Annotated in this window: 37 protein-coding genes, 1 other RNA gene and 5 pseudogenes; 26 read left to right on the top strand and 17 right to left on the bottom strand. The window is 41.4% G+C overall.

The annotated features are described in order from the left end of the window. Positions 1-87 precede the first annotated feature (87 nt). A pseudogene (locus F8S12_RS28850) lies at positions 88-334 on the bottom strand (transposase); the annotation flags it as partial. Here F8S12_RS28850 and F8S12_RS28845 point away from each other — a divergent pair. Then, positions 288-1,193: pseudogene (locus tag F8S12_RS28845) on the top strand (RNA-guided endonuclease InsQ/TnpB family protein); the annotation flags it as partial. The pseudogenes F8S12_RS28850 and F8S12_RS28845 sit on opposite strands and share 47 nt — an antisense overlap. 19 nt (positions 1,194-1,212) lie before the next feature. On the opposite strand, the gene F8S12_RS28840 reads toward F8S12_RS28845, so the two are convergent. Next, entirely contained in the window at positions 1,213-1,764 is a 552-nt protein-coding gene (locus F8S12_RS28840; RefSeq protein WP_196519694.1) for a DUF2231 domain-containing protein, read from the bottom strand. 479 nt (positions 1,765-2,243) lie between these two features. On the opposite strand from F8S12_RS28840, the gene F8S12_RS28835 reads away from it, so the two are divergent. From F8S12_RS28835 to F8S12_RS28825, 3 genes are all read left to right on the top strand, one after another. Continuing rightward, entirely contained in the window at positions 2,244-4,370 is a 2,127-nt protein-coding gene (locus tag F8S12_RS28835) for a tetratricopeptide repeat protein (RefSeq protein ID WP_196519693.1), read from the top strand. An 82-nt stretch (positions 4,371-4,452) separates the two neighbouring features. After that, positions 4,453-4,845: a transfer-messenger RNA gene (gene ssrA / locus F8S12_RS28830) on the top strand. Positions 4,846-5,163: 318 nt separating this feature from the next. Next, positions 5,164-5,478 carry a hypothetical protein gene (locus F8S12_RS28825; protein WP_196519692.1) on the top strand — a complete coding sequence of 105 codons (315 nt, stop codon included), beginning with the start codon at positions 5,164-5,166 and terminating at the stop codon, positions 5,476-5,478. A 52-nt stretch (positions 5,479-5,530) separates the two neighbouring features. Here the strand turns inward: F8S12_RS28825 and F8S12_RS28820 are convergent, their stop codons facing one another. Next, positions 5,531-8,170 carry an AAA-like domain-containing protein gene (locus tag F8S12_RS28820; RefSeq protein ID WP_196519691.1) on the bottom strand — a complete coding sequence of 880 codons (2,640 nt, stop codon included), beginning with the start codon at positions 8,168-8,170 and terminating at the stop codon, positions 5,531-5,533. 74 nt (positions 8,171-8,244) lie between these two features. Then, complete coding sequence (locus F8S12_RS28815; RefSeq protein WP_196519690.1) at positions 8,245-9,522, bottom strand: AAA-like domain-containing protein; 1,278 nt, start codon at positions 9,520-9,522, stop codon at positions 8,245-8,247. 563 nt (positions 9,523-10,085) lie between these two features. Here F8S12_RS28815 and F8S12_RS28810 point away from each other — a divergent pair. Continuing rightward, positions 10,086-11,825, top strand: coding sequence for a diflavin flavoprotein (locus F8S12_RS28810; RefSeq protein WP_196519689.1), 1,740 nt, complete (start codon positions 10,086-10,088; stop codon positions 11,823-11,825). A gap of 219 nt (positions 11,826-12,044) precedes the next feature. Here F8S12_RS28810 and F8S12_RS28805 read toward each other — a convergent pair whose 3' ends face one another. Continuing rightward, positions 12,045-12,335: a hypothetical protein gene (locus F8S12_RS28805; protein WP_196519688.1), complete on the bottom strand. Its 291-nt coding sequence runs from the start codon at positions 12,333-12,335 to the stop codon at positions 12,045-12,047. A gap of 21 nt (positions 12,336-12,356) precedes the next feature. On the opposite strand from F8S12_RS28805, the gene F8S12_RS28800 reads away from it, so the two are divergent. The 3 genes from F8S12_RS28800 to F8S12_RS28790 all read left to right on the top strand — a co-directional run bounded on the left by F8S12_RS28800 (position 12,357) and on the right by F8S12_RS28790 (position 15,819). After that, positions 12,357-14,069, top strand: a complete 1,713-nt coding sequence (locus F8S12_RS28800) for a diflavin flavoprotein (RefSeq protein ID WP_196519687.1) — start codon at positions 12,357-12,359, stop codon at positions 14,067-14,069. Positions 14,070-14,546: 477 nt separating this feature from the next. After that, entirely contained in the window at positions 14,547-15,635 is a 1,089-nt protein-coding gene (locus F8S12_RS28795; RefSeq protein ID WP_331001460.1) for a TIGR03032 family protein, read from the top strand. A gap of 37 nt (positions 15,636-15,672) precedes the next feature. Continuing rightward, positions 15,673-15,819, top strand: coding sequence for a hypothetical protein (locus F8S12_RS28790; RefSeq protein WP_196519686.1), 147 nt, complete (start codon positions 15,673-15,675; stop codon positions 15,817-15,819). Between the two features lie 34 nt (positions 15,820-15,853). Here F8S12_RS28790 and F8S12_RS28785 read toward each other — a convergent pair whose 3' ends face one another. The 5 genes and pseudogenes from F8S12_RS28785 to F8S12_RS28760 all read right to left on the bottom strand — a co-directional run bounded on the left by F8S12_RS28785 (position 15,854) and on the right by F8S12_RS28760 (position 18,140). Further along, on the bottom strand, positions 15,854-16,084 hold the full coding sequence (locus tag F8S12_RS28785; RefSeq protein ID WP_196519685.1) for a type II toxin-antitoxin system MqsA family antitoxin: 231 nt from the start codon (positions 16,082-16,084) through the stop codon (positions 15,854-15,856). A gap of 17 nt (positions 16,085-16,101) precedes the next feature. Continuing rightward, positions 16,102-16,245, bottom strand: coding sequence for a hypothetical protein (locus F8S12_RS28780; protein ID WP_196519699.1), 144 nt, complete (start codon positions 16,243-16,245; stop codon positions 16,102-16,104). Then, positions 16,218-17,056, bottom strand: a pseudogene (locus tag F8S12_RS28775) (transposase). The gene F8S12_RS28780 and the pseudogene F8S12_RS28775 overlap by 28 nt, the downstream one beginning before the upstream one ends. Positions 17,057-17,327: 271 nt before the next feature. After that, positions 17,328-17,579 (bottom strand): hypothetical protein, encoded by a 252-nt coding sequence (locus F8S12_RS28765; protein WP_331001459.1) that lies wholly within the window; start codon positions 17,577-17,579, stop codon positions 17,328-17,330. A gap of 141 nt (positions 17,580-17,720) precedes the next feature. Further along, positions 17,721-18,140: an endonuclease domain-containing protein gene (locus F8S12_RS28760; RefSeq protein WP_196519684.1), complete on the bottom strand. Its 420-nt coding sequence runs from the start codon at positions 18,138-18,140 to the stop codon at positions 17,721-17,723. A 345-nt stretch (positions 18,141-18,485) separates the two neighbouring features. Here F8S12_RS28760 and F8S12_RS28755 point away from each other — a divergent pair, with 345 nt between their 5' ends. Beyond that, positions 18,486-19,085 carry an endonuclease NucS domain-containing protein gene (locus F8S12_RS28755; RefSeq protein WP_196519683.1) on the top strand — a complete coding sequence of 200 codons (600 nt, stop codon included), beginning with the start codon at positions 18,486-18,488 and terminating at the stop codon, positions 19,083-19,085. Here F8S12_RS28755 and F8S12_RS28750 read toward each other — a convergent pair. From F8S12_RS28750 to acnB, 4 genes are read right to left on the bottom strand one after another with little or no spacing between them, the layout of a single operon-like run. Continuing rightward, on the bottom strand, positions 19,068-19,217 hold the full coding sequence (locus F8S12_RS28750; RefSeq protein ID WP_196519682.1) for a type II toxin-antitoxin system HicA family toxin: 150 nt from the start codon (positions 19,215-19,217) through the stop codon (positions 19,068-19,070). The genes F8S12_RS28755 and F8S12_RS28750 overlap by 18 nt on opposite strands. A 58-nt stretch (positions 19,218-19,275) precedes the next feature. Next, entirely contained in the window at positions 19,276-19,476 is a 201-nt protein-coding gene (locus tag F8S12_RS28745) for a type II toxin-antitoxin system HicB family antitoxin (RefSeq protein WP_230968341.1), read from the bottom strand. A 13-nt stretch (positions 19,477-19,489) separates the two neighbouring features. Further along, a complete protein-coding gene (locus tag F8S12_RS28740; RefSeq protein WP_196519681.1) occupies positions 19,490-19,936 on the bottom strand; it encodes a DUF29 domain-containing protein in 447 nt (148 codons plus the stop codon). A gap of 57 nt (positions 19,937-19,993) precedes the next feature. Then, positions 19,994-22,624 carry a bifunctional aconitate hydratase 2/2-methylisocitrate dehydratase gene (gene acnB, locus F8S12_RS28735; protein ID WP_196519680.1) on the bottom strand — a complete coding sequence of 877 codons (2,631 nt, stop codon included), beginning with the start codon at positions 22,622-22,624 and terminating at the stop codon, positions 19,994-19,996. Positions 22,625-22,805: 181 nt separating this feature from the next. Here acnB and F8S12_RS28730 point away from each other — a divergent pair, with 181 nt between their 5' ends. The 6 genes from F8S12_RS28730 to F8S12_RS28705 all read left to right on the top strand — a co-directional run bounded on the left by F8S12_RS28730 (position 22,806) and on the right by F8S12_RS28705 (position 27,528). Beyond that, entirely contained in the window at positions 22,806-23,837 is a 1,032-nt protein-coding gene (locus F8S12_RS28730) for a DGQHR domain-containing protein (RefSeq protein ID WP_196519679.1), read from the top strand. A gap of 5 nt (positions 23,838-23,842) precedes the next feature. Further along, a complete protein-coding gene (locus F8S12_RS28725) occupies positions 23,843-24,730 on the top strand; it encodes a hypothetical protein (protein WP_196519678.1) in 888 nt (295 codons plus the stop codon). Between the two features lie 181 nt (positions 24,731-24,911). Next, positions 24,912-25,229, top strand: a complete 318-nt coding sequence (locus tag F8S12_RS28720; protein WP_196519677.1) for a 2Fe-2S iron-sulfur cluster-binding protein — start codon at positions 24,912-24,914, stop codon at positions 25,227-25,229. Positions 25,230-25,362: 133 nt separating this feature from the next. Beyond that, positions 25,363-25,542, top strand: a complete 180-nt coding sequence (locus F8S12_RS28715; RefSeq protein WP_196519676.1) for a hypothetical protein — start codon at positions 25,363-25,365, stop codon at positions 25,540-25,542. Positions 25,543-25,758: 216 nt separating this feature from the next. Next, positions 25,759-26,823 (top strand): DUF3326 domain-containing protein, encoded by a 1,065-nt coding sequence (locus F8S12_RS28710; RefSeq protein WP_196519675.1) that lies wholly within the window; start codon positions 25,759-25,761, stop codon positions 26,821-26,823. Between the two features lie 108 nt (positions 26,824-26,931). After that, positions 26,932-27,528: a CPBP family intramembrane glutamic endopeptidase gene (locus F8S12_RS28705; protein ID WP_196519674.1), complete on the top strand. Its 597-nt coding sequence runs from the start codon at positions 26,932-26,934 to the stop codon at positions 27,526-27,528. Between the two features lie 249 nt (positions 27,529-27,777). On the opposite strand, the gene purN is transcribed toward F8S12_RS28705, so the two are convergent. Next, the gene (purN, locus tag F8S12_RS28700) at positions 27,778-28,422 is read right to left on the bottom strand and encodes a phosphoribosylglycinamide formyltransferase (protein ID WP_196519696.1); all 645 of its coding nucleotides are present in this window, start codon (positions 28,420-28,422) and stop codon (positions 27,778-27,780) included. A gap of 23 nt (positions 28,423-28,445) precedes the next feature. On the opposite strand from purN, the gene F8S12_RS28695 reads away from it, so the two are divergent. The 7 genes and pseudogenes from F8S12_RS28695 to F8S12_RS28665 all read left to right on the top strand — a co-directional run bounded on the left by F8S12_RS28695 (position 28,446) and on the right by F8S12_RS28665 (position 34,738). After that, positions 28,446-29,327, top strand: a complete 882-nt coding sequence (locus tag F8S12_RS28695) for a carbohydrate ABC transporter permease (protein ID WP_196519673.1) — start codon at positions 28,446-28,448, stop codon at positions 29,325-29,327. A 211-nt stretch (positions 29,328-29,538) separates the two neighbouring features. Next, positions 29,539-30,174, top strand: a pseudogene (locus tag F8S12_RS41080) (caspase family protein); the annotation flags it as partial. Between the two features lie 1,758 nt (positions 30,175-31,932). Then, a pseudogene (locus F8S12_RS41075) lies at positions 31,933-32,766 on the top strand (formylglycine-generating enzyme family protein); the annotation flags it as partial. A gap of 416 nt (positions 32,767-33,182) precedes the next feature. Then, on the top strand, positions 33,183-33,623 hold the full coding sequence (locus tag F8S12_RS28680) for a PIN domain-containing protein (protein WP_196519672.1): 441 nt from the start codon (positions 33,183-33,185) through the stop codon (positions 33,621-33,623). Continuing rightward, entirely contained in the window at positions 33,613-33,822 is a 210-nt protein-coding gene (locus F8S12_RS28675; RefSeq protein ID WP_196519671.1) for a hypothetical protein, read from the top strand. Before F8S12_RS28680 ends, F8S12_RS28675 begins: the two co-directional genes overlap by 11 nt. Before the next feature lie 366 nt (positions 33,823-34,188). Next, positions 34,189-34,413 (top strand): ribbon-helix-helix domain-containing protein, encoded by a 225-nt coding sequence (locus tag F8S12_RS28670; protein WP_096541670.1) that lies wholly within the window; start codon positions 34,189-34,191, stop codon positions 34,411-34,413. After that, complete coding sequence (locus F8S12_RS28665; protein WP_196519670.1) at positions 34,400-34,738, top strand: type II toxin-antitoxin system PemK/MazF family toxin; 339 nt, start codon at positions 34,400-34,402, stop codon at positions 34,736-34,738. The genes F8S12_RS28670 and F8S12_RS28665 overlap by 14 nt, the downstream gene beginning before the upstream one ends. A gap of 240 nt (positions 34,739-34,978) precedes the next feature. Here the strand turns inward: F8S12_RS28665 and F8S12_RS28660 are convergent, their stop codons facing one another. Both F8S12_RS28660 and ctpB read right to left on the bottom strand, forming a co-directional pair. Continuing rightward, positions 34,979-35,968: a glycosyltransferase gene (locus F8S12_RS28660; RefSeq protein ID WP_196519669.1), complete on the bottom strand. Its 990-nt coding sequence runs from the start codon at positions 35,966-35,968 to the stop codon at positions 34,979-34,981. Positions 35,969-36,249: 281 nt separating this feature from the next. Then, positions 36,250-37,590, bottom strand: a complete 1,341-nt coding sequence (gene ctpB / locus F8S12_RS28655; protein WP_196519668.1) for a carboxyl-terminal processing protease CtpB — start codon at positions 37,588-37,590, stop codon at positions 36,250-36,252. 312 nt (positions 37,591-37,902) lie between these two features. Between ctpB and F8S12_RS28650 the strand changes: the two genes are divergently transcribed. From F8S12_RS28650 to F8S12_RS41070, 4 genes are all read left to right on the top strand, one after another. Next, positions 37,903-38,607 carry a YdcF family protein gene (locus F8S12_RS28650; protein ID WP_196519667.1) on the top strand — a complete coding sequence of 235 codons (705 nt, stop codon included), beginning with the start codon at positions 37,903-37,905 and terminating at the stop codon, positions 38,605-38,607. Between the two features lie 89 nt (positions 38,608-38,696). Next, on the top strand, positions 38,697-39,023 hold the full coding sequence (locus tag F8S12_RS28645; protein WP_196519666.1) for a hypothetical protein: 327 nt from the start codon (positions 38,697-38,699) through the stop codon (positions 39,021-39,023). Positions 39,024-39,098: 75 nt separating this feature from the next. Beyond that, positions 39,099-42,503, top strand: coding sequence for a tetratricopeptide repeat protein (locus F8S12_RS28640; protein ID WP_196519665.1), 3,405 nt, complete (start codon positions 39,099-39,101; stop codon positions 42,501-42,503). A 126-nt stretch (positions 42,504-42,629) separates the two neighbouring features. Next, positions 42,630-43,027: hypothetical protein (locus F8S12_RS41070; RefSeq protein ID WP_230968340.1), on the top strand; the 398-nt coding region annotated here is incomplete at its 3' end.

The raw sequence follows: 43,027 nt of genomic DNA, 5'->3' as shown, positions 1-43,027 counted from the left end.
AACCAATCGAAAAATCGATAAGACATAGCCGTTCTAAAGGCTTCTAAGGCTTCAGTAAAGGTGTTCAAAGGTTTGCTTGCCCACCTACGTCTCAAGCCTCCTGTCAATGATCTCCAAGCGCCGTTCGTTTACCTGGGAAGTAGACCAAGCAAGGTGCTTGGGTTAAAAAGTGGTGTAATCGGTGGTAAGTCACCCCTATAGCATTCTCTGCGAGCTGAAATAAGTTTTTTCTCTCACTTTCTCCCAATAATCCTCCTACATAGTGTCTAAACTCTCTTTTTTGAGCTGAATATAAAACAACTGGATGGAAGCTTTCTGCTACTCGCAAAGCCATAACTTTTTCAGACAAGAAAGGTATAGGAACCTTGAAGTTAAAAGGGACTTATGACCTTAACCACTACGACATTAAGCAGATTAAGCGTGTCCGTTTAGTGCGTCGCGCTGACGGGTATTACGCTCAATTTGCGATAAGTGTTGACCAAACTTTTGTTACTCAACCTACTGGTCAAGTGATAGGTATTGACTTGGGATTAAAGTATTTCATTGCTGATAATATTGGCAACGTTGAACCATCGCCCCAGTTTTACCGCAAGTCTGAGAAACAGTTGAACCGCGCTAATCGCAAGAAGTCCAAGAAGTACGATTTGTCTAAAAATATTGATAAAAAGCCACAATCAGCCAACTACTACAAAGCACGAAGAAGGTATGCGCGTAAGCATTTAAGAGTAAGTAGGCAGCGAAAAGAATATTGCATTCGATTAGCGTATTCCGTCATCCAATCTAACGATTTGGTAGCCTATGAAGATTTGAATGTGAAAGGCATGGTCAAGAACCGACATCTAGCCAAATCAATATCTGACGCTGGATGGTCAACTTTTCGTCAATGGTTAGAATATTTTGGACACAAATATGGGAAGGTAACGGTTGCTGTGCCTCCCCATAATACTAGTCAAAATTGTTCTAACTGTGGTCAAAAGGTCAAGAAGTCTCTATCTACAAGGACTCATGTTTGTCCTCATTGCGACTTTGTAGAAGACAGGGACGTGAACGCCAGCATCAATATTCTGAAACTTGGATTAACTACGGTGGGACACACCGGAAGCTACGCTTGGGGAGATTTGCCCTCTTGGGCAGTTGGCGCAAGCCTGCCCTCTTATGGCGAGTCAGGGAACCAAGAATCCCCGTCACTTTAGTGCGGGGAGTGTCAATTCGTTATGGATATCTTCTACTACCAGCACCCACTACACCAATTTTGTGACGATAGGAGAGTTCAGCGCCAAACCAGCCGGAAAGACTAGTTAGGGTACCAACAATGAGTGACAGAACTAGTCCCCAAGGTAGTATTCGGGATTCAGCGTCACCCAAGCGCAGGAGGAAGTTGACGACTGTTAAAACTAGGAGAGAAATATTAAGTATCAAATGCGCCCAACCGGCGGTGTGCTTGCGGACTCGTTCAATTTTCAAAAAGTCGCTCAGTCCGATCGCTGCTGCGAGGAGGCCTCCAGCTAATCCGAGTCCGATTAACCAAAGGGAAGCCCTCGCCCAGAAGAAATCTTTTGTTAACCAGTAGCCAAAATCGCTTCCTAAGGCGGCGGCTAAAAAGGCGATCGGAAAGATCACACTTAAAGGGTGTAGGGGATGTCCTGCGATCGCAACTGTGCTTGGTACGCCGCTATCAAGATACTCACTGTCGTTACTTTCAATAAGTGGTGGGATATTTGGGAACGGTGTTGAAGTTGTTTGTGTTGTTTCTGTGGTTTCCATTATTAGTATCCTGAATTTACTAGCATCCTATTTTTAAGCAGAAGAAATTTATTCAACGTAAGATTCAGCTTGCAGAGTTAATTTGTCTAGTTCTACTTCTAGTTGACTAACTTGTAGGCTTATTCCTTTTATGGCTAGATAATCCTATTTCTGCCGCTTTATTCAACGCCTGTTATCCTAATCCAGCACTGTCTGGCATTGTTAAATAACTCTTGCTTTAGAATACCCCCAAGTTAATTTAATAAACTAGCATTAGAAATTTATCTATCTAGCGATGGAGTAAAAACTTAAATGTTGTCTATCCAAAAGTAGAACTACAAAATTTATGATAAAAACTTTATCGCTTTCAGCAGAGATCCAACGCAAGCGATCGCCATATAAAAAGTGCAGGGCTGTTTCATTCCCTCCTGCCCCCCTGTCCCGCTTAACGTGTGGCAAGATTGAAATCAGATCGTATCGCACTTAACTAGGCAAACAAGATGCTGGGAAACACCCTTGTTGGAAGATACCAAATTATTAGTAACTTGGGAGGTGGGGGTTTTGGTGAAACTTTTGTTGCTTGTGATACGCAATTACCCGGTTCACCTCAATGTGTCGTTAAGAAACTTAAGCCTCAAGCAAGTGATCCACTAACTTTGGAGACAGCTAGGCGTTTATTTGATACGGAAGCACAAGTTCTGTATAAATTAGGAACTCACGATCGCATTCCCCAACTTTTAGCTTACTTTGAAGAAAACGCCGAATTCTATCTCGTACAGGAATTGATCGAAGGTCATGACCTGAGTCAAGAATTAACACCAGGTAAAACCTTAAGTCAAGACCAGGTAATTTCACTTTTACAAGAACTTTTAACTATCTTAGAATTTGTCCATCAACAGAATGTAATTCACCGTGATGTTAATCCCCGAAATATCCTCAGACGCCACCCAGATGGCAAATTAATCTTAATTGATTTTGGTGCAGTTAAACAAATTACTACTCAATTGATTACTCCCCAAGGTCAAACTATTGCTACCGTTGCTATAGGTACGCCTGGATATATTCCTGGTGAACAAGCTCATGGTACACCTAAATTAAGCAGTGATATCTATGCTGTGGGAATAATTGCTATTCAAGCCCTCACTGGATTATCACCAGAGGAAATAGTTAAAGATGCTGATACTAATGAAATTATCTGGCAGAATCAAGCCACTGTAACGCCAGAATTCGCTCAATTTTTAGATAAAATGGTGTGCTATGACTTTCGGCAACGCTATCCTTCGGCAACGGTAGCATTACAAGCCTTGAAAGAGTTAACACAACCACCCGCTCAGACAATAGCGTTAACTCCTCCTCCACCAAAGAATATAAATAAACCTCGACCTAAAAAAGGTATATTGGTCAAATTTTTATTAGCGATATTTTTAATTACTGTTAGCGGAATTGGAACAATATTTATTTTTAATTACATTAATTCCAATAATGCCATAGAGTTATCCAAACAAGGAAATACGCTTTTTGATTTGCAACGTTATCAAGACGCGCTAGCAGTGTATGAAAAAGCAGTTAATATTAGACCAGATTACGCTCAAGGATGGAATGGTCAAGGCAAAACGCTATATGAGTTAAAAAAATACAAAGAAGCACTAGCAGCTTATGATAGAGGAATTCAAATTCAGCCAGATTATTTTGAAGCTTGGAGCGGACGAGGCTTTGTATTGGGAAAATTACAGCGATATCAAGAAGCGATCGCCTCTTTTGACAAAGCCTTAGAATTAAATGATAAAAACTCGGAAGTCTGGAATGCTAAAGGTGAAGTTTTCAGTAATTTAAACCAATATGACCAAGCAATTAAATCTTATGAAAAAGCGATTGAATTGAAACCAGATAATTACGAAGCTTGGTACAAAAAAGGATTAGCCTTACAAAATTCTAAACGATATGAAGAAGCGATCGCAGCCTATGAAAAAGTCGTTGAGTTAAAACCAGACTACGAACAAGCTTGGTATAATCGGGGAAATGTGCTAGTCAATTTGCAACGTTATGGAGATGCGGTTATAGCTTATGATAAAGCGGTGCAATACCAGCCAAATTATCATCAAGCTTGGTTATCAAGAGGTAATATACTGATAAATTTACAACGCTATCCCGAAGCAATTAAATCTTTTAATCAAGTAATTAAATACAATCCTGGTAATTATCAAGCGTGGTATAATCTGGGTTGGTCGCTGCATCAAAGCCAACGCTATGAAGAAGCAGTAGGCTCTTATAATAAAGCAGCAACAATTAAGCGAAACGACTATCAAGTTTGGTATAATCTGGGAAATTCACAATACATTTTGCAAAAATACGAAGATGCGATCGCATCTTATAATAAGGCAGTTCGTTATAAAGCAAACCATTCCGAAAGCTGGTATAGCAGAGGTAATGCCTTATTAAATTTGAAACGCTATCAAGATGCGATCGCATCTTACGATCAAGCAATAAAATACAAGGCTAATTACCAACAAGCGATAGACGCCCTCAACCAAGCCCAAAGTCAACTGCAAGCCGAAAAATCAAAGCCTGTAATTGTGCCAATCCTGCCATTTCCTAATTCCACCAATCCACCACAGACAACACCCTAGTAGCCTGTCAAGTTTGATTTTATCCAAAAACTTTTTGTCTGATCACACATTTCAAAAATCCTGTATTATAATTGAAGTGTATGGGTCCGTCACGGTTTCGACAGGTTGGCGAACGCTACTCTGTGATTCAGGTCGAGAGTGAGTCTCCTCTCGGAAATCAAAGGCTCGAAAAAAAAGTAAATGCGAACAACATCGTTAACTTTGCTCGTAAGGACGCTCTAGTAGCTGCCTAAAAAACGCCTCTTATAGGTTCGAGCGTCTTCGGTTTGACTCCGTTAAGGACTGAAGACCAAACCCCAACGGATGCTCTAGTAAGCGTTCTCTGGTTGGCTTGCTAGCTAAGATTAAATCAGAGCATCCTACGTTCGGGATAATGAACGATTCCCGCCTTGAGGGTCAGAAAGGCTAAACCTGTGAATGAGCGGGGGGTCAATACCCAATTTGGACAGCAGTTCGACTCTGCTCGGATCCACTAAAAATAGTTAACAAGTCCACCTGGTAATTTGATATCCAGGTGGATTTTGTTTTTGCTGTGTAAACACAACTAAATTAGGACTTACGCAAAACTACACGCTGTAGGGGCAATTCATGAATTGCCCCTACCTGAAAATCAAGGCTTCGGCTATTGTTTGCGTAAGTCCTGTAAATATAAAAATTTTAAGTCATTTATAAGCCAGTAAAAAGTCTTTTGTCGCTGAAGTTTGTCAGTTCTAATCTCAGTTAGCGCTAAGGTTTAATGGAATTAACAAGAAAGGAATGAATTTAAAACTCAAAATTAAAGGAACCTGACGCCATGAGACAGAATATTCTTATTAGCATTGAATCAGATAACGTTCAAACAACCCAACTTTCAGAAACCACAGCAGTACCATCAATTACTGAACTAACAAAGCAAGTTTCTTATGTGGGAACTCCCCTGCAAACAGATCGCTGGATTTACCGGATTGTCGTCGGCGCACTGGCATTAACTTTAGTATCTTGTATTGGCGGTACAGTCTGGCTGCAAGCCAATGATAAGAAAATTCCCGAAATCCTGATTGGGCTTGGGACGGGTGCTCTAGGTGGCTTGGCAGGACTTTTAGCGCCTACGCCAACCAAAGAATATTAAAGTGAATATTTTAAGCGATCGCATTCTTAGTTTACTCACTGAGTGCGATCGCTTATTTCCCTGAATCAACCAGTTCAAAGCAAAATTCGATCCCTGTAGAACAACTTTTATTTTTAACTACTTTCACAAGAACTGGTTCCTTACCTTTAATATTCATAGATTGAAGTTTTTTCAGCACGGTTGAGCGAGAAGGTGTGTCAGATGCAGATAGAGCTTCAATGAAAGCCTGAGTTGCATTATAAGTAGTAGCGGTGCGCCAACTAACCTGCCCGCCCCACATATCTTTTGCTTTATCTGCAAATTCTTTTGCATCTGGTGTACCTGCAAACCAGGGGACAGGTACAACCATGTTTTCTAAAGCTGCTCCACCTGCTTTTAAAGTATCTGAACTATAAAAAGTAGGTGATACCAGCAGCAGCTTTTTTTGGAGGTTTGTCTGAGTGTTTCGTGAACGGGCAATTTGAATAGCGACAGGAATTATATCTACATTGGGGAACAAGATAAGTGCATCGGCTTCCTTTAATTCACTGAGTAAAACTTTGTCATTTACATCTAGTTTAGGATCGGTCAAATCTACTTTTTGGACAATTACTTTTTTATCCTTCAAAAGACTTTCCAAAGCACTTGTTAAGCTTTTACTATATGTTTCCTCAGGTTGATAGAAAATCATAGCTCGTTTTACGTTATGATTAACAGCATATTTTGCTAGCTGTTCAACAAGCAGTTTATCGATAGTAACTGTTCTGAAAAAAACTTTACCTTTTAAATAGCTACTACTGCTAGTGGGAGATATCATAGCTAAACCAACTTTTTCATACTCTGGTAATGCTGATAAACTAGCACTGCTACTATAATGTCCAATTACCCCCAAAACATTTGTATCTCTAATTAGGCTTCGGGCAACTTTTGTAGCTTGGATTCGCTCGGTATCATCATTGGCAATTACAATCTGCAATAACCGAGTATTTGTTTTTACACGTTCTTCATTGAAACTATTCTGTGCTTGCGCTACTCCTCGTAATATTTCTTGAGCAACTGCTTTTCTGGCATTTACAGGTATTACAACTGCTAGAGTTAGAGGATTTCCTTGTTTATTGGCGAGTGCATTATTATAGTAAATCCACACTTCTGGATCGTTGCGATTAGCTTCTATAGCTTTTTGAAACGAATTAATAGCTGTTGAATACTCTTTTTTCTTGAAAGCCTCATTTCCAATTAATAGATCAAAATTTGTATCTATATCACGGAAAAAAGTACGCTCACCTGTACTTAATCTTTCCGGCTCTGCTAGAGCTATTGATGAATAATAATAATAGAAAGTTAACTCAGTAATCTCTTTCCGTAACCCTACAAGTATAATAATTGCAAATAAGATGCTAGCTACTAACCCGATAGCAAATCGCTGTTGAGATCGTTTGTTGAATTCTTGACTAGCAGTTAAAAACTGATAATCCTGAACACTCAAACTTTTATTTTTAGCCCATTGCCATGCATACTGTAATGCCTTACCGCGTAAAAGTTGTGAATTATCCTGATAATTAGAATCTAACCAAGCAGTTATCGCCTCTGCATATGGTCGCAGATTTGTTAATGTCTTATCAACCCAACTTTGGTCAAAAACTGCTTGATAAATGCGGTTATAAACTCTTAATTTTCCCTGACGTTTGACTACTAACCCCGACAGCCGCAATTTCATTTGTTCAGAACTTTTGTCTGCTGCTAATTCACCCTGCTGCAAAATTTGCTGATACAGCCCTAGTAGCTGTCCAATATCTTGCTCATTGCTAAAAATGCGATCGCGTATCGTCCTTAAATGTTCTGGCTCATCATGAGCTTCCCAGCTTTCTATAATCTGGCTTTTTACAAGGCTTGCTACCCACTCAGCTTCAGTGGATTGTGGATAATCTAAAAATTCTGCTGATTTTTGCAGGATGAGTTTACACAACTTTTGGGTGAGAAAAGGTTGACCACCTGTCCAAATCAAAACCTCTTTTAATAAAGCTTGAGAATTACCTACCTTAGCTAAACCTTTAGCTAAATTTGCTGCTTCATCTAATTCAAAACCAGTGAGTTCAATAGCTCTACCAATATTAAATGGTGTCCGATTTTTGTCGCTAATCAAATCTGAGGGCGTCCCTACTCCCAATAACACAAATGTCAGACGTTTGTAATCTGGCTTTTCCGTCCGTTTGTTATAAAAAGCTCTGATAACAGCAAAAAAATCATCCTTAAACTTTAAGCTGAGGAGGCTATCAATTTCATCAAAAAAAATAATTATATTATGAGAGATTTCATTCAGCAATACTTGTTCGATAAATTCAGCCCAACACTGTACCGGAGAAAGTAACTCACGCTTCTGCCACCAAGTTCGTAAGTTAAAATTTTCTGATATTTCAAAAACTTCGACGAGAATTCTAATTAAGCCTCCATACCACTGCTGTGGGGTAACTTCTTGAGTACCGATCGCAGTAATATCAATAGCAGCACAGGCAATCCCTTCTTTGAGCAGCCTTTGCATTATTTGCACTCGTAAACTGGACTTGCCCATCTGTCGGGAATTTAAGATATAACAAAACTCTCCAGCTTTCAGGGCGTGATAAAGTTGATCATCTGCTTGACGACGTACATAAGTAGGGGCATCAACTGGTAAGCTGCCTCCAACTTGATAAACTAAATTTGATTCTGCACTCATAAACTGCTAAACATTTTATTTGCTTGTCTAAGTCAAAGAAGTAATGGGAAACTCTGTTTATTTAACCGCACATTTCAGTCTGACGAGATTAAGCGATCGCACAAATACTGACGATACAATTTGCAGCTAATTGTTACCTCATTTCCCGATAAATTTATTAGTCCCATGCTGTGCAATTTATATGCTTGCATTGTTTCTAGTCGCACGCTCGTATTTGCCATACAAACTTTTTTCAGCACCGCCGCTAATTCTGGATGCTGTTGAATTACCCACCAATATCGCCGCAGATGGGAGCTATAAATTCCCGCTTCTGTGGGAGCAGTTTGCAGAATTTGTTGGAGGGTAATACTTTGATTATTTTTCAGATGAGAGAAAGCCTGCTGCACTAAATATGGATGTCCACCCACCATATCCATCAGCAGTTGAACTTGAGTCAAATTCCAAGAGAGTCCCTGCTGTTGAGCTAAATTCTGGACTTGTTCAGAGGTAAATTCTGGTAATTCTATTGATTCCCCAACATTAAATGGTGACTCATTAATTTTCAGATGAACGTAGACTTCTGTAGAGTGAGCAACTACCAATCGTAGTCTTTGCCAAATAGAGCGAATTTTTGCTTCTTCGTGCCAAGCTCGCAAAAGTCCCAGGAAGTCGGCAGCTACTTTTTGATGTGGAAAAATCCGATCCACTTCATCCAACCATAGCACCAGAGGACTTTCTACTTTAGCCAACAAATATTTTTCAAAATATATCTTGCAGTTTACCTTGCTGGTAGAAAATTGCTCATCCCAGTAATCAGCAAGTTTGTTCGGCATTTCCAGAGTTTGACCAACACTAATACAGAACCATTTCAAAAATCTATCCAGGTTGCTAAAATCTTCTGGGTCTGCATAATGAAGGTTTAAAGGGACAATTCGACATCCCCGTTTTGCTAATTGCTGTAAAACTTTAGCCATTAAAGATGTCTTACCCATCAAGCCAGGTGCTTTAATTTGCAATAAAGCCCCCGGTTGCAAAAGTATCTCGTAGCAAAGAGATTCAATAGGAGGGCGTTCCACATACATAAAGTCCGTCTCTGACTTATCGGGAAACGCCAAAACGATCGCCTCTTCAGTTTTACTGTTGTTGTCGTCGTAGTCAAGATATGCGATCGCTTGCCATTCCTGTCCCAACTTTTGACAAATTTCTTGAAAATACCAACAATCAACAGGTTTGCCGTTGAGGAAGTTACTAACAGTGGCGAGAGAACATCCTAACTCGTCAGCCAAATCTTTTTGGCGTAGATAACCACAACGTTTGACAGCCAACTTGACTTTTTGGATACAATCTTTGCGAACTATAACTGAGCGTGACATTGCTATGTTTTTGAGCGGCAAGATGCTCAAATTATACAGTTTGTTTCCTGCCTTACCATAAAAATCAGTTATAACTCAGTTATAAGTCAGAAATTTGTTTTAATTTTTCGCCGTAAGCACTCTACTGTAATGCTATTCCGTGTTTACAAAATTTATTCCATGCTAACATTCGCATAGTGCGGGATAAGCACTGTACAAAAACTTCTCAACAGTAAAGATTCTCGACTTTTTTTAAGAAGTTGGGAATTGATCCTTTCGATTTTCAGATACATCGGCTGCATAATTTATGCTTTTTATTACAATTTTATGCTCAACAAGATATGAGATACATGATATTTTTGGATTAGAAACCGATATTAAAAAATAGCACCATAAAATACATACTGTGTATTTTAGTTGAATTAATATTTAGTAGATTTTTTGAGTTAAAAACTTTACTAGAAAAAGCAACAATTGATACAAGTTGTTTTTTTGAAAAACTACTATTGATTACAACTTAAAAAAAAAATAATAGTGACAATGGGGAAAGAAAAAACCTGTTAATTTGCGCTCGGAGACGAATAATGGTAGCGATGTCTACGACCGACAAGGCCAACGCAGAGAACGTTCAACATCGGCTAACTATACAAACTGTAGAAATTGCCCCTAACACAACGGCGATTCGCTCTCTTGATTGGGACCGCGATCGCTTCGATATCGAATTCGGACTGCAAAATGGCACAACCTATAATTCATATCTAATTAGGGGCGAACAAACAGTTTTGATTGATACTTCTCACCAGAAGTTTCGCGATCTGTATTTAGAGACTCTAAAAGGTCTTGTCAACCCCAAAACAATTGATTACATAATTGTCAGCCACACAGAGCCAGATCATAGCGGCTTGGTGGAAGATGTTCTTCAATTAGCTCCTAGAGCCACCGTCTTAGCCTCAAAAGTTGCGCTGCAATTTTTAGAAGGTTTAGTGCACGATCCTTTCTCGAAGAGGGTTGTAAAAACAGGCGATCGCATCGATATCGGCAAAGGACACGAAATCGAATTCGTGAGTGCGCCTAATCTGCACTGGCCGGACACAATCTTTAGCTTTGATCGCAAAACCCAAATTCTCTACACCTGCGATGCTTTTGGGATGCACTTTTGTGACGATCGCACCTTCGACGAAGATTTAGAAGCGATCGAAGCTGACTTTAGATTTTACTACGACTGCTTGATGGGCCCTAATTCTCGTTCGCTGCTGAATGCGATGAAGCGGATGGGTGATCTAGGGAAGATTAATATTATCGCCAACGGTCACGGGCCATTACTATACCATCATCTAGATGTTCTAACCGGGTGCTACGAAAATTGGAGCCAAAAACAAGCTAAAGCAGAAACAACAGTTGGCTTGTTTTTTGTCTCAGATTACGGTTACGGCGAACGCCTTGGTCATGCAATCGCCGAAGGTATACTGAAAACCGGAGTTGGGGTAGAAGTCCTGGATTTGAGTACTGCTGAGAGCCAAGAAATCCAAGAACTAGCCGGGAGAGCAGCTGGGATCATTATTGGTATGCCCCCGACTTCCGCCGCCGCCGCCCAAGCTAGTATCAGTTCGCTGCTAGCTGTCGCTAAGAACAAGCAAGTGGTTGGGCTGTTTGAATGTTACGGTGGGGATGATGAACCCATTGATACACTCCGCAGAAAGTTTATCGACTCTGGCATTAAAGAAGCTTTCCCAGCGATTCGGATTAGAGAAGCTCCTACCGCATCAACATTCCAGTTGTGTGAAGAAGCGGGTAAAGACTTCGGACAATTGCTAGTGCGCGATCGCAACATCAAGCAAATCAAGTCCCTTGATGTCAACATGGAAAAGGCGCTGGGTCGCATTAGTAGTGGACTGTATATAGTCACTACTAAAAAAGAAGATGTGTCAAGTGCAATGCTGGCATCCTGGGTAACGCAAGCGAGTTTGCAACCATTAGGATTGACAATTGCCGTTGCCAAAGACCGCGCCATTGATTCCTTAATGCAAGTAGGCGATCGCTTCGTCCTCAACGTTTTGGAAGAAGGCAATTATCAAGAATTGAAAAAGCACTTTCTCAAGCGTTTGCATCCCGGTGCTGACCGATTTGCTGGGGTGAAAACTCAAACCGCGAAAAACGGTTCCCCAATTCTAACTGATGCTCTAGCGTACATCGAATGTGAAATCCAGAGCAGCATGGAATGCAGCGACCACTGGATTTTATACTGCACCGTCGAAGAAGGCCGTGTCTCCAAAAACGATGGATTGACAGCCGTTCGCCATCGCAAAGTAGGTAATTACTATTAATCGAAACAGTGCCCAGTTATGAGTGCTGAGTCAATACGGTTTGGTTAGTGCATAGTCCTTAAAGATCCCCCTTAGTCCCCCTTAAAAAGGGGGAAATAGAGCCATCCATTCTGAGCAAGCCTTAAAAAGCTATCCATTCTTAGCCCCCCTTTTTAAGGGGGGTTGGGGGGATCAAGTCTTATCCGAACCTTATTGAGAGATGAAGGGGATAGTTGGAACTTAAAGTTTCAGGCTCAAAGGCTCAACTTCGAGGCTCAAAGGCTCAACGTCGAGGCTAAAAGGCTCAACGTCGAGGCTAAAAGGCTCAACTTCGAGGTTAAAAGGCTCAACGTCGAGGTTAAAAGGCTCAGCGTCGAGGCTCAAAGGCTCAACGTTGAGGTTAAAAGGCTCAACGTCGAGGCTCAAAGGCTCAACGTCGAGGTTAAAAGGCTCAACGTCGAGGTTAAAAGGCTCAAGCTTCAGCCTCAGAACCTCATTCTCCTCATCTCCCTCATTTTCTCCAATGCCCAATTCCCCAACTTTAAAACAGTTATGCCCAATTCCAAGCCACGCGACGTACAAGTTCTGCCAATTGCTACAAATACTAAAGCTATCAGAGCACGTAGTTGGTCACGTCTGCGGTTTGAAATTGAATATGCACTTGAAAGAGGTACTACCTCCAATTGCTATTTAATTGAAGCTGATAAAACCGCACTTATTGATCCACCGCCAGAAAGCTTTACCGAAATTTATTTAGAAGCATTACAGCAGACTGTAGATTTGCAACATTTGGATTATATAATCCTGGGTCATTTTAATCCCAACCGAGTTGCAACTCTCAAAGCAATTTTAGAACTCGCACCACAGGTAACTTTTGTCTGTTCTCTTCCCGGTGCAAACAATTTGCGTGCTGCTTTCTTAGAGAAAGATTTGAACGTCTTAGTGATGCGGGGGAAAGAAACTCTAGATTTAGGCAAAGGTCATGTTTTAAAATTCTTCCCCACTCCTAGTCCACGCTGGCCAGAAGGACTTTGTACCTATGACCAGCAAACCCAAATTCTTTACACAGATAAGTTATTTGCAACTCATCTCTGTGGCGATGAAGTGTTTGATGATAACTGGGAAGCGCTTAAAGAAGACCAGCATTACTACTTTAACTGCCTGATGGCTCCCCAAGCTCCCCACGTAGAAGCAGCTTTGGAGAAAATATCAGATTTGCAGGTGAGAATGTATGCTGTGGGTCACGGGCCATTGGTACGCACCAGCTTAATCGAACTTACCAAAGCTTATGGAGAATGGAGCCGTTCTCACAACGATCGCGAGATTTCTGTTGCTCTACTTTATGCTTCAGCTTACGGAAATACGGCGACTTTGGCACAAGCGATCGCTCTGGGACTAACTAAAGGTGGAGTCGCAGTAAGATCGATCAACTGCGAATTTGCCACTCCTGATGAAGTTCGCATCAACCTAGCACAGTCAGACGGTTTTATCATCGGTTCACCCACCATCGGCGGTCATGCGCCAACTCCCATTCATACTGCTTTAGGTATTGTGTTATCGAGCGGTGACAACAGCAAACTTGCTGCGGTATTTGGTTCCTATGGCTGGAGCGGCGAAGCATTTGATTTAATTGAAGGTAAACTTCGGGATGCTGGATATCGCTTTGGTTTTGACACCCTGAAGGTCAAGTTTAAACCTGATGAAGTTACGCTCAAGCTCTGCGAAGAAGTAGGCACAGACTTTGCCCAAGCGCTGAAAAAAGCTAAAAAGGTGCGGGTACCACAACAAGCCGCGACTCCAGTAGAACAAGCTGTGGGTCGGATTGTTGGTTCCGTGTGCGTGATTACAGCGAAACTTGGAGAAGTGTCCACCGGAATGTTAGGCGCTTGGGTTTCTCAAGCCACCTTTAATCCCCCTGGACTTACCATTGCCATCGCTAAAGACCGAGCGATCGAATCTTTGATGTATCCAGGCGGTAAGTTTGCCTTAAATATTCTATCTGAAGGCAATCATCAAGATTACATGAAACATTTCCGCAAATCTTTCGCGCCTGGGGAAGATCGATTTGCCAACTTTAATACAGCAGTTGCGGACAACGGCTGTACCGTCCTCACCGACGCTTCCGCATATTTAGAATGCTCAGTTAATCAACGCCTGGAATGTGGCGATCACTGGGTTGTGTATGCAACTGTGGACGAAGGTAAATTACTCAAACCTGATGCCGTGACTGCCATCAACCATCGTAAAACAGGCACTCATTATTAAATAGTGAGAAGTTTGACCTAACGAAACCGCCTTAGCTCAAATATAGCCAAGGCGTTTGATTACAAAAATTATCTTTTTCTTGTGGGATAGGCATCTTGCCATCCCAGTTTTTTTGTCGATAATAACCAATTTTAAAAAAGAATGCGGCTTGTAGAGACGCGATTCATCGCGTCTGTTACCCAAGGATGTGTTACTAGAGTCTCTATCTTTAGACCGATGTTCGAGGTTTTTTAAGTTTTAGATTATACACAATCTACTTTTAGATTACAAAACCATCTATTGTTTTAAAGGGACTCCGACAACACTCTGGTAGATTTCTGAAATGAGCAACCATTGGCTACAAACTGTCGTGAGTGCGATCGCAGGCGTATTGCCTAGCTTCCGCCCAACGTAGGAGCATCAAGTCAAAGGTTGTTTCTGCCCTGCGACGAAATTCTTATCTACCGAACACCAGAGTTATTAAGGAGCCTGTGCCAAGTGAATCCCAGTGACAGCACCATCGACAAACCATCTTTAGAAATCAACGCTTCTCGCCAGTTTACCGCTTGGCTGTATGAGCAAAACCTTAGTTTGTCCTTCACTACCTATCAAGCCGGAAAGTTGTTCTTCATCGGCTTGCAACCAAACGGCAAATTGTCCGTGTTTGAACGCACCTTTGAGCGGTGCATGGGGTTGTATGCCAATGGCAACAGCCTCTACATGAGTTCCCTGTACCAACTGTGGCGATTTGAAAACATTATTCAACCCGGACAAAACCACCAAGGCTACGATGCTCTCTATTTGCCTCAAGTGGGTTATGTGACAGGAGATTTGGATATTCATGACATCGCGTTGAGTAAAGCAGAAGAGAAATATTTAGGATCACAAAAATTAGTATTTGTCAATACTTTATTTAGTTGTCTCGGAACAGTCAGCGAAACCCATAGTTTCGTTCCCCTGTGGCAGCCAACCTTTATCAGCAAGCTAGCGGCGGAAGATAGATGTCACTTAAATGGGTTGGCAATGCAGTCAGGAAAACCCAAATATGTCACTGCTGTCAGCCAATCGGACGTTGCAGAAGGTTGGCGGGAGCATCGGGTAAATGGGGGCTGTGTCATTGATGTAGAAAGCAATGAAATTGTGTTGCGGGGGCTGTCTATGCCCCACTCTCCCCGATGGCATCAAGAAAAACTTTGGCTGCTCAACTCAGGGGCGGGAGAGTTTGGCTTTGCCGACTTAAAGCGGGGAGTGTTTGAACCAGTCGCTTTCTGTCCAGGATATCTGCGCGGTTGTGCATTTCATGGTGACTTTGCAATAGTAGGAATTTCCCAACCCAGGCATAATAAAACCTTCAGTGGCTTGCCTCTAGACGAGAAATTGCAACAGAAAAACGTTGAGCCTCGCTGTGGGTTACTGGTAATTGACTTGAGGAGCGGTGATATTGTTCATTCTCTGCGAATGGAGGGGGTGGTACTGGAATTGTACGACGTGGTAGCACTTTTGGGTGTACGTCATCCAATGGCGATCGGGTTTCGTAGCGATGAAATTCGGCGGGTAGTGACGGTGGGATCGGATCAAAATCTATAATTCAACAGCAATAGCACCTAATCTAGCAGTTTTCAACTTGTCTAATCTTGATGGCAACAATGGTTTTGCGATCGCTGGGTCTTTGAGTAACAAAATCATCGTTACTGCTACTGATGAAGTTTTGGTAACTTTGACTGGGATTAATCCTACAACGTTGATTGCTGCTAATTTCACCATTGTCTAAACGAGCTGAAGTAATATTTAATTTTGGCAATTATTCATGATCCAAAACTAGCCACTTCTACAGGACGTTCCACAGCTAATTTTTTACGGTTAGTTTTGATTTGTTCAATTTTGTGAAGAGTTTCAGCAGTTAAATAACTTTCACCGCAATGAGTACAGGTTATCGTTGGAATATTTTCTATTACTAGCAGGTCTTTACCCTTACCGTAAGTTCTAGTAATTCGGCGGATTTTGACACCTTCACTTCCACAAATATCACACAGCATTTGCCGCTTTCCTGGTATTAGGGTATGTATACAGTAATAATAACAAGTTTTCCATTCGGACTTAGCTTGGCATTTATCTCAACTTCTTCGGCATCAAGAGTTAAACCTCTAATGCGATATTTAGATTCTGCTGTCACTTTATCTTTTTGACGTTCTGCCAATTTAATAAACATCTAACTCTGAAATTTTCAAAGTTTCTAAATCCATAACCAGAACGTTTAATCAGTTTAAGTTTGTTATTAATTCCTTCAACCACACCACTATTTGTCCCATTATCAAATTCAGGAGTACTCAGCACTCAGCACTCCTGAATTCTTCTATTTGTTCTAAAACTTCAATTCCCCATTGTGTAAGGGTTTCGCCTATCACTTTTTGTGTGCGTAGGCGTAGCCCGTCGTAGACATCGCCTAAAATTGCAATCAGATTTGATGTATCTAAATCTACTAGTACTGCACAGTAGTGCCCCTTTCCTTTAACCAGAGCTATCTCATCAATCCCAAGTCTTTTTAAGTTTAAAGGTTTTAAATCTGATAATTCTTCTGATGCATCCTTTAAGATACGTTCTATCTCTTCTGTTGTCACTATTCCTTTTGAGGCGATACTATGAATATCGTTTTCTAAAACTTCTTGTATTATTTTGTGTGCAAGACGTTTTGTATAAGTCCTTTTTCTTCTCACAAAATCTAGGTCTTCTCTACGAGACGCTACGCGAACGCTAAACGGTTTTTTACATTTATCACATTTGAATTGTCGCCTATTAATTTCTAAAAATACTGGTTTGTCTCCAAAGGGTAAGTCTTTAACAATGTATCGATGATTTTGATGCAATTTATGACTTTTTGCACCACATTTAGGACAAATACTATTTGATATTTTCGATTCGGTTTGTAAAATAATTCCAATCCCACCATGAAGACGATGTGATATGACTTTGACATTCTCTAAACCAAGAAGTTCTGTTAAAATTTTAATATCTTTTTTGTTGACCACGACTATAAATACACCAAAAAATATTATTGTTATATTTATATAAATTAACAATAATGTTGCTTGATCAAGAGTAATACCAATACGATAATCACCAACTCGAATCTTATATTTATCACTATAGCCTTTCAGCTTTTTAAGATATCCTAATTCAAATGGATTCTCTGATTCAAGTTCTTGAAACACGATAGATTCTACACGGCTTTGAATCTCAATCGGTAAATCAGCAAGTTCTTTCAAGAACCTTTTGGTATATTCAACTTGCCACATTTTCTTCTTTTAGTGATTGATAATATTTTAGTGCTTCCTCTTTTGATAGTGGTTCTTCTTTCTCTACTTCCTCCATGAGTTTTGCTAAACCGTAATCCTCAAGAATTTCTTCAATTTTTTCAAATTCAGCGATAGGAATTTGTACAGCAATAGGTCGTTGATTTTCGTCGAGAACATAATTTTTGTGAACTTCAAGCATTTTAATAACTCCTATTTGTAAAAATCTATTGATATTCACCTGTGAAATTTTTGGTGTCAGGTAATTAGATTTTAACAGTTTATCGCGATCGCATGGATTGACCTCTCCCCCAACCCCTCTCCGAAGCGGAGAGGGGAGTCGGATTTCTCCCCCTTCCCTACAAGGGAAGGGGGCTGGGGGTTAGGTCTTTTCATAACAAACTGTGGAAATACGCATCAAAACTTTATCAAGTTCGTGTCTCACTTCTTCATTTTTAATTCGCAACAAACGCAGTCCCCTAGCTGACAAAACTTTGTCACGTTCTGCATCATATTCGGCTTGTTGTTCATGAATTTTGCCATCTACTTCTATCACTAATGCAGTTGCATGACAGTAGAAATCTGCAATAAAGCCATTGATAATTTGCTGACGGCGAAAGTGCAAACCATTCAGGCGATTAGCACGAAGATGTTGCCAAAGAATTTTTTCTTCTGGTGTCATTTGCTGACGAAGTTCTTTGGCACGTTGCACTTTAACTAAATCTACTTTGTATCCGATTACAATATTGCGAGTTCCCTCTTTTTTCAATGGATAGGATTCTTCGGGTGTTGGATTATTCATTTATAAAGTAGGAAAATAGATTTTTATCTTTATATTATGTGTGACCTCTCCCCCAACCCCTCTCCGACGCGGAGAGGGGAGCCGGATTTCTCCCCCTTCCCTCGTAGGGAAGGGGGTTGGGGGGTTAGGTCTGTGTGCAAAGTGAGAGGGTGCGATCGCAGTTCACTATCTTTGCTTATACCAAATAAGGACATTAGATAATTTTTAGTATAAATTAAATAAATACCTCCTGTTTGATATTTGAACTATCTATCAGATAAAAGCCTTGTAAAGGTTGTTTTTTAGTCTCGCTAAGTTTTCAAACCTCAAATTTAATTTCTACATATTATTATTTATTCTATTGTTATGGAAAAGAATGTGGCATTACGCAAAACTGATCAGGGCTGGAAATTTATTGATGAGTCTGAATTAGAAACTTTTGTTTGGGATAATTTAGAAGAAATATTTGAACTAAAGCCCTTAACGCGCCAATTATCTATAAAAGGAGAAATTTGTGACATCTTAGCAACAGGAGAAAATAATCAACTAGCTATTATTGAACTGAAAAATACAGAAGATAGATATGTGATTAATCAACTTACACGCTATTATGACAATTTGTTAGAAGAACAACCTTTAAAAACTAATATTAATTATGATGAAGAAATTCAGTTCTGTTTTGATAGAAAATCGAAAAAGATACTATTGTTTCTATGGCTAATTATTCCCAACCGCCAAAATAAAACTATTGCTAGAATGCAAATTGATTCAACGCAAGAATATCTTACATATCAGCGATATGCTCCTGTGAAAGAAGGAAGTATATTTTGGGAAAAATTCTTTAATCGTATTTTTTATACTGTTTCAGAAAATAAAGGCAGCTTTTTCAAACAGGGAATATTTGTTGATGATATTAAATCTCTAGTTGACAAGGCATTACAAATATGGCTAGAAAGAATCAATTAAAATAACTTTAGCTTCAACTTCACGAGTATATAAACAATGGTCGCCTTTTCCTTCTCTATGAAATGTGCAACCTGCTTGTTCTAAAAGCTTAATTAACTCCTTTGGTTTCAGGGAAGGTATATTTTTAGGCATAAACCTTTCTTAATTCATCTATCTCTAAATCTTGTTCTTTTCCTTCAAAAGATAAAAATTAATGTAATTCATCTATTGAAACGGTAGATTTATAAATATTACTTTCAGACTCATAAACCAGTTGAAAGGATTCAATTGCTTCTTTCAGTTTATTAACTGCATCCTCTTGAATATTTCCCTGCCCGACAATGCCGTTTTCTAAACATAAAGCAACCCAATAGCCAGAACTTTTTCTGAGTACAACGGTGTAAAAATTCATTCTTTCCTCCGACTTAATAACTATTTTTTAAGGTTTCTTCTAATGTAAAAGGAGATTCTTGAGGAAAGAAATTTAATTTAATCCCTGTTTCCTCAGATGCTTTTAGACGAGCTTTTTGATAACAATCTTCAAATACTTCTACAAGTAGAGGTTGCAAACTAGGACTATCTTCTAATAATGTTTCAATACAGATACGCTGTTCAGAAATGGTACTGCGCCAACTTTCACTACGTTTTTCTGGTTGATATTGCCATTTCAGCAAGTGCATTAATAGCACAATTAATCGATTTTTTAACTCGCGTTTTTCGCTTCTCCCCATGCTTTCAATTTCTTCAACTAAATTAGGTATATCTATTTCATTAAAATTATTTTCTTTTAACTGCTGGGCAAGTGTTTGCGTCCACAAGTAAAAATCTTGTTCATAAAGATTTTTTTCATTGATAAAAGATGAACTGGTCATTAATATTCCTCTTGGAAATGCTAAAAATTAGGTGGGCATAACACCCACCTAATTAAACTATACCAACAAAGCCTGCTCCTCCTTAGAAATAACTCGCCCTTCATCCTCAAAACCGAGGATTTGATCAAAGTTCAAATACCGATATAAATCATCTGCAAAAGGCTCAATTCTACTCGCCACAATATCCAAATATTCCTGCACTGTAGGAAGCCGTCCTAGCAGCGCACAAACTGCGGCTAATTCTGCTGAACCAAGATATACTCGCGCATCTTTACCCATGCGATTATTGAAGTTGCGGGTAGAGGTAGAAAACACTGTTGTCCCATCAGCAACTCGCGCCTGATTACCCATACACAAGCTGCATCCTGGCATTTCTGTACGCGCACCCGCAGCCCCAAAAATGCTATACACACCTTCTTCTTTTAATTGGTGTTCATCCATCCGCGTTGGTGGTGCTATCCACAGGCGAGTTTTCACTTCACCCGCGCCTTCCAAAACTTTCGCTGTTGCCCGATAATGACCAATATTCGTCATACAAGAACCGACAAATACCTCTTGTACTGGATCATTAGCAACTTCCGATAATAATTTAACATTATCCGGGTCATTGGGAGCAGCAACAATTGGCTCTTTGATTTCGTTCAAATCAATTTCAATTATTTCGGCATACTCAGCATCGGCATCGCCTTCTAATAACACCGGATTTGCTAACCATTCTTCCATCTTTGCCACACGGCGCAGCATGGTACGCGGATCATGATAGCCCCGTGCTATCATATTTTTCAACAGCGCGACATTAGAACGCAGATATTCGGAAATTGTCTCTACACTCAGCTTAATTGTACATCCGGCGCAAGAACGCTCGGCACTAGCATCGGTAAGTTCAAAGGCTTGTTCAACTTTTAAATCTGGCAAACCTTCTATTTCCAAAATTCGCCCGGAGAAAACGTTTTTCTTGTTCTGCTTTTCTGCTGTCAGCAAACCTTTTTGAATTGCGACGTAGGGAATGGCATTCACGACATCCCGCAGGGTGATACCTGGTTGCAATTCACCTTTAAATCTTACCAATACTGACTCTGGCATATCTAAAGGCATGACACCCAAAGCTGCTGCAAAGGCTACCAATCCAGAACCGGCGGGGAAGGAAATACCTAAGGGGAAGCGAGTGTGAGAGTCGCCGCCAGTTCCCACGGTGTCGGGTAGCAGCATCCGATTTAACCAAGAGTGGATGATACCATCACCGGGACGGAGGGCGACACCGCCACGGGAGGCAAAGAAGTCGGGAAGTTCGTGATGAGTTTGGATGTCTACTGGTTTGGGATAAGCTGCTGTGTGGCAGAAACTTTGTATCACTAAGTCTGCACTGAAACCAAGACAGGCGAGTTCCTTTAATTCGTCGCGGGTCATGGGGCCTGTGGTATCCTGGGAACCAACGGTGCTGATAATGGGTTCGCAAGATGTGCCGGGACGCACACCAGGTAATCCGCAAGCTTTACCTACCATTTTCTGTGCCAAGCTGTAGCCTTTGCCTGTATCAAAGGCTTGCTGAGGACGGGTAAAAACTGTACTGTGTTCCAAACCAAGTGCAAGACGAGTTTTATCGGTGAGGGTACGTCCAATAAGTAAAGGGATGCGTCCACCTGCGCGGACTTCATCGAAGATGGTATCAGGTTTGAGGGCAAAGGTGGAAATGATTTCGCCTATTTCGTTGGTGATTTCACCTTTGTAGGGATGGATGGTAATCACCGCGCCGGTTTCGAGTTTGCTGACATCGCACTGGATAGGCAAAGCACCGGCATCTTCTGCTGTGTTAAAGAAGATTGGCGCGATCGCACCACCTAAAATATAACCCCCAGCGCGTTTGTTTGGCACAAAAGGTATATCATTTCCTGTATGCCACAATACTGAGTTGATAGCAGATTTCCGCGAGGAACCAGTACCAACTACATCCCCCACGTAAGCTACAGGATGCCCTTTTTTCTTCAGTTCGCCAATGGTTGCCAAGCTTCCCGGTTGCCGTGACTCTAACATCACTAAGGCGTGTAAGGGAATATCTGGGCGAGTTGTGGCACTTTGGGCGGGGGATAAGTCGTCAGTATTGGTTTCGCCAGGAACTTTAAAAACGGTGACAGTAATCGCTTCTGGTAGTGTTGGACGAATTGTAAACCATTCAGCTTCCGCCCAAGAGTCAATCACCCGCTTGGCGAAAGGATTGGTTTTAGATAACTCTAAAATATCGTGGAAAGCGTCATACACCAAGAGGATTTTGCTTAAGGCGTTGGCGGCATAGGCGGCGATGGGTTCCTTTCCTTGTCCACCCATGACTAGAGGTGTTTCAGATGAGTCTGAGAGGGATACAGTAGGCCATTGCAGCAAATCGATTAAAGATTGCACGTTGTAACCACCTACCATCGTCCCTAACAATTGCACCGCTTCTATGCGCGAAATTAAGGGACTAGTGATTTCCTTTTTGGCAATGGCACTAAGAAATCCAGCTTTGACATAAGCTGCTGGATCTACACCAGGAGAAACGCGATCGCTCAATAGATGTAATAATATATCTTCTTGACCCTTTGGCGGATTTTTCAGTAATTCGCACAGTTCAGATGTTTGCTTTGCATCTAATGGTAAGGGGGGAATTCCCAGTGCTGCTCTTTCGGCAAGGTGTTTACGGTATGATTCCAGCATTTTTATGTTCTCCAGTGGGGTGATTTCCCGTTAACAAGGGGGAGTTTTGGCCAGGGTTTAGTGATAAAAGTTTACCGTAGTTTTATTGCTTCAAGGGTTACGGTTAAACGCTTTTGTATAATATTCTAATCTGTTTCTATTAGAATAGAAGCAATACCTGTTATCAAGATTTGTACTCTTTATGAGCAAAATAGAAATTCCAGCATTTAAAGTAATTCAAAATAATATACCTATGCTTTTATTTATCACTACTGTTCAAATGATTTATGAGCGTTTTGATGTGTCCCAGAGAATTTCTGACAAGACATTAGGATACCAAAGATCCTTTTCTAAGCCTAGAATTAAAGAAATAAAAAATTACATTAATCAAGAGCAAGGTATTATACCCAATTCTATCTTAGTAAATATTGATGAAGGTAAATTTTCTTATTTAGAAAATGATAAATTATTAACTTTAAATAACACAGAATCTCTGGGGCTGATCATAGATGGTCAGCATCGAATAAAAGGTTGTTATGAGGCAAACCCTGACTTTCCATTAATGGTAGTTGCTACTTTAGGATTATCTGTTAAGGAACAAGCTCGACTGTTTATTAAAATTAATAAGACTCAAAAAGGTGTTCCCGCATCTCTTTATTTAGACCTACTTAATTTATTAGAAGGAGATATTGAAAATTTTGATGAAGAAGGAGTTACAGCAGAAAGACGAGCAACAGAAATTGCAACTAGATTAAATGAGACAGATGAAAGTCCTTTGTATGAATTAATCAGAAGAACAGGAGACGCTGGACTTGGTATATCTTTAAGTGAATTTGTTAACCAAACTAAGGATTATGTAGAACCCAGAACAGGCAAACTTGCTACATTAGGTTTTGAGCAACAATATAAAGTTTTTGAAATCTACTTTCGTTCTATTAAAGCAGTGTTTCTAGAACAATGGGATGATCCAAAATCTTACATTCTGAAAACAGTTGGATTTTGTGGTATTATGAAAGCATTCTATGAGATTTTTAATCTGGTTATACAAAAATATCAAATGTTTAATACTGAAAATACAATTAAAGTTCTTCAGTTGATTCAAGATTTTAAGTTTAATAAAGAGAACTTACCTAGTGGGGGAGGTTTTAAAGCGCAAGAAAAAGTCGGTGAAATGATGATTAGCCGATTAAAAAATGCGGTTCGTGAAGATTTTGTGGTGATGATTGGAGATTAGAAAGTGTGTCATTAACGTTTGAAGAAATTGCTATTGCTTTTAGCAACTGTAATGGTGATGCTAAACTCTCTTTTAAAGAATATTTGAAAGATTTATATAAATCTAAGGAAGATTATGAAAAAGGATTTATTATCTCCAATGCAAACAATTATATATTGACTGATATTGAAAAACTTTTATCCAAAGCTATTTTAAATATTTGCTCTACTGACCATTTAATCAAAAAAGGATATTTCAGTTGGGGTTTTGTTACTTCCTATTATTCTAATTTTTTCTTAATCCAAGGTTTAAACAGAACACAACTTAACTTTACAACTTGGGTGTCTCGATCTGTAGATTGTCAAGAAAAAGATTATCAAAAAAAGAATATTCACATCAAAGGTATTGCTAATTCAGCAGATGAACATCAAAGACAGTTCAAACGATTTTTTGAAAATTTTAGCGATTTTGGAAAGCGTAAAGGAATTGATAGGCTTTGGACTATTGGAATTAAATCTTTTGACTTAGGTAATGAATCGGAAATAAGAAATAGAATTAACTATGAAATTTCTCCAGATGCTTTTTATGAGTTAGATTTAGATACTCAAGAGTTTCATAAAATTATTATAGATAATCAATATTGTCCCTTTAAGGAAGATAAAGAAGATTCAAGAATACCTAATTATTCTCGCAGAAACTTAAAATTGGCTATGGCAAGATTAAGGATGTTAAGTTATACCTTAAATGTTATCGCTATCAGAAATATAGAATACCAGAGTTATTATCAAAGGAATATGAAAAATAGATTAAAAGCCATTCAAGACAAGTATCCTGATGTGAGTGAATGGATTAAGGGCTACTTTCAGGATTGGTTGATTTTTGATTCAGAACTTGTAGAAAAAGATGAAGTTTAACAGAATATTGCTAATCTAATCAACTTTTTTATCTAACCTGATTATGAAAATTGAGGAGAGATACTTTGTTAAGTGGGTTTGTGTGTGCGATCGCTCTTTGGTGTAAGATGATATGTGTTAGCGTATCCCTTGATTCAGATAAAATAATTAACTTGTACTCCATAACACGCTTCTTTTGTATATGCCCAAAACTTACACCGTAGAAATTCATCACCAAGACAAAATTCATACATTGCAAGTTTCTGAAGATGAAACTATTTTATCAGTTGCCGATGCTGCTGGTTTGGATTTGCCAAGCTCCTGTCATGCAGGTGTTTGCACAACTTGCGCCGGTCAAATAACTGAGGGAACTGTCGATCAAACTGATGGTATGGGCGTTAGTTCAGATTTGCAAAAGCAGGGTTATGTATTGCTTTGTATTGCCAAACCCCTTTCTGATTTAAAAATTCAGACGGAAAAAGAAGAAGTAGTCTATCAGTTGCAATTTGGTAAAGACTAATAAAGTCAACAGTTATCAGTATATGGTTTGATTATTGATAACTGTCATTATCAAAGCTAATAAATAACATAAGTATTTTGTTGTACCTCATATCAGCTATTATAGAAACTATAAATCAACAGGATTTACAACCATGACGACTCATTTTATCACCGCAGAAATTGATTTACAAGAAACTCCCGCAGAGTTACTAAAAGCAATTGAAACAGAGTTGAACAAACAGGGGGAACCTCTTCGTTGGGCAATTACCTCTATGAACGTTGAACAACAAAAAGCTACAGTTGAAGCAGTTGTTATAAAGAGTGCTAAGTAATGAGTGCTGAGTTGGGAGTTAACGCGATGTGCGACTTATTATTGGAATACTTCTCCAAACCTCTCCCCCAAAGAGAAAAGAGAGGCTTTGATTCTTGCTCCTCTTTCCTGCAAGAGAAGGGGTTGGGGTTAGGTTTGAGAGAAAGTCGTACACAGCGTGAGTTAGTATTTGATGGTTTCTGATTCATAACTCAGCACTCAGCACTCATCACTCAATATGCGTCCATACACTGTTATCTTAATTGTACCAACTGGCGTTGGGGCTGCCATTGGGGGTTATGCTGGAGATGCTTTGCCTGTTGCCAAAGTTATGGCACAAGTTTGCGATCGCCTTATTACTCACCCCAATGTCCTCAATGGCGCAAGTTTGTACTGGAACCTTCCAAATGCTTTCTATGTTGAAGGTTACGGACTTGACAAATTCGCCTCTGGATGCTGGGGTTTGCGTCCAGTCCGAATTAACAAAGTAGGTTTGCTTTTAGACCAAGCTATTGAGCCAGAGTTGCGGCTAAGACATATACAAGCAGCAGATGCAGTCAGAGCAACTCTGGGATTGACTTTAACAGATTACGTAATTACTGATGCACCATTAAATGTAGAATTACGGACTGCACCATCGGGAGCAAGTTGGGGGACAATTGGGAATCCAGATAGCTTGTTACGGGCAGCTGAGATATTAATTAAAAAAGCGGGGGCAGAAGCGATCGCAGTTGTTGCCCGTTTCCCCGATGATCTAGATGAGGAAGCAGTACAGAAATACCGCCACGGTGAAGGCGTTGATCCTTTAGCGGGTGCAGAAGCCGTAATTAGCCATTTGCTAGTGCGAACCTTTCAAATTCCTTGCGCCCATTCTCCCGCCCTTTTGAGCGAACCTCCACAACCTGATTTATCTCCCCGTTCCGCCGCCGAAGAATTGGGCTATACCTTTTTGCCGTGCGTCCTTGTCGGTTTGAGTCGTGCCCCACAATTCATAGTAGATAAGGAGTTAAGCACATTTCAACAAGAAGATATTTGGGCAGATCAAGTAGATGCTGCGATCGCACCTGCAACTGCTTGTGGTAGCAGTGCCTTACTAAGTTTAAGCCAAAGACGATGCCAAATAATTACCGTAGAAGAAAATAAAACTCTTATAAAAGTTCCTCCCCAACCCTTGGGGATCAAATCTATACAGGTAAACTCATATTTAGAAGCAGTGGGTGTATTAGCAGCACATAAAGCAGGTATCAATCCGTCTGCTCTCCATCCCAAATTATTACCTTTGCAGTCAGTAGCCAGTAATTAGGAGTTAGGAGTTAGGAGTTAAAAGTTAGAATTCATACTAATTACCTGAATTACAGCTACAAAGCATTCCCCCCTGCCCCCTGCCCCCTGCCCACTTCCTTAAAAACTCGTGGTTGAACAACAAAAGCAAAAACCAGAAATTCCATACCTGACACGCATCCAAGTACTTGGGGCAATGGGAGCGACTGCAATTATTTTATTGATAGTCGCTAAACTATGGCTATACTTTGGCAACTTTTCCCTATTCTCCTGGAAGTTAAACCAAAGAGAGTTGCTGTTGGGTGTAGGATTGGGATTCGTCATCACCGCCTTAAGTGGCTTGGCTTATCGCCTTTGGACTGCCTACCGTAAAAGTGCAGATTATTACCTAGAAGTAGTACTAAAGCCTTTAGCTTTACCAGACTTAATTTGGCTGGGGTTACTACCGGGGTTGAGTGAAGAATTATTATTTAGAGGTGTGATATTGCCAGCTTTAGGTTCTGATCATCTGGCTGTTATTGTATCAAGTCTTTGTTTTGGTGTATTGCATTTTAGCGGTTCCCAACAATGGCCTTATGTGATTTGGGCAACGATTGTCGGGATGATACTGGCATATAGTGCCCTAATCACTGGCAACTTATTAGTGCCGATTGTCGCCCACATCGTGACAAATTGGATTTCTAGCTACTTGTGGAAAATGTGGCAATTGTCGGCCATTAAAAGTTAAAAATCTTTTTTTAGGGTGCGTTACGGCTTTAAGTAGAGCGGTGTGAATAATTCAAGGTTTGTAGTAAGGACTTTAGTCCTAATTTGAGGGCTGAAGCCCACACTACAAACTTATCTCAAGATTTTTTACATTTTTGATTTATTCTCACCTACTTACTTAGTTTAACGCACCATGTTATGTACCAGTGCTAGGCGATTATGTGGTGTTTTTTGTGACAAATCATTTGAAAATATGCGCCTAATACACACATTATTTTAACGAGTCAGCTGCTAAAGCGATCGCCTGTGGTAAAATTCGATGTTCTTGAATTTGAATTCTGGCGTGGAGCGTTTCTGGTGTATCATTCGCCAGTACTGGGACTGCGGCTTGCATCAATATTGGGCCACTGTCCATTTCTAAACAAGCTATATGCACAGTACAGCCAGTGATTTTTACCCCAGATGCCAAGGCTTGCTCTACGGCATGGATTCCCTTAAAACTAGGTAACAAACTGGGATGTATATTGATAATCTTATCAGAAAAAGCATCAATTAATACTGATGTTACCAATCGCATCCAACCTGCCATAATTACCCATTCCACATCGTAATGTCGCAATGTCTGCACAACTTTCTCGTCAAACTCTTCGCGGCTTTTATAGTTGCGGTGATTCAACAAAACAGCTTCTACACCTCTATTGGTTGCTCTTAGAGCTGCTTTAGCCGAGGGGTTATTGTAAATTAAAACTTGAATTTGGGCATTTAGCTGTCCATCTTGGATAGCTTGGGCAACTACATCAAAATTGCTGCCATTCCCAGAAGCCATAATTCCCAGTTTTAAAGGAGTGATTTGTTGGCAAACATCGCTAATACTGGGAGAAACCAAGCTAGGGGTAAAATCAGGGCGGAAGGTCATAACAGCAAGAAGAGAAATTGTAAATGTCAAAAATATATACTAAGTCGTGGTTCGATAATGATACAGTGGCTGCCTGGATTTTTCTCACACCAGCACTAATTTTGCTAGGCGTTTTTATCATTTGGCCAATTGCCTATTTGTTTTACCTCAGTTTCACGGCTGGTAGTTTCACTTCAAAAGGTATTTATTGGATAGGCTTAAAAAACTATTGGCGCTTGCTACTCAACCCCGACTTTTGGCAAGTTTTGGGTAACACCCTTTATTTTACTGTTGCCACGATCATCCCCAGTTTAGTGATTCCCTTGGGATTGGCAGTGCTATTAAACCGCTCCATTCCCTTGCGGGGCATCCTGCGAAGTGCCTATTTTCTACCTTCAATCATCTCACTTGTGGCGGCTGGTTTGGGATTTCGCTGGCTGTTTCAAACATCGGGGCCAGTTAACGGACTTTTAGAATTTTTTGGCATTCCAGCCATACCCTGGCTAGGAAGCACATTTTGGGCAATGCCAGTACTGATTTTAATGAATATTTGGAAACAACTAGGCTTTAATATGGTGGTGTTTTTAGCGGGGTTGCAAGCAATTCCTATCAGTCGTTACGAAGCAGCAGATTTAGATGGAGCAAATGCTTGGCAACAATTTTGGTATATTACTCTGCCCGGATTACGTCCCACTGTTATATTTGCAACAATTACTACGGCAATTTTTACATTGCGGAGTTTTGAGCAAGTTTATGTGATGACTGGTGGTGGCCCACTGAATTCGACTAATTTACTGGTTTACTATATTTATCAAGAGGCATTTGGTCAATTTGATTTTGGTTATGCAGCAGCAGCGGCGACAGTGCTGTTAGCTGCGACATTGGTATTAGTGTATTTGCAGTTGCGAACTTGGGGAGAGGAGTAGGGGTTTAACATTTCGGTGTTGCTGATTGACGGGATGAATTTTGTTTCGCGCAAAGACGCAAAGACGCAAAGGTAAGAGTTGATCGCCTGATTAAATTTTGCTGTAAAAATTTAAACAAAAGTCGTCCAATTGATATAGGTGATATTCTAAAACAGAGAACAATACGGAGATTAAAGCCGCAGAGGATTTGATTGCAGCACAGGTGAGTTAAATGGCGAAGGTAGCGTTGCTGGTTGGGGTCAGTGAGTATGAGCCAGGGCTAAATCCGTTGCCCAGTGCGGTTAGAGATGTGGAAGCAGTATATGAGGTGCTACTGCATCCAGAGATGGGCGGGTTTGCTGCGTCAGATATTCTTCTGCTAAAAAATCCTGAGCGACAAGTTGTAGAAATGGCGATCGAAACGCTGTTTTCCGCGCGGCACAAGGATGATTTGCTGCTGCTGTACTTTTCGGGGCACGGTATCAAAGACGATCGCGGTAGGCTGTATCTGGCAACTCGCAACACCAGTAAGACGCAGCAGGGTGAATTGATTCGCTCAACGTCGGTGTCTGCCAATTTTATCCACGATCGCATGAGTGAAAGCCGCTCCCGGCGGCAGGTGGTGATCCTGGATAGCTGCTTTAGTGGTGCCTTTGCTGAGGGAATGTCTGCTAAAGATGATGGTACAATTGACATCCGGGAGCAGTTGGGCGGTGAAGGACGAGTCGTGTTGACTTCTTCTACTTCAACTCAATATTCCTTTGAGGAGCAGGGGCAAGATTTATCGATTTACACTCGTTTTTTGGTTGAAGGTATCAAGTCAGGAGAAGCCGATCGCGATCAAGATGAGTTTATCTCAATCGATGAACTCCATGAATACGCCAGTCAGAAGGTGCGAGAACTTCAGCCGGCGATGAAGCCGGAAATCTATGCAATTCGAGAAGGCTTTAAAATTCGACTGACAAAGGTGGCTCCGGGCGATCCTAGACAGCGATACCGTAAAGAGGTAGCGCGATTTATTCATCGAGGCGAAATTTCCTTTGTTGATCGTCGCACATTGGATGTACTGAGGACTCGCTTGGGATTGGAGACAACTGAGGCGAAGGCGGTTGAAGATGAGGTGTTGGAACCGTACCGCAAGGAGTTCCGCGAAAAACTCCAGCAGTATCAGCAGGTGTTTACTGAACTACTGGAGCGAGACGAGACGATTACCGATAGCGATCGCCACGATCTGCAAAATCTCCAGCAAATTTTGGGGCTGCGGAATGAGGATACGATGCCCATTGAAGCACAGGTGACTGCACGGTTTAAGACGCGTCAACAAAACTTGCAAACATATCAGCAGGCGTTTACAACGGCACTGCGGCAGGAGTTTCCTTTGAGTATGGGAAGCCGCGATCGCTTACGGCAAACCCAGCAGCAATTAGAGCTTGCGAATGGGGACATTGCGGCGATTGAATCTCAGATTACGGCTGAGGTAGAGGCATATCACCAGAAACTCCAGGACTACCAACGGCTGTTTTTTACTGCCACGCAGCAGGAATATCCTCTCAGCGAGGCAACCCGAAATGATTTACGTCAACAGCAGCAGCGTTTGGGACTGACGGATGTAGATATTGCACCAATTGAAGCGCAAATCACAACGCAGATTGAAAGCTATCAACAAAAACTCCAGCAGTACGAGCAAGCGTTAGTGAAGGCGACGCAGCGCCAGCATTATCCAGATGAGGTGACGCAAAAGCAATTGCAGCAAACATGGCAGACGTTGGGGTTGAGTCATGGCGATGTGGGTGCGATCGAGAGGCGGATTAATGCGGAGATTGAAACGCATCAAGCAAACTTGCGGCAATACGAGCAGGAGTTTACAGAGGCTATTCAGCAAGAATATCCGCTCAGTGCTTTCAAACGCTCTCAACTAACGCAACGTCATCAAGGGTTGAATCTGACTGCTGAGAATGTGACTGCAATTGAAAATTTAATTGTGGCTGCGATCGAGGAACATCGGCAAAAACTGCAACAGTATGAAGAGGTGTTTAGAGAGTCGATGCAGTTTGAATATCCTCTTAGTGACGTTACTCGTGAAGAACTTCAACGTTTTCAACGAATTTTAGAACTAAATGATGCGGAAATAGCTGCGATCGAAGCAATTATTATTCAATCATCTTCAGAAGCAGAATACAGAAAACAGCAGGAGAAAATCAGAAAGCAACAAGAGGCAGAAAAACAACTACAACAAGAAGTAGTAGTACAACTAACGCAGCAGGAGGCAGAGAAACAACGGCAGCGAGACGAAGCAGAATATCGCCAAAAATTACAGCAGTATGAGCAGGAATTAATTAAAATAATTAAAGCAGGAAATTCCCTTGATAGTGATGATATTCGGCAGAGCTTAAGGCAACTTCAACGGACTCTAGAACTTAAACAAACCCATATCACTGCAATTGAAACCAGAGTTGTAGCAAGTCAAGAATTGATTAAATCTAAATATCCGATTCAGCAGCCAAGCTCTGCTAAACCCACTAAACAGACTCAAAAGCTAATTACCCGACAAAAGTTTTTGAAGTGGGCTAGCTTGGGAGGTGTAAGTTTTATGACAGGATTGGTAGGTAGTGAAATTTTTGACGGTCAATCATCAACACCTGACTCTTTTAGGTTTGAAACGGTAACGGTAGATAAAAATGGACAGGTAATTAAACGAGATCCTAACAAGCAAGCTAAGTTCTTTAAAGAGAACTTAGGCAATGGCATAACTTTAGATATGGTTGAGATTCTTGGAGGCTCTTTTAATATGGGTTCGCCACCCGGTGAAAATGGTCGAACCGAATATGAAGAACCACAGCACGCTGTAAATGTGTCTGCTTTTTTTATAGGCAAGTTTGAAGTGACTCAGGAACAGTACCAGCAAATAATGGGTAGCAATCCGTCCTCCTTCAAGGGAGCAAAACGTCCTGTAGAGAAAGTGTCCTGGAATGATGCAGTAGACTTTTGCAATAAGCTGAGTCAACAGACTGGGTGCGAATATCGCCTACCTAGTGAAGCAGAGTGGGAATACGCCTGTCGTGCAGGAACAACGACACCATTTTACTTCGGCGAGACGATTACAACTGAGTTAGCTAGCTACAATGGGGATTACACTTACGCTTCTGAACCAAAGGGCAAATTTCGTGAAGGAACAACAGAAGTAGGAAGTTTTCCACCCAACGCCTTTGGATTATACGATATGCACGGGAATGTTTGGGAGTGGTGTCAAGATACTTGGCATGATAGCTATAAAGGAGCGCCTAGTGATGGAAGTGCATGGATAGATAATGCTAGTCAATATCCAATACTGCGGGGCGGTTCCTGGTTCAGCAATCCTAAAAACTGCCGTTCCGCGTCCCGCAACTTCAACGACGCGCGCGACATCCACTACTACAATATTGGTTTTCGTATTGTGTGCGCTGCCGGGAGGACTCTTTAGCCCTTTATGCTTTAGCTCTTTTGCCCTCTGCCCTTATTTTCTTTACCCTTTTTGAGTGTAGCGAAGCGGAACGATCTAATTTTTTTCAAAAAACAGAGTATATCAAATTAGGATTAAGTTTAAATAAAGACTCCAACTAGAAATAATTATGAACCAAGAGTTTACCCAAGCGATGCCTCAGAAGTTTAGTTATTCCACAACATCGAGCAAAAAGAAAATTTCCTCTTTTTACTTGGTGCTTTCCTGGCTAAATTAATCAATGCCATAGTTGATTTAGTTAAATCAACTATGGCATTGAGCAGTTCTAATAGTGAACAATCACAGACCCTTACATCTATCCGCGACACCCTACTACCTAAACTCCTTTAAAGTGAAATCCACGTCAAAGAAACGGAGAAAGTATTAGAGGCAGTGACATGACAAGAGTTGATTTAGACACAAGTATTTATAACCGCCCCTTTGATGACCAAACACAGCCAAAAGTATTTCTAGAAACACAAGCTGTCATCTTAATTTTACAAATGGTAGAAGCAAAATTAATAGAATTAGTTAGTTCTTCAGTTCTAGAATATGAAAATAGCCGTAACCCGTTTATTGTAAACCAACAGTCAATGGAGCGATACTTACAAATAGCTACATTGAGAGTATTACTAGATGAAAACATTAGAGGGAGAGCAAAACAACTAGAACAACAAGGCATTAAAGCCATTGATGCTCTCCACGTTGCTTGTGCCGAAACTTCTCAAAGTGATTATTTTATCACTTGCGATAAGAGATTAATCAATCGCTGTCAAGGTTTAACACTCAAAGCAATCAACCCGACTGATTTTATTTTGGAGATAGAAGATGACAATTAAAGTTATTAATGAACAGCAAAATCTACAAGAAGTAATGCAGATTCTTCTCACACATTTAGAGCCATCCAAGGTGATGAAATTTTGGGCAGCTTGTAAATTAGGGCAAAGTGATTATTTACAACTAAAAGAAAAGCTGTTTGCTCAAGATAATGTTGATAGTTTGTATGAAAAAATTCAAGCCTATCAAGACATAGAATGAAACATAGTATAAATGGCGATCAAAATGCTGTTCTCCGGTCGGCACAAGGATTATAATTAAATTGAGCGAACTCGTCAGTATCGGAATCTAATGGAGTTTTTGGGAAAGCGATTGATCGAGTACGTGCAAAATTTAGTTTAAGCAAAAACTCCAACTAGAGATAATTATGAACTAAGAGCTTACGCAAGCGATCGCCTGTGGTAAACTACGCACTTTCCACGGGCGATCGCACTCATGTAAAATATCGGCATACAAAAGATTTATCTTGAGCGATGCCTACGGCGGGCTACGCCTACGCACCTGCTGGGCTTTGAGATTAAGCTAGTATATTAGTACGAATTATTTTTGCTACTAATTGGTAGGAAGATGAATGTAGAAAAACTCTCTATTTCTTTACCACCGTCTTTAGTGGAGTTTGTCGAAAATTACAAGCGGAATAAAGGATGTAAATCTCGTTCTCAAGTAATTGAAGAAGCATTAGAATTGCTGCGAAACCGAGAATTAGAGGCAGCTTACCGAGAAGCATCTGCTGAAGTTGATAACGATTGGGATGTGACAGTGGCAGATGGTTTAACAGATGAAACGTGGTGATATTTATTACGCAAATCTTAGTCCGGTGATGGGTTCAGAAATGGCTAAACGTCGTCCAGTGCTAATCGTCAGTAATGATATAAATAATAGTGCTGCTACAACTGTGACAATTTTACCGCTTACTTCTAATGTGAACCGTGTTTATCCCTTTGAAGTTTTGCTTAATCCAGAGGTTAGTGGTTTAACGAAGCCTTCTAAAGTACAGGCGCAGCAAGTGCGAACAATTTCTAAGCAACGAATTATTGGTAAAGTATTAGGTAGTTTAAACGAAGATATAATGGTACTAATTGATGCGGCGTTGAAATTGCATTTGGGATTGGTTTGAGTTTATGCAGAAAAATAGCGATGTTTAAGTAAAGACTCCAACTAGAGATAATTATTGGCAGTGCTATTAAACCGCTCTATTCCCTTGCGGGGCATCCTGCGACGTTGGTACTAGTGTATTTGCAGTTGCGAACTTGGGGAGAGGAGTAGGGGAAGAGCCTTCGTTTTTTCTTACTTGGCTCTTTCATAATATTAAGATACCGTAAAAGTGGACTGCTCATATCCGAGTCTTATAGTATTATTAGAGCCGATCAATTATCTTGGCATTGTCTGGCAATTTGGCCTCTCTTTGCCCAGCAGTACGCGCCCTAGCAGTGAACAAACCAATGGGAGTATTTAATAAATCTACAGGAGTAACTTTACGCGCGATGCCTGGATTGGGCTGCGCCAACGCCTTCTTAATATCCCTTGGTACTTCTTTGAATAACCAACGGACTAAGCGATAGCCGCATTCTTTGGGTGTAATCTCTCGCATCAACTCTACACCATGTAGTTCGTGTAAATAGCGATTTGAGCGTCCATACCGCCGCCATTGACTTTGCAGTTCTTTGAGTGTGGCACGGTGGCGGTGCTGAACGATCGCCTCTGGGGCAAATTCCAAACGCCCGATGTTTTCCTCTAGAATTCGCCAGCAAATATCTGCATCGCCGCCAGTGGTAAGATAGGGGCGAAATAAACCCGCTTTTTCTAAGGCGATGCGTCGAATCGCTAAATTAGCGGTTTGACCATAGGGACGAAAGGAATGGGCAAGGGTATGTTTTTGCGACAGAGTTTCTTGACGGTCTGCATGTTGTTCTAACAGAGTTGTGCCTGGTAGTGGTAAAATTTCACCAGCGACCATTACCACTTTTGAATTGACAAAAGGCTGAATTAATGCTTTTAACCATTGCGGTTGCGGACGACAATCAGCATCGGTAAAAACTATAATTTCGCCCACAGATGTGCGAATCCCAGTATTACGAGCAGCATAAGAGCTTTGAATGTGGTTTTCGCTCAATGGGTGAATTGTAATTGGGCAATTTTCGGCAGATGTTTTGAGGATGGTGAGAGTGCGATCGCTACTGTTATTGTCCACCAATAAGTATTCTGCCCGGTCTTTTGGGTAAGTTTGAGACAATAGACAATTGATCAAATCTGGTAAATCTGCCTCACCGTTATAAATAGGAATAACCACCGACACCATTGGCAAAAAGCTGGTGACGATGGTTGTATCAAATGGCTGATGATTCATAAATCTGAAACTTTGGAGATGGGATTACTAGCTAGTATTCCCAATCTAAAATCCTGGAACGATGAGAAGGAGTCAGGAGTCAGAATTAATTAGTGAACGATTGGGACTCACCACTTTCTTATTGAGCAGTAAATCTGAAATTTAGCTGTATACTTAAACACATTTATTCACTTACCTATCAGACTCCAATTCATTCTGAATTCTGACTCCTGAATTCTGTTTTCATAACTCCAAAAATCTGGATTTGGGAATATATGAACACCTGACAACAAATCACTCACTTAAGGTTTCAAGTCACCCGCTCGGCTCATTGGTCGAGTGGGTTGATTTGCCGGCGGTTGGGCGAAGCTGTTATTTGATAGAATTGCGATCGCGCGGGCATATTGCGGATCACTCTTAGTTCCGATTAAATCTGGATTAGAAGCCAACTGACGCTCTTGTGGCTCTGTCAAGTCTACTTTAATATCCGGCGTAATCCCTTTATGGTTGATATCTGTTCCCGCAGGTGTGTAGTAATGGGCAATGGTGACTGCCAAGCCGGAACCATCTGCGAGTTCATGAACTGACTGTACCAAGGCTTTGCCAAAGGTTTGACCGCCGACAACTACTGCCCGTTTATTATCTTTGAGTGCGCCTGTGAGGATCTCGCTAGCACTAGCTGAATTACCATCCACTAATACCGCTAAGGGACGATTTGTTAGAGCAGTGCGATTGGCTTTAGTTTCCTCAGTGCCGCCAACACGGTTTACTGTCTTGACAATTGCGCCATTATCTAGCCACATCCGAGCAATTTCAATGCTCGACTGCAACAAACCGCCTGGATTGCCTCGCAAATCCAGTACATAAGAATCAACTTTTTTACTGTTCAAATCGCGGATGGCGCGTTGCATTTGCTCTGCGGCGTGAGAGCTAAATTCTCGCAAACGAATATAGCCAACGCGTCGATTCCCTTCTTGTTTGAGGGTATAGCGTACTGTTGGCACTTCAATATTTGCCCTCGTTAACTTCAGATCAAAGGTATTTTGCCCCATCCGTCCCAGCCGGAGTTTGATGGCAGTACCCGCTTTGCCGCGAATTAGCTTGGAGGCATCATCCACTTTCATTTTGAGAGTGGGTTTGCCGTCAATTGCCAAAATTTCATCGCCTGGTTTAATCCCAGCTTTCAGGGCTGGGGAATTCTCTATGGCTTCGACAACAGTGAGCCGCTTAGTTTTTTCGTTCACTTCCATCCGAATACCAATGCCGGAGACTTCTCCAGATGTTTGGCTAGTCAGGGCTTCAAACTGTTTAGGATCTAGAAACCGAGTGTAAGGATCTCCCAACTTTTGTAAAGCTTCGCGGATGGCAGCATAAGCTTCTTCACGAGATGAATAGTCTTTACTCAACAGGCTTTGTCTGGTTGCTTGCCAATTTTGTTGATTAAATTTGCCATCAACATATTCATGATTCACCAGTTGCCATACTTGGTCAACTATTGCTTTTGGGCTGTCTTGTAGGGCTAGGGAAGCACGGACACCGCGAGTCCAAGCAGAGCCAAACACAGACATTGTAGTAGTAGTGGCGATCGCTCCACCAATCAAGGCTACTTGGAGCAGTGAGTAACTTTTCGCAGATTGGTTCATGTATATTCAGATGGAATATATAGTGTTGTTGACGGTCTTGAATCAGTCTTTCCAGAAATTTTTAAGTTTTTATACCCCAAAATTAGCTATGATCTCTTCATCATTTTCTCGTTCAATGATGCCGAAAATACTGCATTAGTTATTAACAATCATTTCTCAGTTTGTAAGCCTTCTGCGGAAGGCGATACTCACCTTGTGACACTTTGATTAGCGTCATGTTTGCACTTTAGATTACTTTTATAAGATAGCACTTTGCTCACTGAATTGCATTCCTGTTGGACAGCCATTAAATCAGCTTTTACTACCTAAGTCATGAAACGCAAATTTACTATCAAATCATTAATTTCCATTACAAAAAACTTGAATAATCTGTGGCAATCGTTACAAAAACCCATTTATGGATTGTACTTTGTGCTGGGTGCTTGGCTATTTTTTACTACTATAACCTTAGTTTTTGCTTCTTCTAGACCAGTAGATGCGTTCTTTGTACTTGGTGGCAGTATTCGTCGAGAAACTTATGTCGTCCAACAAGCAAAACAATACCCGCAAATCCCAATCTTGATTTCTCATGGTTCTCCTGACCCTTGTATACGGTTAATTTTTCAACGGGAATTAGCAGACTTACAAAACGTTTGGTTAGAAAAGTGCGCTAATTCCACTTTTGAAAATTTTTATTATAGTATTCCAATTCTGCGGCGTTGGGGAGTGCATAAAGTCATGTTGATTACTTCACCAAGTCATTTACCGAGAGCTAAATGGATGGCACAGATTCTCTTGGGCGCTCATGGTATTTGGGTAGAGCCAGAGATTGTTCAGGAGCAAGGTATTCCTGGTAATCGTGAATCTAGGCTGAAGACGGGACTAGATTTAACACGCAGTTTCTTTTGGGCGATTTTAAGTCAAATTATTCAACCACAATGCTCAAATGTCACCAGACTTAGCGAGGTGGATATGCAAGCTTGGCAGTATCGAGGTTTTAAGTGTGAACATCAAGGGGAAGTGGGGAGTGGGGAGTAGGGAGTAGGGAGAAGTGAGAAATGACTTTTGGAGCGATCGCTGTCTGGTATTATTAAAAATGAGCCTGGAGTTACTTGCAGAGCAATGCTATGGCAGAAATTCGGTTGGCAATTGAGGGTGAAGATGCGATCGCAGCAACAGAGGCGCTTTTAGCAATTCCTGGTATCTCAGGTAACTATAGCGTTAGTTCAGAAGCACCGGAAAAAGAAGGAGTAATAGCAACTGTTGCAACCATCGTTGGTATTGTTGGGGGTGCGATCGCTATTGCTGAACAAATCCGCAAGTGGTATCAAGAATATAAAGCTAAACAGTCTGGTAAAAGAATTGAAAAGGTGTTGATTGTGGGGCGCAATGGCAGACGACTCCTTTTAGAAGATGCAACCCTGGAAGAGATTCGCCAAATTTTAGAATCGTAGAGACTTGATGAATCGCGTTTGCGGAATTGGGGATGATAGACTTGGGGTAAATACTGAAGTCTCAGGATTCCGAATGTGCAAACGCTCCACCTTGACCTCAAGCCAGTTGCCGAGAATGACGTAGAGTTACGTTATTTTATTGATAATCCAGACCAGTATAAAAAGCGATCGCTCCCTTTAACAGAAATCGCTGATTTGATTAAGTTGGCTGAGAGAGATTATTATGTTGCGGATTTACCAGAGGATTATATAGTAACTGGACGGCGATTGTATAACTGGTTGGATGGGAGCGATCGCTGGCTGCAACCTTTGTTAGATAAGTATAAGCGTGAGGGGATCGTGCTGGCGATCGCCGCATCTGAAAAACTTGCCCATCTGCCTTGGGAGGTGCTGCACGATGGCGTTAGTTTTTTGGTTCAGCAAATCCCGGCGATTGTCCCGGTGCGCTGGGTGTCGGATAGCGCGGTAAAAAAATTGACCATTGAAGGGGAACCAGAAAACCGGGCGCTGCAAGTTTTGTTTATGGCAACTTCGCCTCTGAATGTTGAACCTGTGCTGGAGTTTGAGGCTGAGGAAGCACGGATTCTGGAAGCAACGGCGCGACAACCTTTAGCTTTGACGGTGGAAGAAAGCGGCTGTTTATCGGAGTTGGGTTATTTAGTTGATGGTTACGACAGGGAATATTTTGATGTTTTACACCTAACGGGTCATGCTACTTTACAAGATGGGCAACCGCGCTTCATTACAGAAACGGCAACAGGTGAAGCTTTCTATGCCACTGCTGGAGATATTGCCCAAGAATTACAATTTCGACTGCCTAAACTGATTTTCCTCTCTGGTTGTCGCACCGGGCAAGCTGGCAATTCGGGATCTGTGCCGTCAATGGCTGAAGAATTGTTGAAATCGGGTGCAAAAGCAGTTTTGGGTTGGGGTCAAAAGGTTTTAGATCCTGATGCTACAGCCGCAGCTGCTGCATTGTATCAGGAATTGTCAGCCGGAAAGCAAATAACCGAAGCTCTTGCTTGTACCTACCAAGCATTAATTAAGAACAAAGCGCGGGATTGGCATTTGTTGCGGTTGTATGCAGCAGGCAATTTACCCGGTTCATTAGTTACGTCATTGCGGACTCGTGGACGTAAACCAGCACCACCGCTTTCTGTTTCTACCCAGTTTTTAGATCCTGCGGGTAAGGTGAAAGTCCCGACGCGAGAAAGTTTTGTTGGTCGTCGCCGTCAATTGCAAAATTGTTTGCGGGTGCTGAGTCAATCAACTGATGAGGTTGGGGTGTTGATTTATGGCATGGGCGGTTTAGGTAAAAGTAGTTTAGCAGCTAGGCTGTGCGATCGCTTGCCGAATTTTGAGCGTGTTGTCTGGGTGGGGAGAATTGATGAAGCTAATTTGGTGAGTCGTTTGGCTGAAAAGTTGGATGACAACGAACAACGCAAAAGCTTACAAAATTACGATGAAGAATTGAAATATCGGCTGAGGCGAGTTTTCCAGCAGTTACATGAACAAGCAAAGCCGTTTTTGTTGGTGCTGGATGACTTTGAAGGAAATTTAGAGACCTCTCCCCCAACCCCTCTCCGAAGCGGAGAGGGGAGTCAAGTTCCCCCATTCCCTTGTAGGGAAGGGGGGTTAGGGGGGTTAGGTCATCTGCAATCAGAAGCAGCAGAGGTGTTGACTGCTTTAGTTTGGGCGATTAGAGAAAATTACACTTCCCACCGGATCATTATTACTTGCCGTTACGATTTTGAATTTACCCAGTTGCAGTATTTCCATAAGCAGCCGTTGGATGCACTGCAAGGGGCAGATTTGCGAAAAAAGTGCGATCGCCTCACAGCCTTTAATGCTAAATCTCAGGTGGATGAGGCGTTAAAATCGCAAGCGCAGAAGTTAGCAGATGGTAATCCCCGCTTGCTGGAATGGTTGGATAAGATTCTGCAAAATACAACAGTTGACCAAGCGGCAATTTTGAATCGGTTAGCAGCAGATCCGGTGGAGTTGCGAGAGCAAGTTTTAGCAGAGGCGTTGCTGCAACAGATGGATACAACCATGCGGGAGATGTTGTCACGGGGTTTGGTGTTTGAGTTGCCAGTACCGAGGGAAGCTTTAGCCGCAGTTTGTGACACTATCCCCAATTTGTCACATTATATTAGTCGGGCGATCGCGTTGGGGCTGTTGGAAGTGAGCCACGATGAGGCGTTACGAGTGCCGCGCATTTTGCCTGTGCAGATAGAGTCAGATGGGGAATTACATAAGCAAGCGGCTAAGGTGTTGTATCGCCTTTGGTGGGAAGAGGCGAACACAGAAATCGAGGAACAACGGTTAGAAATTCATCGGTTGGCGTTGCTGGGTAAGGAAGAAAAAAAAGCAGCCAACATAGCAAGCAGTTTAGCAAATCGCTGGTGGCATCAAAGTCGATTTAGGGAAGCGGTGCAGCTGTGCAAATCAACCTTAGAAATTACTGAAGACTATCGCGTTCTCAAGGAGATGGGTTATTGTGAGAGCCAAGTTGGTGAGGTTGATCAGGCACTAAAGCATTATCAACAAGCGTTAAACCTTTGTCCTTTAGAAGATAAACAAGAACAAGCGGCGACGTTGCACTGTTTGGGAATGCTCAAAGCCAATACCGGAGAAATAGAACAAGCGATCGCCCTTTATGAACAATCCCTCGCTCTCACAGAACAAATCGGCGATGTCCAAGGTCAGGCGAGGACGTTAAACAACTTGGGACTGCTCAAAGCCAATAGAGGAGAAATAGAACAAGCGATCGCTCTTTATGAACAATCCTTTGCTCTTAATGAACAAATCGGCGATGTCCAAGTTCAGGCGAGGATGTTAAACAACTTGGGACTGCTCAAAGCCAATAGAGGAGAAATAGAACAAGCGCTCGCCCTTTATGAACAATCCCTTGCTCTTAATGAAGAAATCGGCGATGTCCAAGGTCAGGCACAGACGTTAAACAACTTGGGAATACTCAAAGCCAATAGAGGAGAAATAGAACAAGCGATCGCTCTTTATGAACAATCCCTTGCTCTCAATGAACAAATCGGCGATGTCCAATGTCAGGCACAGACGTTAAACAACTTGGGATATCTCAAAGCCAATAGAGGAGAAATAGAACAAGCGCTCGCCCTTTATCAACAATCCCTCGCTCTCAATGAACAAATCGGCAATGTCCAAGGCAAGGCGGCAACGTTGCAAAAATTGGGAATACTCAAAGCCAATAGCGGAGAAATAGAAGAAGCGATCGCCCTTTATCAACAATCCCTCGCTCTCAATGAACAAATCGGCGATGTCCCAACCAAGGCAATAACGCTGTGGTGGTTAGGGCATATAGCAGAACAACAGAGTAATTACAATCAAGCACTAGATTATTTGCAACCAGCCTTGGATATATTGCAGCGTATCCAATCTCCTCATGCTGAGAGAGTTAGGCAAATGGTAGCGAGAGTGCAAGATTTAATTCGTAATTCGTAATTCGTAATTCGTAATTGAGAAAGTCAGAATTGAATTTGGCTTTTCTGGTTGGCAGCGATCGCGTATTTTGAAGAATTGGTAGAAGCGATCGCCCCTTTTGCGTTCAGTTGACTCATCCACGAGTCTTTGATACTCGCGGGAGAGTCTTTGATACTCGTCGGCGAGTCTTTAATACTCGTGCGAGAGTCTTTGATACTCATCCACGAGTCTTTGATACTCGCGGGAGAGTCTTTGATACTCGTCAGCGAGTCTTTAATACTCGTGCGAGAGTCTTTGATACTCGTCGGCAAGTCTTTAATACTCGTGCGAGAGTCTTTGATACTCGTCGGCGAGTCTTTAATACTCGTGCGAGAGTCTTTGATACTCGTTCAGCAGTTTTTTAGACTTGTGCCTTGGTTGTCGGAGATTGCGATCGCTATAATTCACCCCGAAGCACTGGCGTGTAATGCCTCGATATGTTCTGCGATCGCCCTTTTTAAACAATTCCCTACCCAATACAGTTCGGTTAACGTGTTTATTCCTCG

The organism is Nostoc sp. WHI, assembly GCF_015714725.1.
GTDB lineage: Bacteria > Cyanobacteriota > Cyanobacteriia > Cyanobacteriales > Nostocaceae > Nostoc.
This window is presented reverse-complemented; position numbering and strand designations above follow the sequence as displayed.

Excerpts from the sequence above, each read along its gene's own strand:
- F8S12_RS28840 (WP_196519694.1), bottom strand. The coding sequence starts at position 1,764 with ATGGAAACCACAGAAACAACACAAACAACTTCAACACCGTTCCCAAAT.
- F8S12_RS28835 (WP_196519693.1), top strand. The coding sequence starts at position 2,244 with ATGCTGGGAAACACCCTTGTTGGAAGATACCAAATTATTAGTAACTTG.
- F8S12_RS28825 (WP_196519692.1), top strand. The coding sequence starts at position 5,164 with ATGAGACAGAATATTCTTATTAGCATTGAATCAGATAACGTTCAAACA.
- F8S12_RS28820 (WP_196519691.1), bottom strand. The coding sequence starts at position 8,170 with ATGAGTGCAGAATCAAATTTAGTTTATCAAGTTGGAGGCAGCTTACCA.
- F8S12_RS28815 (WP_196519690.1), bottom strand. The coding sequence starts at position 9,522 with ATGTCACGCTCAGTTATAGTTCGCAAAGATTGTATCCAAAAAGTCAAG.
- F8S12_RS28810 (WP_196519689.1), top strand. The coding sequence starts at position 10,086 with ATGGTAGCGATGTCTACGACCGACAAGGCCAACGCAGAGAACGTTCAA.
- F8S12_RS28800 (WP_196519687.1), top strand. The coding sequence starts at position 12,357 with ATGCCCAATTCCAAGCCACGCGACGTACAAGTTCTGCCAATTGCTACA.
- F8S12_RS28785 (WP_196519685.1), bottom strand. The coding sequence starts at position 16,084 with ATGCTGTGTGATATTTGTGGAAGTGAAGGTGTCAAAATCCGCCGAATT.
- F8S12_RS28760 (WP_196519684.1), bottom strand. The coding sequence starts at position 18,140 with ATGAATAATCCAACACCCGAAGAATCCTATCCATTGAAAAAAGAGGGA.
- F8S12_RS28755 (WP_196519683.1), top strand. The coding sequence starts at position 18,486 with ATGGAAAAGAATGTGGCATTACGCAAAACTGATCAGGGCTGGAAATTT.
- F8S12_RS28750 (WP_196519682.1), bottom strand. The coding sequence starts at position 19,217 with ATGCCTAAAAATATACCTTCCCTGAAACCAAAGGAGTTAATTAAGCTT.
- F8S12_RS28745 (WP_230968341.1), bottom strand. The coding sequence starts at position 19,476 with ATGAATTTTTACACCGTTGTACTCAGAAAAAGTTCTGGCTATTGGGTT.
- F8S12_RS28740 (WP_196519681.1), bottom strand. The coding sequence starts at position 19,936 with ATGACCAGTTCATCTTTTATCAATGAAAAAAATCTTTATGAACAAGAT.
- acnB (WP_196519680.1), bottom strand. The coding sequence starts at position 22,624 with ATGCTGGAATCATACCGTAAACACCTTGCCGAAAGAGCAGCACTGGGA.
- F8S12_RS28730 (WP_196519679.1), top strand. The coding sequence starts at position 22,806 with ATGAGCAAAATAGAAATTCCAGCATTTAAAGTAATTCAAAATAATATA.
- F8S12_RS28720 (WP_196519677.1), top strand. The coding sequence starts at position 24,912 with ATGCCCAAAACTTACACCGTAGAAATTCATCACCAAGACAAAATTCAT.
- F8S12_RS28715 (WP_196519676.1), top strand. The coding sequence starts at position 25,363 with ATGACGACTCATTTTATCACCGCAGAAATTGATTTACAAGAAACTCCC.
- F8S12_RS28710 (WP_196519675.1), top strand. The coding sequence starts at position 25,759 with ATGCGTCCATACACTGTTATCTTAATTGTACCAACTGGCGTTGGGGCT.
- purN (WP_196519696.1), bottom strand. The coding sequence starts at position 28,422 with ATGACCTTCCGCCCTGATTTTACCCCTAGCTTGGTTTCTCCCAGTATT.
- F8S12_RS28695 (WP_196519673.1), top strand. The coding sequence starts at position 28,446 with ATGTCAAAAATATATACTAAGTCGTGGTTCGATAATGATACAGTGGCT.
- F8S12_RS28680 (WP_196519672.1), top strand. The coding sequence starts at position 33,183 with ATGACAAGAGTTGATTTAGACACAAGTATTTATAACCGCCCCTTTGAT.
- F8S12_RS28675 (WP_196519671.1), top strand. The coding sequence starts at position 33,613 with ATGACAATTAAAGTTATTAATGAACAGCAAAATCTACAAGAAGTAATG.
- F8S12_RS28670 (WP_096541670.1), top strand. The coding sequence starts at position 34,189 with ATGAATGTAGAAAAACTCTCTATTTCTTTACCACCGTCTTTAGTGGAG.
- F8S12_RS28665 (WP_196519670.1), top strand. The coding sequence starts at position 34,400 with ATGAAACGTGGTGATATTTATTACGCAAATCTTAGTCCGGTGATGGGT.
- F8S12_RS28660 (WP_196519669.1), bottom strand. The coding sequence starts at position 35,968 with ATGAATCATCAGCCATTTGATACAACCATCGTCACCAGCTTTTTGCCA.
- ctpB (WP_196519668.1), bottom strand. The coding sequence starts at position 37,590 with ATGAACCAATCTGCGAAAAGTTACTCACTGCTCCAAGTAGCCTTGATT.
- F8S12_RS28650 (WP_196519667.1), top strand. The coding sequence starts at position 37,903 with ATGAAACGCAAATTTACTATCAAATCATTAATTTCCATTACAAAAAAC.
- F8S12_RS28645 (WP_196519666.1), top strand. The coding sequence starts at position 38,697 with ATGGCAGAAATTCGGTTGGCAATTGAGGGTGAAGATGCGATCGCAGCA.